64 protein-coding genes and 1 pseudogene (1 of these 65 cut by a window edge) are annotated in these 53,476 nt (G+C 72.0%); 19 read left to right on the forward strand and 46 right to left on the reverse strand.

The genetic code is table 11. The features are described from left to right. From ACZ6X9_RS33315 to ACZ6X9_RS33335, 5 genes are all read right to left on the reverse strand, one after another. On the reverse strand, positions 1-650 hold a 650-nt coding region (locus tag ACZ6X9_RS33315; protein ID WP_469781787.1), incomplete at its 3' end, for a nucleoside 2-deoxyribosyltransferase domain-containing protein. Continuing rightward, positions 647-1,027 (reverse strand): HIT family protein, encoded by a 381-nt coding sequence (locus tag ACZ6X9_RS33320; protein ID WP_469781788.1) that lies wholly within the window; start codon positions 1,025-1,027, stop codon positions 647-649. The genes ACZ6X9_RS33320 and ACZ6X9_RS33315, both read right to left, overlap by 4 nt. A gap of 178 nt (positions 1,028-1,205) precedes the next feature. After that, on the reverse strand, positions 1,206-2,468 hold the full coding sequence (locus ACZ6X9_RS33325; protein WP_469781789.1) for a tyrosine-type recombinase/integrase: 1,263 nt from the start codon (positions 2,466-2,468) through the stop codon (positions 1,206-1,208). 149 nt (positions 2,469-2,617) lie between these two features. Further along, positions 2,618-2,944, reverse strand: coding sequence for a hypothetical protein (locus tag ACZ6X9_RS33330; protein ID WP_469781790.1), 327 nt, complete (start codon positions 2,942-2,944; stop codon positions 2,618-2,620). Then, complete coding sequence (locus ACZ6X9_RS33335) at positions 2,941-3,870, reverse strand: ParA family protein (RefSeq protein ID WP_469781791.1); 930 nt, start codon at positions 3,868-3,870, stop codon at positions 2,941-2,943. The genes ACZ6X9_RS33330 and ACZ6X9_RS33335 overlap by 4 nt, the downstream gene beginning before the upstream one ends. A 301-nt stretch (positions 3,871-4,171) precedes the next feature. On the opposite strand from ACZ6X9_RS33335, the gene ACZ6X9_RS33340 reads away from it, so the two are divergent. The 4 genes from ACZ6X9_RS33340 (at position 4,172) to ACZ6X9_RS33355 (ending at position 7,580) form a co-directional block, all read left to right on the forward strand. Beyond that, the gene (locus tag ACZ6X9_RS33340; protein ID WP_469781792.1) at positions 4,172-4,804 is read left to right on the forward strand and encodes a hypothetical protein; all 633 of its coding nucleotides are present in this window, start codon (positions 4,172-4,174) and stop codon (positions 4,802-4,804) included. 578 nt (positions 4,805-5,382) lie between these two features. Further along, positions 5,383-6,438 carry a hypothetical protein gene (locus tag ACZ6X9_RS33345; RefSeq protein ID WP_469781793.1) on the forward strand — a complete coding sequence of 352 codons (1,056 nt, stop codon included), beginning with the start codon at positions 5,383-5,385 and terminating at the stop codon, positions 6,436-6,438. After that, positions 6,438-6,647, forward strand: a complete 210-nt coding sequence (locus tag ACZ6X9_RS33350) for a hypothetical protein (protein ID WP_469781794.1) — start codon at positions 6,438-6,440, stop codon at positions 6,645-6,647. The genes ACZ6X9_RS33345 and ACZ6X9_RS33350 overlap by 1 nt, the downstream gene beginning before the upstream one ends. Before the next feature lie 237 nt (positions 6,648-6,884). Next, complete coding sequence (locus ACZ6X9_RS33355; RefSeq protein ID WP_469781795.1) at positions 6,885-7,580, forward strand: zinc finger domain-containing protein; 696 nt, start codon at positions 6,885-6,887, stop codon at positions 7,578-7,580. A 113-nt stretch (positions 7,581-7,693) separates the two neighbouring features. On the opposite strand, the gene ACZ6X9_RS33360 is transcribed toward ACZ6X9_RS33355, so the two are convergent. After that, positions 7,694-8,047, reverse strand: coding sequence for a hypothetical protein (locus ACZ6X9_RS33360; protein ID WP_469781796.1), 354 nt, complete (start codon positions 8,045-8,047; stop codon positions 7,694-7,696). A gap of 132 nt (positions 8,048-8,179) precedes the next feature. Here ACZ6X9_RS33360 and ACZ6X9_RS33365 point away from each other — a divergent pair, with 132 nt between their 5' ends. Both ACZ6X9_RS33365 and ACZ6X9_RS33370 read left to right on the forward strand, forming a co-directional pair. Next, positions 8,180-9,211, forward strand: coding sequence for a replication-relaxation family protein (locus tag ACZ6X9_RS33365; protein WP_469781797.1), 1,032 nt, complete (start codon positions 8,180-8,182; stop codon positions 9,209-9,211). 91 nt (positions 9,212-9,302) lie between these two features. Next, on the forward strand, positions 9,303-9,533 hold the full coding sequence (locus ACZ6X9_RS33370) for a hypothetical protein (RefSeq protein WP_469781798.1): 231 nt from the start codon (positions 9,303-9,305) through the stop codon (positions 9,531-9,533). 55 nt (positions 9,534-9,588) lie between these two features. On the opposite strand, the gene ACZ6X9_RS33375 is transcribed toward ACZ6X9_RS33370, so the two are convergent. Both ACZ6X9_RS33375 and ACZ6X9_RS33380 read right to left on the reverse strand, forming a co-directional pair. Beyond that, entirely contained in the window at positions 9,589-9,837 is a 249-nt protein-coding gene (locus ACZ6X9_RS33375) for a hypothetical protein (protein WP_469781799.1), read from the reverse strand. Positions 9,838-9,892: 55 nt separating this feature from the next. Then, positions 9,893-10,828 carry a recombinase family protein gene (locus tag ACZ6X9_RS33380; RefSeq protein WP_469781800.1) on the reverse strand — a complete coding sequence of 312 codons (936 nt, stop codon included), beginning with the start codon at positions 10,826-10,828 and terminating at the stop codon, positions 9,893-9,895. Positions 10,829-11,264: 436 nt separating this feature from the next. Between ACZ6X9_RS33380 and ACZ6X9_RS33385 the strand changes: the two genes are divergently transcribed. Next, entirely contained in the window at positions 11,265-11,867 is a 603-nt protein-coding gene (locus tag ACZ6X9_RS33385; RefSeq protein ID WP_469781801.1) for a hypothetical protein, read from the forward strand. A gap of 56 nt (positions 11,868-11,923) precedes the next feature. Here the strand turns inward: ACZ6X9_RS33385 and ACZ6X9_RS33390 are convergent, their stop codons facing one another. Next, positions 11,924-12,823 carry a hypothetical protein gene (locus ACZ6X9_RS33390; RefSeq protein ID WP_469781802.1) on the reverse strand — a complete coding sequence of 300 codons (900 nt, stop codon included), beginning with the start codon at positions 12,821-12,823 and terminating at the stop codon, positions 11,924-11,926. Positions 12,824-13,259: 436 nt separating this feature from the next. Between ACZ6X9_RS33390 and ACZ6X9_RS33395 the strand changes: the two genes are divergently transcribed. Then, positions 13,260-13,472, forward strand: a complete 213-nt coding sequence (locus ACZ6X9_RS33395; protein WP_469781803.1) for a hypothetical protein — start codon at positions 13,260-13,262, stop codon at positions 13,470-13,472. Positions 13,473-13,489: 17 nt separating this feature from the next. Here the strand turns inward: ACZ6X9_RS33395 and ACZ6X9_RS33400 are convergent, their stop codons facing one another. After that, on the reverse strand, positions 13,490-13,981 hold the full coding sequence (locus tag ACZ6X9_RS33400; protein WP_469781804.1) for a hypothetical protein: 492 nt from the start codon (positions 13,979-13,981) through the stop codon (positions 13,490-13,492). 330 nt (positions 13,982-14,311) lie between these two features. Further along, positions 14,312-15,334: a hypothetical protein gene (locus ACZ6X9_RS33405; protein WP_469781805.1), complete on the reverse strand. Its 1,023-nt coding sequence runs from the start codon at positions 15,332-15,334 to the stop codon at positions 14,312-14,314. A gap of 322 nt (positions 15,335-15,656) precedes the next feature. On the opposite strand from ACZ6X9_RS33405, the gene ACZ6X9_RS33410 reads away from it, so the two are divergent. Further along, complete coding sequence (locus ACZ6X9_RS33410) at positions 15,657-16,691, forward strand: fatty acid desaturase (protein WP_469781806.1); 1,035 nt, start codon at positions 15,657-15,659, stop codon at positions 16,689-16,691. An 80-nt stretch (positions 16,692-16,771) separates the two neighbouring features. Here ACZ6X9_RS33410 and ACZ6X9_RS33415 read toward each other — a convergent pair whose 3' ends face one another. From ACZ6X9_RS33415 to ACZ6X9_RS33425, 3 genes are read right to left on the reverse strand one after another with little or no spacing between them, the layout of a single operon-like run. After that, positions 16,772-17,416, reverse strand: a complete 645-nt coding sequence (locus tag ACZ6X9_RS33415) for a hypothetical protein (RefSeq protein WP_469781807.1) — start codon at positions 17,414-17,416, stop codon at positions 16,772-16,774. Beyond that, positions 17,413-18,303, reverse strand: a complete 891-nt coding sequence (gene dapF / locus ACZ6X9_RS33420) for a diaminopimelate epimerase (protein ID WP_469781808.1) — start codon at positions 18,301-18,303, stop codon at positions 17,413-17,415. Before dapF ends, ACZ6X9_RS33415 begins: the two co-directional genes overlap by 4 nt. Then, positions 18,300-18,521, reverse strand: a complete 222-nt coding sequence (locus ACZ6X9_RS33425; RefSeq protein WP_469781809.1) for a hypothetical protein — start codon at positions 18,519-18,521, stop codon at positions 18,300-18,302. The genes dapF and ACZ6X9_RS33425 overlap by 4 nt, the downstream gene beginning before the upstream one ends. 150 nt (positions 18,522-18,671) lie before the next feature. Between ACZ6X9_RS33425 and ACZ6X9_RS33430 the strand changes: the two genes are divergently transcribed. After that, entirely contained in the window at positions 18,672-19,430 is a 759-nt protein-coding gene (locus ACZ6X9_RS33430) for a GntR family transcriptional regulator (RefSeq protein WP_469781810.1), read from the forward strand. A gap of 44 nt (positions 19,431-19,474) precedes the next feature. After that, positions 19,475-20,386: a hypothetical protein gene (locus ACZ6X9_RS33435; protein WP_469781811.1), complete on the forward strand. Its 912-nt coding sequence runs from the start codon at positions 19,475-19,477 to the stop codon at positions 20,384-20,386. A 121-nt stretch (positions 20,387-20,507) separates the two neighbouring features. On the opposite strand, the gene ACZ6X9_RS33440 is transcribed toward ACZ6X9_RS33435, so the two are convergent. Genes ACZ6X9_RS33440 through ACZ6X9_RS33465 form a run of 6 tightly spaced genes read right to left on the reverse strand, consistent with a single transcriptional unit; the run spans position 20,508 to position 25,731 of the window. Further along, the gene (locus tag ACZ6X9_RS33440; RefSeq protein ID WP_469781812.1) at positions 20,508-20,834 is read right to left on the reverse strand and encodes a hypothetical protein; all 327 of its coding nucleotides are present in this window, start codon (positions 20,832-20,834) and stop codon (positions 20,508-20,510) included. Next, positions 20,831-21,733 (reverse strand): P-loop nucleotide/nucleoside kinase family protein, encoded by a 903-nt coding sequence (locus ACZ6X9_RS33445; RefSeq protein ID WP_469781813.1) that lies wholly within the window; start codon positions 21,731-21,733, stop codon positions 20,831-20,833. Before ACZ6X9_RS33445 ends, ACZ6X9_RS33440 begins: the two co-directional genes overlap by 4 nt. A 53-nt stretch (positions 21,734-21,786) precedes the next feature. Then, positions 21,787-22,653 carry a glycosyltransferase family 2 protein gene (locus tag ACZ6X9_RS33450; RefSeq protein ID WP_469781814.1) on the reverse strand — a complete coding sequence of 289 codons (867 nt, stop codon included), beginning with the start codon at positions 22,651-22,653 and terminating at the stop codon, positions 21,787-21,789. Beyond that, the gene (locus ACZ6X9_RS33455; RefSeq protein ID WP_469781815.1) at positions 22,650-23,876 is read right to left on the reverse strand and encodes a glycosyltransferase family protein; all 1,227 of its coding nucleotides are present in this window, start codon (positions 23,874-23,876) and stop codon (positions 22,650-22,652) included. Before ACZ6X9_RS33455 ends, ACZ6X9_RS33450 begins: the two co-directional genes overlap by 4 nt. Continuing rightward, entirely contained in the window at positions 23,873-24,580 is a 708-nt protein-coding gene (locus ACZ6X9_RS33460) for a hypothetical protein (protein WP_469781816.1), read from the reverse strand. Before ACZ6X9_RS33460 ends, ACZ6X9_RS33455 begins: the two co-directional genes overlap by 4 nt. Further along, complete coding sequence (locus ACZ6X9_RS33465; RefSeq protein WP_469781817.1) at positions 24,577-25,731, reverse strand: glycosyltransferase; 1,155 nt, start codon at positions 25,729-25,731, stop codon at positions 24,577-24,579. Before ACZ6X9_RS33465 ends, ACZ6X9_RS33460 begins: the two co-directional genes overlap by 4 nt. A 148-nt stretch (positions 25,732-25,879) precedes the next feature. On the opposite strand from ACZ6X9_RS33465, the gene ACZ6X9_RS33470 reads away from it, so the two are divergent. Next, a complete protein-coding gene (locus ACZ6X9_RS33470) occupies positions 25,880-26,860 on the forward strand; it encodes a helix-turn-helix domain-containing protein (protein WP_469781818.1) in 981 nt (326 codons plus the stop codon). After that, positions 26,857-27,426 carry a peptide deformylase gene (locus tag ACZ6X9_RS33475; protein ID WP_469781819.1) on the forward strand — a complete coding sequence of 190 codons (570 nt, stop codon included), beginning with the start codon at positions 26,857-26,859 and terminating at the stop codon, positions 27,424-27,426. Before ACZ6X9_RS33470 ends, ACZ6X9_RS33475 begins: the two co-directional genes overlap by 4 nt. A 171-nt stretch (positions 27,427-27,597) precedes the next feature. Here the strand turns inward: ACZ6X9_RS33475 and mobF are convergent, their stop codons facing one another. The 26 genes from mobF to ACZ6X9_RS33605 all read right to left on the reverse strand — a co-directional run bounded on the left by mobF (position 27,598) and on the right by ACZ6X9_RS33605 (position 47,289). Beyond that, positions 27,598-31,833 (reverse strand): MobF family relaxase, encoded by a 4,236-nt coding sequence (gene mobF, locus ACZ6X9_RS33480; RefSeq protein ID WP_469781820.1) that lies wholly within the window; start codon positions 31,831-31,833, stop codon positions 27,598-27,600. Between the two features lie 974 nt (positions 31,834-32,807). Continuing rightward, positions 32,808-33,044: a pRL2-19 gene (locus ACZ6X9_RS33485; RefSeq protein WP_469781821.1), complete on the reverse strand. Its 237-nt coding sequence runs from the start codon at positions 33,042-33,044 to the stop codon at positions 32,808-32,810. Beyond that, entirely contained in the window at positions 33,041-33,658 is a 618-nt protein-coding gene (locus ACZ6X9_RS33490; protein WP_469781822.1) for a hypothetical protein, read from the reverse strand. Before ACZ6X9_RS33490 ends, ACZ6X9_RS33485 begins: the two co-directional genes overlap by 4 nt. A 63-nt stretch (positions 33,659-33,721) precedes the next feature. Next, on the reverse strand, positions 33,722-33,886 hold the full coding sequence (locus tag ACZ6X9_RS33495; protein WP_469781823.1) for a hypothetical protein: 165 nt from the start codon (positions 33,884-33,886) through the stop codon (positions 33,722-33,724). Between the two features lie 73 nt (positions 33,887-33,959). Beyond that, positions 33,960-34,532 carry a hypothetical protein gene (locus tag ACZ6X9_RS33500; RefSeq protein ID WP_469781824.1) on the reverse strand — a complete coding sequence of 191 codons (573 nt, stop codon included), beginning with the start codon at positions 34,530-34,532 and terminating at the stop codon, positions 33,960-33,962. A 114-nt stretch (positions 34,533-34,646) separates the two neighbouring features. Further along, positions 34,647-34,958: a hypothetical protein gene (locus ACZ6X9_RS33505; protein WP_469781825.1), complete on the reverse strand. Its 312-nt coding sequence runs from the start codon at positions 34,956-34,958 to the stop codon at positions 34,647-34,649. Beyond that, positions 34,955-35,458: a hypothetical protein gene (locus ACZ6X9_RS33510; RefSeq protein ID WP_469781826.1), complete on the reverse strand. Its 504-nt coding sequence runs from the start codon at positions 35,456-35,458 to the stop codon at positions 34,955-34,957. The genes ACZ6X9_RS33505 and ACZ6X9_RS33510 overlap by 4 nt, the downstream gene beginning before the upstream one ends. A 94-nt stretch (positions 35,459-35,552) precedes the next feature. After that, a complete protein-coding gene (locus tag ACZ6X9_RS33515) occupies positions 35,553-35,783 on the reverse strand; it encodes a hypothetical protein (protein ID WP_469781827.1) in 231 nt (76 codons plus the stop codon). 124 nt (positions 35,784-35,907) lie between these two features. Then, positions 35,908-36,096 (reverse strand): hypothetical protein, encoded by a 189-nt coding sequence (locus ACZ6X9_RS33520; RefSeq protein ID WP_469781828.1) that lies wholly within the window; start codon positions 36,094-36,096, stop codon positions 35,908-35,910. Positions 36,097-36,139: 43 nt separating this feature from the next. Beyond that, positions 36,140-36,652 (reverse strand): Pycsar system effector family protein, encoded by a 513-nt coding sequence (locus ACZ6X9_RS33525; RefSeq protein ID WP_469781829.1) that lies wholly within the window; start codon positions 36,650-36,652, stop codon positions 36,140-36,142. A 210-nt stretch (positions 36,653-36,862) separates the two neighbouring features. Next, complete coding sequence (locus ACZ6X9_RS33530; RefSeq protein ID WP_469781830.1) at positions 36,863-37,081, reverse strand: hypothetical protein; 219 nt, start codon at positions 37,079-37,081, stop codon at positions 36,863-36,865. After that, positions 37,078-37,272 carry a hypothetical protein gene (locus tag ACZ6X9_RS33535; RefSeq protein ID WP_469781831.1) on the reverse strand — a complete coding sequence of 65 codons (195 nt, stop codon included), beginning with the start codon at positions 37,270-37,272 and terminating at the stop codon, positions 37,078-37,080. The genes ACZ6X9_RS33530 and ACZ6X9_RS33535 overlap by 4 nt, the downstream gene beginning before the upstream one ends. A gap of 134 nt (positions 37,273-37,406) precedes the next feature. Then, positions 37,407-37,598, reverse strand: coding sequence for a hypothetical protein (locus ACZ6X9_RS33540; protein ID WP_469781832.1), 192 nt, complete (start codon positions 37,596-37,598; stop codon positions 37,407-37,409). A gap of 236 nt (positions 37,599-37,834) precedes the next feature. Continuing rightward, a complete protein-coding gene (locus tag ACZ6X9_RS33545) occupies positions 37,835-38,746 on the reverse strand; it encodes a DUF4097 family beta strand repeat-containing protein (protein ID WP_469781833.1) in 912 nt (303 codons plus the stop codon). A 189-nt stretch (positions 38,747-38,935) separates the two neighbouring features. Continuing rightward, positions 38,936-39,595 (reverse strand): hypothetical protein, encoded by a 660-nt coding sequence (locus tag ACZ6X9_RS33550; protein ID WP_469781834.1) that lies wholly within the window; start codon positions 39,593-39,595, stop codon positions 38,936-38,938. Beyond that, the gene (locus ACZ6X9_RS33555; RefSeq protein ID WP_469781835.1) at positions 39,595-40,155 is read right to left on the reverse strand and encodes a hypothetical protein; all 561 of its coding nucleotides are present in this window, start codon (positions 40,153-40,155) and stop codon (positions 39,595-39,597) included. The genes ACZ6X9_RS33550 and ACZ6X9_RS33555 overlap by 1 nt, the downstream gene beginning before the upstream one ends. A gap of 272 nt (positions 40,156-40,427) precedes the next feature. Continuing rightward, positions 40,428-42,860: a hypothetical protein gene (locus tag ACZ6X9_RS33560; RefSeq protein ID WP_469781836.1), complete on the reverse strand. Its 2,433-nt coding sequence runs from the start codon at positions 42,858-42,860 to the stop codon at positions 40,428-40,430. A gap of 89 nt (positions 42,861-42,949) precedes the next feature. After that, on the reverse strand, positions 42,950-43,240 hold the full coding sequence (locus ACZ6X9_RS33565; RefSeq protein WP_469781837.1) for a hypothetical protein: 291 nt from the start codon (positions 43,238-43,240) through the stop codon (positions 42,950-42,952). Next, complete coding sequence (locus tag ACZ6X9_RS33570) at positions 43,237-43,584, reverse strand: hypothetical protein (protein ID WP_469781838.1); 348 nt, start codon at positions 43,582-43,584, stop codon at positions 43,237-43,239. Before ACZ6X9_RS33570 ends, ACZ6X9_RS33565 begins: the two co-directional genes overlap by 4 nt. Before the next feature lie 33 nt (positions 43,585-43,617). Then, complete coding sequence (locus ACZ6X9_RS33575; RefSeq protein ID WP_469781839.1) at positions 43,618-44,031, reverse strand: hypothetical protein; 414 nt, start codon at positions 44,029-44,031, stop codon at positions 43,618-43,620. Next, the gene (locus ACZ6X9_RS33580; RefSeq protein ID WP_469781840.1) at positions 44,028-45,476 is read right to left on the reverse strand and encodes a hypothetical protein; all 1,449 of its coding nucleotides are present in this window, start codon (positions 45,474-45,476) and stop codon (positions 44,028-44,030) included. Before ACZ6X9_RS33580 ends, ACZ6X9_RS33575 begins: the two co-directional genes overlap by 4 nt. Further along, on the reverse strand, positions 45,473-45,700 hold the full coding sequence (locus tag ACZ6X9_RS33585) for a hypothetical protein (RefSeq protein WP_469781841.1): 228 nt from the start codon (positions 45,698-45,700) through the stop codon (positions 45,473-45,475). The genes ACZ6X9_RS33580 and ACZ6X9_RS33585 overlap by 4 nt, the downstream gene beginning before the upstream one ends. Then, a complete protein-coding gene (locus tag ACZ6X9_RS33590) occupies positions 45,697-46,518 on the reverse strand; it encodes a hypothetical protein (RefSeq protein ID WP_469781842.1) in 822 nt (273 codons plus the stop codon). The genes ACZ6X9_RS33585 and ACZ6X9_RS33590 overlap by 4 nt, the downstream gene beginning before the upstream one ends. Then, entirely contained in the window at positions 46,515-46,826 is a 312-nt protein-coding gene (locus tag ACZ6X9_RS33595) for a hypothetical protein (RefSeq protein ID WP_469781843.1), read from the reverse strand. Before ACZ6X9_RS33595 ends, ACZ6X9_RS33590 begins: the two co-directional genes overlap by 4 nt. After that, positions 46,823-46,990, reverse strand: a complete 168-nt coding sequence (locus ACZ6X9_RS33600; protein ID WP_469781844.1) for a hypothetical protein — start codon at positions 46,988-46,990, stop codon at positions 46,823-46,825. Before ACZ6X9_RS33600 ends, ACZ6X9_RS33595 begins: the two co-directional genes overlap by 4 nt. Continuing rightward, complete coding sequence (locus ACZ6X9_RS33605; protein WP_469781845.1) at positions 46,990-47,289, reverse strand: hypothetical protein; 300 nt, start codon at positions 47,287-47,289, stop codon at positions 46,990-46,992. Before ACZ6X9_RS33605 ends, ACZ6X9_RS33600 begins: the two co-directional genes overlap by 1 nt. A 559-nt stretch (positions 47,290-47,848) precedes the next feature. Here ACZ6X9_RS33605 and ACZ6X9_RS33610 point away from each other — a divergent pair. The 6 genes and pseudogenes from ACZ6X9_RS33610 to ACZ6X9_RS33635 form a co-directional block, all read left to right on the forward strand. Continuing rightward, complete coding sequence (locus ACZ6X9_RS33610) at positions 47,849-48,643, forward strand: GntR family transcriptional regulator (protein ID WP_469781846.1); 795 nt, start codon at positions 47,849-47,851, stop codon at positions 48,641-48,643. A 61-nt stretch (positions 48,644-48,704) separates the two neighbouring features. Beyond that, positions 48,705-49,265 (forward strand): UTRA domain-containing protein, encoded by a 561-nt coding sequence (locus tag ACZ6X9_RS33615; protein WP_469781847.1) that lies wholly within the window; start codon positions 48,705-48,707, stop codon positions 49,263-49,265. A gap of 65 nt (positions 49,266-49,330) precedes the next feature. Continuing rightward, entirely contained in the window at positions 49,331-49,675 is a 345-nt protein-coding gene (locus tag ACZ6X9_RS33620) for a hypothetical protein (RefSeq protein WP_469781848.1), read from the forward strand. Between the two features lie 881 nt (positions 49,676-50,556). Beyond that, on the forward strand, positions 50,557-51,693 hold the full coding sequence (locus tag ACZ6X9_RS33625) for a hypothetical protein (protein WP_469781849.1): 1,137 nt from the start codon (positions 50,557-50,559) through the stop codon (positions 51,691-51,693). A 152-nt stretch (positions 51,694-51,845) separates the two neighbouring features. Then, positions 51,846-53,183 (forward strand): annotated as a pseudogene (dnaB, locus tag ACZ6X9_RS33630) (replicative DNA helicase); the annotation flags it as partial. A gap of 75 nt (positions 53,184-53,258) precedes the next feature. After that, a protein-coding gene (locus ACZ6X9_RS33635) for a hypothetical protein (RefSeq protein WP_469781850.1) crosses the window boundary here: on the forward strand, positions 53,259-53,476 show its 5' portion. It continues 103 nt past the right edge of the window; only the first 218 of its 321 coding nucleotides appear in the window; it begins with the start codon at positions 53,259-53,261; its stop codon lies beyond the right edge, outside the window.

A 53,476-nucleotide genomic window follows, 5' to 3' on the forward strand; every position in this document is an offset into this window, starting at 1 on the left:
GCCCAGCGCAGACCGGCGGCGGCCTCGGCGTACTCGTCCTCGGTGAGCACGCGGCGCGGGGCGGTGGTGTCGTCCATCGGGGTCTCCCGGAAGGTGGTCCCGCCGGCGGCGGGGTGGGGGTGCGGCGGGCGGCCGGGCGGCCGCCGGTCCGGCAGTACGGGGGCGGTGGCGCGGCGGACGAGGGCGAGCGCGGCGGCTGCCGTGGCGGTCAGCGTGGTGCACACCGGAACGCCGTGACGGCGGGCCACATAGATCAGGTACCGGTTTCTCTCCGGGTTGGGGCAGTCGGGCGGGCAGCCGAGCACCGCCCTGCCCGTGCCGACATCCAAGCCGAACTCCACGTTGGTGGTCATCGCGGGCATGGTCTTCAGGTCGCGGGGGATCCAGAAAAGGATCGCCGCGGCGTGCGCACGGGCCTCGGTCTCCCAGTCGACCTGGTGCTCGTAGCGCGCGGCCCGGACGCCGTCACGGGACTCGGGGGACAGCACCGTCAGGGGCTGGTCGCCGGTCCACTGAGCGGCCAGGGCCTCGACGGCGGCGGGCCGCCAGGACGGGACCGGAGTGGCCTTGTCCGGGGTGGGGCCGGCCAGGAACACGGACGGGCCGGCGGGCAGGGGCTCACGGGCCATGACCAGGTTGACGGCGCTCATGCCGTGACACCTGTGCGCGCGGTGCGGGCCTCGTGCTGCGGGGTCCAAGGCAGGGGCAGGTTGTCGCCGTCCCGCCGGGGGACGATGTGGACGTGCAGGTGGAAGACGCTCTGCGTCGCCTCGGCGCCCTTGCTCGTGATGAGGTTCGCGGCGGGCAGCTCGGCCATCAGCTCGGCCGCCCGGCGCATCACCGCGACGGTCACCTCGATGTCGGTGCCGGCGTCCTCGACGTGGACCCGCGGCAGAACGAAGACGTGGCCATCGGTGCAGCCGCCGCTGCGGGGGCGGATCGCCACGGCGTCGTCCCACTCCCTCACGATCTCGGCGGGTGCCTCGCCAGCAGCGATGGCGCAGAAGACGCAGTTCTTGATCTTCACCACGGAACTCCCTGAGTGTCTCTGTGGCGCGGACCCGGTTGGCCCGACCCCCCAAGAATGCCAACTCCAAGTTGGCCACGTCAACGTAAAGTTGGCCAACTTCGAGTTGGCTGAAAAGCCCGGAGGCAAGAACACTCCCGACCTGCGACAGCGGTCGGGGGCGTTGGGTCTAACAGGTCTAAAGCGGCGTGAAGTGCGCGGCCCGGTCCAGGGCCCGCAGCAGCTCCGCCTCCCACCCGGTGCGCGGGATGTCGAGCGCGGACAGTCCGGAGGCCCCGAGGACGGCGAGCTGCACGCGGTGCTCGATCCCCTCCCGCCACGCCTCGCGCAGGGCGTAGCGGGCCAGTCGGCGGGCCTCCCGGCCCGCGGTCGCCACGGCCTCGCCGTCGGGGAGCGCGGCCAGCTTCCGCCCGGCGTCCTCCAGGTCGGACAGGAAGCGGGCGGCGCGTTCGGCGTCGGGGCTCGGGGGCACCAGGTGGATCTCCGGGGCGGCGACGCCGCGGCGCAGTTGCTCCATCCGCACCGGCAGCGGCTCCCAGTCCTCGGTGCCCGCCAGGTCGAGGTTCACCTTCGTCACGGTGCTGGTGTAGCTGCGGGCCACGCCGCGCGGCTGCAGGGCGGTGCCGGCGGGCCGGTACTCCGGCTCGGCGTCCTCGGCGACGACGCCGCCGTGGTTACCGCGCACCGACACCCACAGCCAGTCGGCGCCGCCGGTCACCTCGGTCATCAGCAGACGGCGGACCTGGAGCCAGCGCTGCAGGGCCGCCTGCGTCGCGCGGCGCAGCGCGTAGACCTCGACGGACAGAGTGTTGGGGCGGGCGTTCTGCGGGCGCCGGGTGACGCGGACTTCCTCCATCGAGGGGGACAGGTCTTCCAGCCGCAGCGCGCACAGCTCACCGACGCGGCATCCGGTGTCCAGGACGACCGAGGCCATGGCGAGCATCCGGACCCACAGCGGGTAACCGTGGGTGAGCAGGCCGCCCTCGACGGTCCAGCGGGTGCGCCGGCCGATGACGTCAGAGAGGGTTTGCAGGCTGGCCCGCAGCCGCTCGCGCCGAACGACGTCAATGGGCTCTTTGCCGGGGAGCTGTTCCAGTTGGCGCAGGTGGTAGACCTCCAGGCCCAGCTCGCGCTGCAGGAGCGCCATCACCCCGGAGCGCACCATCGCCGTCGCCTCGCTGGTGGGGCGCTTGGCTCCCCGGTCACGCAGCTCGCCGATCAGGGCCAGGCGCTCGTACTGCTTCAGCGAATCACGGGCGAAGACGTCTGCCAGGTCGTCGCCGACGCCCAGCGGATGGTCGCGGTGCTTCAGGGCGCGGACCAGCTCACGGGCATGGGCACGTATCTGCCGCCGGCGGGCCTCGGAGGGCGCCTGCTCACACACGGCGTCCACGGCCTCCTGGAGCTCGGGCAGCTCCTCCAGGATGTCGGGTCGGTTCATCACCCTGGGCACGGTAGCCCCGTCCGGACAGCCGCACGGACCGAATCCCGGATCAGACCCATTGGGACCAACAGGCCCAACCGCCGCTGACGTGCGGACGCACGACGGGCCCCGCCGGAGGTCGCGGGGCCCGTCGTCGCGGCCGGGGGCTACTTCGTGACCGGCGGGCCGGTCTTGAGGTTCTTCTGGCGGCGCTGCGGGAACGGGTTGCCGCCGTTGTACTCGCGCTCGTCGCGGCGGATCTGCGCGAGGATGGCGGACTCCACGTACGCGGACAGCGAGATGGGCTCGTCGACGTCTTCGTCGTCCAGGGAAAGCCGCTGCAGCGCGACCACCGTGTTGCGCAATCTATTCATCGTGTCCGGGGTCACGTACGCCGGCACCTTCTCCTTGGTGCCCGGCGCCGTCTGCGGTGCCTTGTCGCCCAGCTCCTTGCCGAGGATGCTGCCCTTGCCGAACGGCAGACCGTTGCTCATGCTGCTGCTTCCTCTCGCGGCGCCACCAGTATCCGACCGACCTGGTCGAAGTCGCGCGTGGTAGTCGAGCGCCTGCTGAACTCGCGGATGGCCTTGTTCTCGCCCGGCGCCGACTTTGCGTCCACCGTCTTGCGTACCGGGCACACCAGCGCGTCCGGGTAATGCTCGGCCATCTCGTTTCCGACGTCCTTGGCGATGTTCGTGACGTCCCAGGCGGTGAGGACCGCGGCAACGACCTCGACGTCGTACTCGTCCCGCGCGTCGGTGATCGTCTTCCGCAGGGACGTGTTGGACTTGGCGTCCAGCGCGCTGACCTGGCTCGGCACGATCACCTTGCCGCCAATGGCGAGGGTGAAGGTGCTGAGTTTCCCGATCTTGGGCGGACAGTCGACGATGGTGATGTCGACCGGCGCCTCGGACCGCTTGATCGCACGGCGCAGGGTGCGCTCCCCGGAGACGGCCGGGTCGTACTCGGCGACCGCGCAGTCCTCGTAGCTGGGGACGATGTAGATGTTCTTGTACCGCGTGTAGTAGGTCGCCTCGTCCAGGCCGACCTTCTCGTACAGCACGTCCTTGAGTGTCCTGCGGTTCTCGACGGTCAGGCCCTCGGGGAAGACCGGCTCCAGCCAGCCGGACAGTCCCGCGTCCTGCGGGTCCGCGTCGATCACACGCACGGTGTAGCCCATCGCCGCCCAGGCGCAGGCCAGCTCCAGCGTGGTGGTCGTCTTGCCCGCCCCGCCCTTGCGGTTGAAGACCATGAACACCCGGTGCTCGCCGGGCAGGATCGGGGCCGGGCCCGTGAAGGCGGCGGGGAGCAGGATCCGCGGCTTGAGCCGGTTGGCCGGCTCCGTCCACGCCCGCTCGAAGACCGCAGGCATCTGCAGCCGCTCCGGGATCTTCAGCGGTCCCAGCGTTACCTGGACCATGTCTCTCTCCTCATCCGGGCCTCTCCCCGTGCTGTCGTCACCGTCAGACCGTACCGCCTCCGCACGGCCCGTATGTGCACCGCGCCCCGGTCCGCCTGATCGGGGAAATCCGCAGGCCAGACCCATACCCCTAACAGGGTTGACCCCGTTAGGTCCAACAGGTCTGACCGGCTGCTGCGTTGACTCGCAGGAACTGGACCGCGTCCCCTGTGGGACCTCGCGCACGCGCCCGCGTGGGTCTGTCGCGCAACGCTCGATAAGCCCGCGACGGTAGCCAGTGACATCCGTACGGTCCGCCGTCATGAGATCCAGCAACCGACGCCCCGGCCGCCCCTGCCTGCTGACCCAGGAGCGTGTCGACGCCATCGTCAGGGCCTCCGCCGTCGGGGCCAACACGGTCCTGGCCGCCGAGGCTGCCGGGATTTCCCGGGCCACGCTCGCCCGGTGGATCGCCCGCGGCCGCGCCGCCGCCGAGGCCCGCGAGGACGGGCACCCCGCCGACCCGTGCGAGGACGCGTTCGTGGACCTGTACCGGCGGGTGGAACTCGCCCGGGCGCAGATGGCCACCCGAGCCCTCACTCGCGTACTGCAGGCCGGCGCCGGGAGCCTGGTCCTGGAGGAACGCGTGCGCACCTACACCGACCCCGTCACCGGCCTGGACGTCGAGGAACGGCAGGTGCGCTACCTGCGCCCGGACTGGCGAGCGGCCGCCTGGTGGCTCGCCCGGGTCTTCCCCGAGCACTACGGGCCGAACGCCCTGAGCTGGGAGCAGGTCCTCGACGAGTTCGACGCCCAGGAACTCCACGCAGACCGTGACCGCGAGCGCTCCGCCGAACTCGCCGGCCTCGCCGAACGCCTCCAGCGCGCCCTCCAGCACACCCCCGACACCTCACCCGCCGACCGTCCCGCCCCTCACCCGACCTTTTCCACCTGATACTCCCGACTCCCCGTCACTCCGATCCCGTCCGCCCCGAATTTGTTCTCTTTCGCCATCCTGCGTATCTCCATGCTGTCCCCCACACCCACTCCGACCTCCTGACCGCCTGACATAGACCACCCACTCTCCGAGGGACGAGGGGAGTGGGTGGTCTATGTCGGGCGAGGCAGGACGCGCAGGTCGGAGCGGGTGTGGGGGACAGCGTCTGTCACACCTCGGTTTATAGGTGCGTTTACGCCCCGGGCACGCGCCGGGAGTTGTCCGCCGGCCAACTCCGGAGTTTCCCGGCGGCCTCTTTCGGGCGGATCTTGCGCGTTCGGCGGCCCGCTGTCGGCGGCAGGCGGTACCGTGTTGTGCACGGCCCCTCGCACGGGCCCAAGCTAAGCCTCAGCCCATGACTGGGAGCTATCTGAGGCGAAGGTGCCAGGACCGGACGGTCCCAGCGCATCAGTGCGGAGAGCAACGCCGAGTTTCATCGTCACCAGCTCGCTTCCGTATGCCCGCGGAGCCATCACCGTTCTCGCGCGTGCATCGGGTCATGGGTAACCGCTGCACGCCCCTATAGGGAGAACGCTGTGGTCAAAAAGCATGGGAAGAAGCAGCGCGCGAAGAACCGTTCGGGCCGTACCGGAGCCGCCTACGCATCGGCGGCCGCGAACGCCGTCCACCGGCACGAGCCACTGCCCGACATGGCGATCCTGGAGAAACTCCCGCACCGCGCCGGCCGGGAACTCGACACCGAACTCGCCGCTCGGCTCGTCGCCGCCTGCCGGGGACGCTGTAAGCCCTGCCAGCGCACGCTGGCCCGGAAACTCCGCACCGAACAGCGCCCGACCCTCGTGGCACTCGCCGCGGCGGTCTACGCGACGCTGCCCTCCCCGGGGTTCATCGCCTCGCCCACCACCAGGTCGTGGGCGCCGCTCGCCCGGGCCGGGAAGACGGACCCGGCCGCGGCCACCGAGGCCCTGGCCGCTGTGGAGGCGATGGATGACGCGTCCGCCTCCGAGCTCCTGGAGGACACGCTCGACCACTGGGCCGTGGGCGGGGCCGACCCCGACGAGATCGCCAGCATGATCAAGGTCGTCCGCGGCGCGCCGCCGCGCCAGCGGCCGGCCGACCCCATGGACGCCTTCCGCAGGGCCGGGATCAAGGTGTTCACGCTCGACGACCTCGACCTGAGCGAGGACATCGATCCCTACTACCTGGCACCGAACTACGGCGTGACGCTGATGAAGACGGACACGCCCGAGGGCCGGCCGATGCCGATGCTCGTGCTGTACCCGGAGACCGAGGGCGCCGGGATCGAGGACCTGGAGGCCCGCACCGACTGGGAGCACTGGGGCCTGCACGGCATGCCGGACATGGACCCCGACTGGCGGGTCCGCGCCCGGATCGCCGACCACTCCCTGCAGGGCCTGGTCCACATCGGCCCGGGCGGCGAGGACGACATCGAGCTGTGGCGGGCCGCCGAGACCGTCAGCCTGCCGGCGCACTGGTGGGACCTCCTCGACCGCGTCCAGCACGTCCTGGTCGCCGGGCCCGTGAAAGAGCCCGAGGCCCCCGACGCGCTGCGGACCGCGGGCGACGCGGGCGAGTTGCTGGCCGTCGTCGCCCGCGTGGCGTTCGTCTGATGGCCGCCCGCACCCGCCGCGAACGGACCGAACGCACCTACCTGCCCGGGATCGCGGACGTACGGATCTGCGGCACCGAGGAGACCATCAAGGCCGTCCTCGACGTCCTGGAGCGCGAGTTCCGCACCACCAGCGCCCGGGAGTACGACGACGGCCAGCGCGCCTACCTGCAGCTCGACACCGGCCGCACCATGCCCGGCACGGACTGAACCAGCCTCAGCTCAGGTCCGAACTCTGCAACTCGCCCAGGCCAGGGCAACAAGCCCCGGTGCCGACCGGCGCGCACGCACCCGCACCACGGGAGCGCTGACCGCGCCGGGCGGTACCGGGGGCAGCGGGGGCCTGGGGGCCGGCGGAGGCCTCCAGCGGCCACCGGCCCCAGCCCCTGGGCCTCACTGAAGGAGACCAGCACATGGTGTTCCACCCCAACCACGAAAGGAACTGACGTGACCACCACGCACGAGACCGCCGCCGAGACCGACACCACCGACCTGATGGCGGGCCAGCAGATCACCCTCGACGAGCTCGGCGCCGAGCTGTCCGCGATCGAGCTGCGGCTGCGCCAGCTTGCCAGGGCCGCCGAGACGCCGGCGACGCCGGTGGAGCTGGAGCCGACCATCGACGCCCTGCGCTCCGACGCCACCCGCATCCGGGAGACCGCCGAGCGGATGCGGTTCCTCGCCCGCATCGTCGACGGCGACGTCCCACTGGCCAAGACCTTCGGCCGTACCAACGACCCGTGGGGCGTGGCCGCCCGCGACAACGACCGCTCCAACTTCGGCGGCCCGGCGATCGTGCCGACGCAGTGGCAACTGATCCGGCTCGCCCAAGACGCCGAGGGAGCCGAGGCCCGCAAGGCGGAGACCACCACCTACCCGGAGGCCATGAACGGCATCGGGATCGGCTGGGAGTCCAAGGCGGCCGCCGTCCGTCGCCGCCGGGAGCGGGATGCCGCCGTCGCCCAGGAAGTCCTGCTGACAGCGTGCACCACGTGCCACGCCGTCAGCGGCGAGCAGTGCCGCACCAAGAAGGGGTGGGTCGCCGAGCAGCCGCACGTCGGCCGCCAGCGCGAAGCCGAGGTGACGGTGGACGCGCGACTGGGATTCCTGGACGCCAACCCGGTCCACGTGCCCGACGCCTGATAGACCCGCCCACAGGCCCGCTGACAGACCCGTTTACGAAATCGCAGACGGACCAGCGTCAGACCTATTAGCCCCAACAGGCCTAATCTGGCCCGCCTCGGTGCGCGGGGCGGTCAGCGGCCCGCGCGGATGCCCTGGAAGCCCGGCCCCAGCCCGCGCCGCTTCTTCGCCGTCCTGCGCGGTGAGGGCGTCGCCGCAGCGCCCGCTGGCGCCCGCTCCTCCACGGCGGGGCCCAGGTGTCGGCGGGCGTCGTCGGTCGCGGCCGTCACTGCGGCGAGGGCCTGCGCGAGCTCCGCCCCGGCGCCGCCCAGGGCCTCGGCAAGGGTGTCAATGGCGTCGAGGGCGTCCTCGGCGGCCGCCGCGCTCCAGCCGCCCACACCTGCGGCGTCGGCCAGGTGACAGGCACTCTCGACGGTCCGCTCGGCACACCGCTCGACTCCCGGCCCTGCCCGTCCCGCCAGTTCCATTGCCCGCCCCGGTGATGCATCCGACGAAAACCCGGTCTCATCAGTTGTCACACGCTCAAGATCATCGACACCTCTAAGGAGTAGAGGCACCTTTTTCAACGAGCGGCGCCCGACCCGATGAGGAGTATCACCGTGCACGACAACGACCACGAGGACGACCGCCAGAGCCCGGACAGCGAGCAGGTCTACCAGCAGTTCCTCACCGGTGACGCATCCGGTACCGGCGCCGGTGCTCCCGCCCCGGCGGCCGACGACGGCGAATCCGCAGGTTACCCGGCTTGCAAGGGGGGCGCGAAGGAGCAGGACACCTCTATTCCTGCCCTTATCTCTTCAGCTTCGTCCCCTCAGAGGAAGCTCTCTTCCACCGCCCAGACCCGGGGCCACCTGATGCTGACGCTCTCCCGCGTCCGGATCGCCACCGCCGCGCAGTTGGCCCTCGTCGTAACCCGCAACGGCCTCGGCATCGGCTACGTGTTGCGCGCCCTGCGCGACCTCCAGGCGCTCGGCCTCGTCGGACACGGCCGGCACGGCCGGGAGAAGGTGTGGCACCTGACCGCCTCCGGACAGCGGGCCCTGCAGGAAGGCGGCGACATCCCGATCCGCCCGCATGCCGCGACCGGCGAGCGGGCGATAGCCGCCGGCCTGGCCGCACACGGCTTGGCTGTCACCGACGTCATCACCCGGTGGGGCGGCCCCGTCCTGGACTGGGAGGTGGAAGTCGACCACACCATCGACAAGGCCCGCCGCGTGGTGTCCGACGCCGTGCTCTACCGGCCTTCGCGCGGCGCCGACGTGGAGTTCCTTGAGGTTGACCGGTTCACCATGAGCCCCTCGCGACTGGCGGCGAAGCTGTACGCCTACGAGGCGTACTCGAAGGCCACCTACTGGGAGGGCGAGCGCGGAACGATCGGCGTGACGAAGTCGCTGTGGCGCCAGCGGTACCCGCACAGCCGACTCTTCCCGGTCGTCCGACTCGTCCTGGCCGGCGCTGCCCCGGAGCTCCTGGAGAAGCGGATCACCGCTCTGGAGAAGCGGGTCCACGGTATCCGGCTGCGGGTTGACGTCGCCGTGCTGCCTGAGTTGCTCAAGCACGGCCCGGCCGAGTGGAAGTGGCGGGGGATCGGCCAGAGCGACGAACAGGCGGCCGCCCGACAGGCAGCCTGACCGGGCCCCGGCCCCGGGGCCTTACGCCCCGGGGCGCTGCCAGAGCCCGCCCGGCTCCGGCGGTACCGCGCGCCGGTGGGAAACTCCTGCGGTGACCACCCCCGACAGCACCTCGCAGACGGTCCGGCGCGGCCTGGCCCACTTCTACGACGGCGGTGACCCGATCGCCTCCGAACTCACCGACTACCAGACCGTCCCCGTACCGCGAGGGCTTCTCCGGCTCGTCGCCCGCGCCCTCACCGAGGAAGACGTCCCCCGGAGCACGGCAGAGCGAGCCGCCCAGATGATCGAGGACATCGCAGGCCGTCCGCCGTCCGCCTGACCGGGGTTGGGCCTGTTGGTTCTAACAGCCCTAACGCTGTTGAACTGGGGATCCTTCAGAGTGCTTCAGCAGACGCCACATGGTCAGAAGAAGCCGCAGCGAGGCCGCTCGCCGTCTTCCCCAGAACCTCGCGGACCCGGCGGACGTCGGTGGCGGCTCCCTCCAAGGGGGCGGCCAGGTTCCGCCTGTTCTCGTCCGTCCACGACCACAGCCGGGTGTAGGCGTCCTGGATGCGGTGGTGCAGGTCATCGGCGGCGGCCATCAGGGTCCGGAGGTCGGCGGGGGTGAGCTCGTCGGATGCCATGGGGGGAATCCTCTCGTGTACGGAAACGGGATCGGATCGGTGTAGCGGACGCCGGTCAGGAGCCGTTGGTGACGATGTCGTGCACGGCGTCGGAACCCTCGGCGGGCCCCGGCAGCGAGGCCGCGGCCACCTGCTCGTCGTGCTCGCGCAGCATCCGCATCACGGTCGCGGGGGAGGGGTGCCGGCCCTTCTTCGCGCCTTTGGTGATGACGAGCCGGGCCGCCATCTCGCGCAGGCTCAGGCCCTGCTCGCGCAGGTGCAGGGCCATCGCCAGCATGTCGACGTCGGTCACCTTCACGCCGCCGATGGCCTTGCCCTTGGTGCGGGCGGTCTCGTGCCCCTCCAGCGTCTTGTCCCGGATGTAGTCGCGCTCCGCCTCCGCCATCGCGGCGAAGAACGCGAACAGGGCCGCCCCGTACCCGGCGGGGTCATGCCGGCCCTGGAGCGGGCCGGTCAGGAACTCCAACTCGATGTCGGAGCCCCGCAGCTCCTCGGCGACCTTCAGCAGCTCCAGGGCGCCGCGGCCGAGGCGCTTCATCTCGTGCACGACCAGGGTCACCCGCGCGCCGAGGGCCCGGTACTCCCGGGCGGCGTCCAGCGCGGCCTTCATCTCGGGGCGTTCGCGGACCCGGGTGCTGATGCGCTCCTGGAACAACCGGTGGACGGACGCCGCGGTGAGCGCGTCGAGCTGGGACTGGATCTCCTGCTGCTTCGTGGAGACGCGGGCGTAGCCGATGCGGATCTCGGCATCGAGCACGGGACCGGTCGGCACCGGGGCCGGCAGCTCCCGCCAGGTGGCCCCGGGGCGGCGAACGGCCGGGGTGGCGACGCGCAGCTCGGAGCGGAGCGAGGGCACGGACTGGAAGCGGGCGGTGTGGTAGTTGACCGCCACCTTCCCGGCCGCCGTACGGCACGGCGAGCCCGCCGGCGCCAGGCAGGTCGACATCGGACAGGGGTGGGCCTCGACGAGGAGGTACGAAGCGGTGTCCATGCCCCGACTGTTTCACGAATGCGTTTCACGAATCAAGAGCTTGGAAACAGCCAATGAAACACTTCCGGCCGTGAAACCGGCGTCCGCGCACGGTGTTGAAACAGGGACCACCTATGAAACAGGTGGACGCCCCGGTCGCGACGCACCGGCCGCCTGGGGCGCGACGTTCAGGGTCCGCGATTCGCGGTGCTCGACGTCGAGACGGCTGCCGGACAGCCGTCCCCCGGGGAGAGCCGCACCGCCCATCGCCTTCTCCCCCGCACTCCCTCTACCTCACCCCCGAGCAGCCAGGCCCGGGGCCCGCCGTTCCCTGCCAAGACGCCTCATCCAGCCGATTCGCCTCCCTCTCCTGTCCTGCACCGCCCCTCTCCACAGAGAGGGGGAAGGGCAGCGCGCCCTTCAGGGTGTGCTGCCCGACGGTCGACGGGAGACGGCGATGGAGTGGAGGGACACCGTGCGCGAGCTGGCGGAGGACCCGCTGGTGCGCACGGCGGTGGGGGAGGGCGTCTGGGCGATCGTCCGGCGTGTTCGGCGCGGGCGCGGGTCGGCGGCCGCGCACAGTGAGGCAGGGCCGGCCGCCACGGCCTCGGTCACCGAGGGAACGGAGATAGCGATGACGACGGTCGCGGACGACAGGACGGGTGAGCAGCTCGCCGAGAGCCTGCTGCAGGGCGTGGGCAACGAGTGGATGCGCGCGGCCACCCGGTTGCTGGGCAAGCACCGTGACGGCTACTGGCTGCGGCGGTTCCTGACCGAGCAGGACCCCCAGCCGGAGCACCTGCAGTACGTCGACCGCAACGGCACGCATCCCAGCGTGAACTGGATCGGTCTAGCCCACCGCCTGATGAACGAGTCCTCCCTCACCGACGCCCCGCCGATCCAGGGTTCGCGCAGCGAGCTGGCCGTCCTGCGCATCGCGACCTCGCTGACCGGGGCCGCACCGCTCAACCTCAAGGCGGCGCTGGACGCGCTGGACGGGACGGAACTCCGCCTCGTCCAGCGGGCGATCACGGAGGGGGCCACCGGCGAGGAGGACTGACGCTCCATACGGCAATGGCGCTGGATACCAGGGTGGCAACGGGTCTGAGCTCAGCTTTATCCACGCCGCGGCCGGGCGGCCTGCTGGGTTGCCCGGCGGGCCACGGCCGGGTCGACGGCGGTGAACGGCCGGACACTGAAGTACCCGGCAGTTCCCGGGTGCGGTTCGCCCGGCGGGCGCAGGCCCGCGTCCTGGACGGCGCCATCGCGCCACGTTCCATCCGGGCCGGGGCCGCCCTGGAGCTGACGGGCGACCGGCTCCGTGGCCAGGTACAGGACGCGGCGCTGCGCCTGCCGGTAGGCCCGCAGGATCGTCCGGAGCGCGGCCGGCGCCTTCGGGGTGAGCTCGACCTCAATGGCGATCGGAAATCTCGGGGTGGGCTCGACGACGACCAGGTCGGGCCAGTGCACGGCTCGGGCACCGACGGGCACGGCCAGGGTCTCGCCACGCCGGGCACCGGTGGGTACCCCGGGTACCCGCAGGGCCTCCAGAAGCTGCGCCGGGCGGCCGGGCACGGCTTCGGCGGCGTGGATCTCCCGCTCGGAGAGCACGGCGTACCCGTGTGCCTCCAGGGCGATCCCGGCGTCCGCGACGGCCAGGCGGTGCAACAGCCGCTCGCCCGGCGGCCGCGGGGCGCTCAGCCCGGTGCCGGCGATCCGCGCGCCGCGCTCGGTGGGCCAGAGGACCGTCCGGGCCCACCGCACGTCCGCGCTACGCAGCAGCAGACCGGCCTCGGCCATCAGCCGGACCCGCCGCCGGGCGGCCTCGATCCGTCCGCCCCAACACGCGTATGCGGCCTGGTGGAGCGTCAGCGTGCTGTACCGGGTGACTAGCCGGAGCAGGTGCTCGTCCTCCTCGGTGCGCTGCCATCCGTCCCCCCGGGTCTCGCCCGCGCCGCGCGTGTGCCGTCGGCGTTCCGCCCGCTTTCGGTAGACACCCGTCGTCCCTGCCTCCACTGCCTTGCCCTCTCCCTGTAGTTGGCGCGCGGCCGCCGCGTCTCGGCGGTGCGGGAGGGAGCGTGACCTGCGAAGCGGACACGGCCGTGCTGGAGGCCGTCCGCCGCCTGGCGGAGGACCTGGTGGAGGACCGAGCGGTGCACCGGGCGGGCGGGGCCAGGACCGGTCGCGGTGCTGGACCCCATCGCCGGGCGCAGCTCCTTCATACGCGTCACGCCGACTTCGAGTGTTGCTGCCCCTGTTAGTCCCGGTGGGCCTGGACGGGAGTGACGCGCGGCGGTGCGGCACGTTTTGTGGGGCGGCGAGTCTGGGGTTGGGCCCGTTGGGTCTAACGGGCCCAACCTGGGCTGATTAGTCTTCGGTATAGAGGGCGTAGGGGGCGCTAGCAGCACATCGTCCGGATGCGGGCGCCGGGCGGTCCGCGCACCCTGGAGCCGTGACCGCCCCGATCGTCGTGCACCCGCCGTCCCCCTCAGGCGGCCGGCGGGTGACGGTGCGCGGCGAGATCCTCGGCCTGGCCCGACGCGAGGCTGACCTCTTGGAGTTCCTCCGTCGCGTCGGCCTGCCGGACGCCGCGGACCTGCTCGACGACCCGCGCTGGGTCGAGTGGCGCGGGGGACCGCCGCACCAATACGGCGGCGACGAGTAGCCGGCCGGGCGCCCGGGCTACCGGTCGTGCCGCCGGTGCGCGCGCTGGTCGGGCAGGCTCAGGGCGTAGATGGCCCAGCCGGTGCCCCAGCCCAGAGCCGTGCCGCCCTGCCGCGAAGCCTCCATCGAGAGCTCCTCCACCGGGGGCCACTCGACGGGCTGCGGGGCCGTCAGCGACCGGTAGAGCGTGGCGACCTGGTCGTCGTCGGCGTCGAGCTGATGCTCGCGCTGACGGAGGTACCCGGCGAGGACCTCGGGCAGCTCCTCGGCAGCCTGGAGCCGGTCGAGCACCGCCTGGGTCGGGACCAGCTCGGCAAAACCGTGCTCGATGCCGAGCCCGTAGAGGGCAAGCGTGACCGTCTCCAGGGCGAAGACCGACTCCGTGGCCGGGCCGTCCGAGGGCCAGGCCGGCGCCAGCAGCTCGGCGGCGCGTCGGGCCGAGCCCTGCCAGTCGGCCGTCGTCGAGTATGTCGAGAGGCGGCCCGCGTGCCACCAGGTCTGTGTATTCATCCGGTCACCGTAGGCCCGAAACGGCAACCACGCGGCCCCGCCTGAATAACGAGGCCACAGGCCGGCGCCTGCCGCCCCGTCATCGAGCGCCGTGTGTGATTGAGCATCGGCAGCGGCCAGAGGGGCTCACGTGGGCGCACAGCGGTTTCCGCAGGTAGACGGCCTGCATGCCAGTAACGCGTGGGCCAGGTGCCCGTTCTGCCCGACTCCGCGCGGAGGGGACAGCGGTCTCCCACGGGAGAGCGCTGATCCCGCCGGGTACCCGCCCGCCGATCGCTAGCCCGACCCGCTGCATGCCCGGCCGTGGTCCTGCCGGGTCTTCCTCGGGGGTCAGTGGGGCTCGTAGGGGACGCGGATGTAGTGGGTGAGCGCTGCGAGGGCCCCGACCAGATCCTCCAGGGCGCACACATGCTCACGGAGGGCCATCGGCACGTGGAGCCGCTCCCAGGCGGCCACACCTTCGGCGCGACGGCTCCAGAGGACTTCTAGGTCGGCAGCGGCGTGGCCGAGCTCGTCGAGCGCCAGCCCGGTCGCCGCCAGGGCCCACCCGAGAGGGTTCTCCGGCCGGTTGTCGACGTCGGCGTCCCCGCGGTCACGGTGATGGGCGGCGACGGCATCGATCGTGGTGCGGATGTGGGTCAGCCGGACGATGCGCTGGAGCCACGTCCACCCGGTCACCTCCGGGGGCGCCGGCGGCTCGGCCGGGGCCGCCGCGAGGGTCGGATACAGCGCGTCGGCGGCGGCCCGGACGGCCGGACCGGGGTGCCAGAGGCCGGTGCTGCGCCCGCTCGACGCCGCGCCGACCGCCTCCTGGGCGAACGCGACGGTCTCCGCCCAACGCGGCGCAGCCCCATCGCGGAAAGGCCCGCTGGCAATGGCCCGAAGGCGGTCGCCGATCAGCACGACCGTGCCGTCGTCGGTGTCGCCGAGGCCATCCTCGCGCTCCCTCTCGTGCGCGATCGCCTGCTGGGTGACGATCCACCGGGCGGTCTCCAGCAGGCCGGGTGCCCGGCGCTCCAGCCGCTCCCAGGAACCCGGGAGGGTCGTCCAGGGCGGCAGCGGCTCGGCGAACAAGGCCTTGAGGTCCGGGCTGCTGGCACCACCCAGCCAGCCCAGCGGTTCCAGCAGCGGCAAATGGTCCACGCGGCACTGGGCGGCCTGCGCCGCCCGCCACACGGCGAGTGCCACCAGGCGGGCGGGCGGCCGCCACTCGGTCAGCCGCTTCCGATGCGCCTCGGGGGTGTCGATGACGCCGCCCTGCTCCTCGATGAGATCCGGGTCCAGCGGGTGGTAGTTGAAGTGCCGCTGCGTCAGCATCCACGCCACCACATCGGCGCGCGCCCACTCGTTCATGTCCCTCCCTCTGGCCCCGCCTGGGGCCCGGGCTGGACGCTACCCCGCCGGCCCCGGCCGGCGCAGTCGCCGCCGACCACGCCCGTCCCACGCGCCGGCTTTTTCTCCCCTCTGACCCAACGAAGCAGCTCCCGGCAAGTTGGGGCCGTTAGGGGCAACAGGTCTAACCGCCCCCAGGGCTGTCAGGTAGCGGCACCCGACAAAGAGCGGCGGGGGGCGGCCGCATCACACCGACCGAAACCCAGACCAGTTTCTAGTGACTAGTTGTACGGTGCGTGTTGATCGGCGGGATCCGCCCGCTCTCGTCACTTTCGGGGCTGTCATGCTGACCTGCTTAATCGTCATCACCTTGGGCATCGCGCTGCGCCAGATAGACCGGCTCTGGTTCGTCCGTGGCCGTCCGCGTGCCGCCAGCGCGCGCGAGTTGCTCATCCTCCAGCGCGCTCGCGCCAACAACGGGACGCCCGCCCTCCTGCTGGCCGGGCAGTGGGTGCAGATCGCCGGCTGGTGGCTTTTGGCCGCCCACGGGCTGCCGGCGGCCGCGGTGGCGGCCGCCGGTGTGGCCACGCAGTTCCGGCACCTTCAGGAGATCAGCCACTTCGCCATCCACGGCGTCCTCGCCCGTACCGCCCGCGCCAACAGCGCGCTCGCCGAGGCCGTCCATCTCCCGCTCGGACTGGTTCCCGTGGAGGTCCGGCGCCGGCGCCACGTACGCGACCATCACCCCAACGCCACCTTGGCCACCGACCCCAACCTCAGCGAACTCCACGAAGCCGGGTTCCGCCCCGGAGCCGGCCGTGCACAGATCGCCGTCGCACTGCTGTACCCGCTGACCCCGCGCGGCATCTGGGCCACCGTCACGGGCATCGCCGCGAACCTGCGCTGCTGGCGCCGCGCTGCCGCTTTCGCCGGCGCCCTCGCCGTCGCCTTCTTCCTCGGCGGCCCGGCCGCCCTCGTGTACGGCCTTCTCATCCCGCGTCTACTGCTCTACCCCCTGCTCGCCTGGGGCAGCCTGATCGTTGAGCACCGGTGGTTCGACCCTGAGCCGCGCACCGGTTCGCCGGCGTGGGTGGAGGCCGGGCGCTGTCTGCGGCTGTATCCGCGCCAGCGGCTGCTGGCCGCGCTCGCCCGAGGGGTGTGGCTGCCGTACGGCGATCTGTACCACTTCGCGCATTCCGCCCATCCGTCAGTGCGCTGGAACTATGTGGCCGCTCTGGAGCGGCATCTCGGTGCCCCGAGCTTCGCTCCCCGGGCTTTGGTGTGGGGCCCGGACTCCGTCGTACGCCGGCACCGCGAAGCCCTCGTGGAGCCCGGCACGTGCGCGTCGCCGAGACGACGGCCGGCCCGCGCCACGTAGTCGAAAACGGCCATGTCGAAGGCCCGGACCCCGGAGCGACTTCCGGGGTTCGGGCCTTCGACATGGCAGGGGCGACCGGGTTACGTCTCGTTGAGGGCCGCGCGTTCCTCGGCGGTCAGGGGCGTGACGCCGGTGAGGCGGATCGCGAGTTGCCCGGCACGTGTCCAGGCGATCCGGTCGTCCGTGAAGGCCACGAAGTCCTGCTCTACCACGGTGGGCAGGGACCAGCCGGGATGGTGCTGGTAGACCCGGCCGTGGACGCCCAGGAGGCGCGGCCGCTTCACCCAGACCAGGGTGTGCCGACGGCGGAGTGCGGGACACTGCCTGGCCGCGGCGACGGCGCAGGTCCTGCACACCGGCGGGTGGGCGGTGACCTCCCCTTCCCGGAGGGCGTCGATGCCTTGCATGTCCAGGAGCCACAGGAGGCCACGGTCGGTCTTGGTGGCGGGTTTGGCGCAGACCTGGCAGAGCAGGCCGGCCATCGCGCGACGCTGGCGCTGGGGGTGAATCCGTCCGAAGTCCGGGCGGCCTCGCCCCCAGGCCAGGGTGTAGGTGTTCCACAGCACCCCGTGGAGGTTGTCCCGGTCGTATGGCTGCTCGTCGAGGTAGGCGATGCCTCCTTGCGGGCGCGGGATGACCACGGTGATCCGGGGCCGTTCGTGCTCCCAGGCGGTGATGTACGGCGCGCGGGCCGTCGGCCTCGGAACGGTGCCGCTCGCGGTCACGGCGTCTCCTTCCGCGGCGCCGGCAGGGACGGACCAGCGCCTTGAGCGACGATCGCGGCCGGCCCGGTGAGTTCGAGGGCGCCGTCGGCGGTGACTGTGACGTGGAGGCGGCCGCCGGGGAGGTCCACCGTGTAAAGGCCCATCGCGGACTGCTGGTCGGCGTGGAGGACGGCGGTGACGGCGGCGCAGGCGCCGGTGCCGCAGGCGCGGGTCTCGCCGACGCCCCGCTCGTAGACGCGCAGTCGGAGGTGCCGGTCGCTGAGGCGGACGGCGAAGTCGACGGTGACGCCGTGGGGGTAGGCGTCGGCGGGGGTGACGGTGGGTGGGGTGCGGAGGTCTCCGGTGTGGTCGAGGTCCTCCAGGAGGACGACGGCGTGGGGGTTGCCGACATCGACGTGGAGAGCGGGCCAGCGGCGCTCGCCCACGGTGACGTAGAGGTGGTCGGGGCCGGGCAGGCGCGGGCGTCCCATCAGGACGGTGACCGGGCCCTGGAAGTGGCGGCTGCGGGCCGGGACTCGGACGTGGCGGATGCCGGCGCGGGTGGCGATGGGGAGGGTGCCGGGCGGGACGAGGCCGCTGTCGACGAGGTAGCGGGCGAAGACGCGGATGCCGTTGCCGCACATGGCCGCGGTGGTGCCGTCGGGGTTGCGGTAGTCCATGAACCACTCGGCCTGGGCGGTCATCGTGGCGGCCTCGGGGGCCGCGGTGGTTCGGACCGCGCGCAGGAGGCCGTCGGCGCCGATGCCGGCGCGGCGGTCGCACAGGCGCCGGACCTGGTCGGCGGACAGGTCCAGGCTGCCGCCTGGGTCGGGCAGGAGTATGAAGTCGTTCTCGGCGCCGTGGCCTTTGAGGAAGGCCTGGGCGGCGGGGAGGAGAAGCGGGGTCACGGGTGGTCGCCCTTTCCTAGCGCGAAACGAATCCACACTGTGTGACCGGTTTCTTCGTGGTCTGCCGTGCCGAACTCGGTGCCCAGGAAGAGCACGGGGAGTGCGCGCGCCCAGTGACGGACGAGGGCCTCGGTGATGGGTGCTTCGACGCGGACGGAGCCGCCCTCGTCGATGATGCGGGCGGTGGCGCCGGATAACGCTGTGAGCTGCGCGCTCACCGAGTGGATGGCGGCGGTCCGCGGGTCGTAGGCCACTGCGCCCCGTTCAGCCCAGGAAACATTCACACAGGGTGTTATTAGTCACTAGTTTCTGAGCTAGTGACTAGATTGTCAATCGTTGGAGATCGACATCCCAGGGACAGGAGAGGTATGGCTGACGGCACGTCACGCGCCCTCCACCCCTACGAGAGGGTTGCTGCGATCTTCCGCGAGCGCATCGCCGACGGCACCTGGCCCGCCGGCTACCGGCTGGCCTCGCGAAACGAGCTGGGCGCCGAGCTCGGCGCCGGCGAGAACGTGATCCGCCGTGCCCAGGAACTCCTGATCACCGAAGGCCTGCTGGAGGGCCGCCCCGGCGCGGGCACCTTCGTACGGCCCCGCCACACACGCCGCGCCATGCCACGCACCCAGCCCCCCGCCACCGGTCCGGCACCGGCCGGCTTCACCGGGACCTGGGAGTCCGACAGCACCGCCAAGGTCCCCGCCCCCGCAGCCATCGCCGACCGTCTGCAGATCGCCCCCGGCGCACCGTGTGTCCGCACCGCCTACGAGTTCCTCGCCGACCGGCAACCCGTGATGCTGAGCGCGAGTTGGGAGCCCATGGAGGTCACCGGCCGCACCATCGTCGTCCTGCCCGAGGGTGGCCCCCTGGCCGGTCGGGGCGTCATCGAGCGCATGGCCCACATCGGCATCGCCATCGCCCGCATCGCCGAGGTGCCCCGCCCGGTCCACCTCACCGAGGACCAGGCGCAGTTGCTCGGGATGCCCACCGGCGCACCAGCGTTGTTGATCGAGCGCACCCACTACGACACCGGCGGCCGACCGGTCGAGACCGCGGACATCGTCGTGCCGGACGACCGGTGGGCGGTCACCTACGACATCCAGCCGCCCGCACCGGCCAGCATCTGACGGCGGGCACATGGCCCACTCGGGCCGAGGAGGGGGAACGACTCGTGTCTGCACCACCGCGCCGCAGCCCGACAGCCCGGGCCTTCGACACCCTGGCCTCGCCGGCGCTGACCAACGGGCTCGCGATCACCGGCGTCATCACACCGGTCGCCGCCTGGGCTACCTCCCAGCCCGCCACGAAGAACCTGTTGATCATCGCCGAGACGGTGATCGTGATCGCGCTCCTCGCCAGCCATTTATGGCTGCGCAGCCGCTACATCACGCTGCGGCGGGCCAATAACCTCAGAGCCATGGATGATCCGCGCTATTACGAACTCGTCCGCGCGCACGTCGAATCCGAACTGATCTCGGAGTACTCCGAGATCGCCGACGGGCACATGCGGGTGTACGCCAGCGACGTGCCCCGCCTGTCCGTGACCCTGGTACGGACACTCGTCGAGTCCCAGTCCGAACCCCAGCGGATTCTGGCTGCCGACCTGACCACCGACCCCACGCTGCTCACCCGCCGCCGGGAGTACCTGGCCGCGAACCGGCAGATGATCGAAGCCGGCGGCGAGATCCGCCGCATGTTCATCGCCCACCGCGACGACCTGGCCCGCGAGACCTACGCGCGCGACCTGCTCGCGCTCGTCGACGCCCACCGGCAGATCGGCGTCACCTGCGGCCTCGCCGTCCGCGAGCACCTGCGCCCGGAGCAAGCCGTAGATTTCATCGTCCTGGCGGCCGCGGCCGTCCTCGTCGAGGAAGAGCAGGGCGACGCCGATTACAGCCGCGGCCGTTCCACCGTGCACTTCAAGGGCATCAGCCGCTGGCGCGAGCGCTTCGAGTCCGCCTGGGGGCAGGGCGCCGGCACCGCCCCGATCCGCCTCCAGACCTACGAGGTGCTCACCCGGCCGATGCTGGAGGCCAGCGCCTGGGACAGCGCCCGCGTCCAGCAGGCCGTCAACGGCTTGTAGAACCCGTCGCCTGTACGAAAAAAGGGGCCCGGCCGGAGCATCATCGCTCCGGCCGGGCCCCTTGTGCTGTTCTTCACCGTGGCGGATCTGGGAAGGACGGGCGACCAGCGTCACGTCCCCGTCAGAAGTCGGGCCAGTCGTCCGAGATCACGATCCGCGCGACGTAGATCCGCGGACCGTCGTCGCCCGGCTGGCCCTCCCGCACGTGGTACTCGGCCATACCGAGGTCCCGTGTGAGCGGCATGGAAAACCACCCGGGTTGCCCCAGTACCGGCCGCGCGAGCGGGGGGACAGCGTCGTCGCGCAGCTCGACGAGCAGGTTCACCACGGCGGAGAAAACCGAGGCCGAGGCCTCGGGGGAGAGCAGCGGGGAGATCGCCGGCGAGAGCTCGATTCGGTCGTCCTCGCCCTCGCCGTCGTCTTCCTGCTGGTAGTGCTCATCACTCACCGGTTGGCCGCCTCGCGTGCCGCCAGGGCGTCACGGACGGCCCGTGCCGCCGGGCGCCCCGGGGCAGTGCCGCTCTCGACAGCGGCACGGGCCGCCTTCGGCAGCGGGGTGGCATACAACGTGGCCCGCATCCACCAGCGGCGAAGCACGCCGAGCAGCTCGTGCTCGTCCGCTTCCCCCATCTCCCGGTAGAACTCCATCCGGTCCGCCGGAGGGAGCGCCTCCGCCACCCCGTTCTGGGTGCGGGGGATCGCCGGCGCCCCGCTGTCGCCGTAGTGCACCGGTTGTGCGCTCATCGGTTCCCCTTCCGTCTGCCTCGATTCTGCCCTCTCCAGAATGCTGCGATCGACCGGCTCGGCACGGCGCTCGGCGTCCAGGACGGCAGCGCAGGTCTCGGCCGGGTCGCCGGTGTGGATGATCGCCTGCTCGTGGGGGGCCGGGGGCTCGAAGCGGGCGAAGAAGTCGTCCAGCGCGGCGGGGCTGACCGTGAGCGCGTTGGCATCCTCGCGCCGGTTGCGGTCGGCCAGGCGCCGCAGCAGCTCGTCCCGGTCGACCGGGAGGTAGACCAGCCGCCACCGGCCGCCGGCGGCCTCGACGAGCTTCTTCCAGGCGTCGCGGTCCGCCTGGAGCCACAGGCCGTGGTCCAGGACGACGTCGTCCCCGGCGGCCAGGTGCTCGGCGAGCCGGCGGCGGATCGCCTCGACGACGGGGCGTTCGCGCTGGAAGTAGGTGTCCTCGGGGTAGTCGATGCCGTAGCGGCCGTGGAGGCTGTGGACCTCCTCGTCCACGGACAGCCGGATCATCCCCCGGTCGGCGAGGGCTTGGGCGAGGGTGGTCTTGCCGGAGCCGGTGATGCCCACCAGCAACACCGCCATCGGCTCGCGCGCGATCACGTCCACCTCTCGCCCTCTCGGCCGGGTCTCCGGCCTCCATTCTCGCCGACCGGGGCCGCCTACCGGCGGGTGTTCGCGGCAGGTGGGCGCCAGCGGGTGACGATGGTGCGGGCCTCGTCCGCCCACCCGGCCGGCAGGCCGTCGAGGGTGACGCGGCGGAAGCCGAGGCGGGTGTCGGCGACGTCGATCCGCCCGTGGTGCCGGTCGATGTGTTCCAGCAGGCGCCCGGCCTCGTCCCGTACGGCCGGGGTGTGCTCGGCCCAGGTGCCGGAGGCGAAGTTCTCCACGCGGCGCCGCAGGTCGTCCAGGACGCCCGCGCGCCACTTGTAGTGGTGCACGCAGGCGAGGGCGTCCGGGTCGGGCTTGTGGCCGGGAGCCCGGTGGTTGCCGGAGGCCACGGCAATGCCGGGCCGTACGAGGACGATCTTGCGGGGGTCGCCGTGCAGGAGCCGGTGGGTGAGGTGTCCGCCGAGCGGGAAAGCGCGGTCCAGCCCGGTCTCCGCCCGCCAGTGGGCGAGGCGCCCGTCGGGGGCGACGCGGTCGAGCATCAGCCCGCCCACCACCGGCCGCCCCGCTGTCTCCGCCTCGGCGATCACCTCCGTGATCGGGGCGGGGTAGGTGTGGAGCTCGTCGGAGTCGGCGAGGAGGTGCCAGCCGGGCCCGGCCTGCTCGCGCAGGGTGTCGCGGAGACCTGTGTTGGTGTGCTCGTGCCACGGCCCGGTGCTGACCGTCGCCGGGGCGACGCCGAGCTCTGCGGCGGTGGCCAGCATCTGGTCCCGCCAGGGGGTGGGGGTGTGGTCGGGGAAGTGGAAGGCGAGGCGGAAGTCGGTGATGCCGAGCGCGCGGTAGTGGGCGGTCCAGGCGGTCAGCAGGGCCGGTTCCACGGGGCCGATCACCGCGACCATCACGGGCGGGGCGGGCGTCATCGCAGCTCCTTGGTCAGGCGGGTGTAGGTGGTGGTGAGGAAGGCGGCCTGCTCGGCCGCCGTGGCCATACCCACCGCTGCTGGCGCCCGGAGGCCGGGCCGCGGCGGCCCGGCGGCGAGGTGGTCGAGGACCGTGGCGAGGGCGCCAGGGTCGCCGGCCGGGAACAGTCGGACCCACGGCTGCCCCGCGAGACGAGCGGTGAGGGCCGGGTCGTGGTCGGAGACGATCAGGGGAACGCCGAGGCGGGCGGCGTCCATGACCAGCCCGGACTCCTTGCCCACCCCGGGCCGGCGGGTGACCAGGGCCGCGTCGGCGGCGGCGTAGACGAGGCGGAGGACCTGCTCGCCGACCGGGCCGGGCACGGTGTGGAGGTGGACCTGCGGGAGCTGGTGCCAGCGGGCCAGTACCTCCTCGTCGAGCGGGGTTCCGGTGACCACCAGATGCAGCGGGGCGGTGAGGCGGGCGAGGGCGGCGTCGATGGTGGCGATGTCCTTGTAGGGCCACCAGCCGCCGACCAGGCACACCGCCGTGGCATCGGCGGGGATGCCGAAGGCGGTGCGGGCGCCGTCCCGTTCGGCCCCGGTGAGCCGGTTCCCATCGTCGACCGCGAAGGCCCGTGCCTCCCCGGTCAGGCCGGGGAAGGCGCCGGTGCACTGGTCCCGGACGGCCGCCGTCGGGTACAGCGCGATCACCCGCCGCTCGCCGCGGCGGGCGAGTCGACCGAGCAGCCGTACCGGCGCGTCCTCGGCGGTGACGGCTTCGTGGACGAACCGCAGGTGGGGCTGTCCACCGAGGAGGGCGGCGGCGCCGTGCAGGGCCTCGCTCGCGCTGAGCACCACCACCGCCGACGGCTCCTGGACGATCCGTCGGGCTGTCCGCAGGCAGGCGGCCTCGGTCAGGCATCGGGCGATCAGCGTGACTTGGTGCGGGGCCCGCCGAAGCGCGAGCGGCCACTGCCGGGAGGCGAACGCTTTCTGCCCGGCCGCGGAGACAGCGGTTGCCCACTGGGCGGCGGCAAGCAGCACCGCTGCGGCCGGGCCCCGGGCGCCGGTGATGAGCCGGGCGCCGGCCTGGTGGAGCGGGCCGGGGTCGGCGGCGCCGTACGGGGCGATGACCACGCTGCCACCCCGCGCGGCGGCGAGCGCCGCCAGGGTGCGCGGGTGGTGCCCACCGAGCTGGTGGGCACCCGGCTCGATGAGCACCAGCGGCTGCTGGCCGGTCATCCGGCGACCGCCTGCTCGCCGTGCGCGGCCGTGAACCGGTCCTTCAACCACGCGGGATCGTTAAGCGCGTCGAACCGGGCCGTGTCCCGTGCGGCCTGGCGAGCGAAGGCGATGCCGTCGCGGGCGCCGGCCGCGGCGTAGGTGGCGAAGTCGCCCTCACGGCTGGCCGTCCAGGCGTCGAGCCGGGCCTGGGCGTCGGTGTCGGCCATGCCGTACTCGCTGCCGCGCGCGAGCATCGCGCACTCCCGAAACCCCGCCTTCCACGCGTGGTACGGGCTCTGGTTGAACCGGGTGGTCCCCGCGGTGTCCTGGCAGAACTCGACCTTGCCGGGGAGCGCTGCGAGGACATCGACGGCCTCGCCCATCTCCCGCAGCGCCTCCCGCCGGATGAGCTTGAGCCCGCCGTAGCCGTAGGTCAGCCCGTTGACCGGGTTGACCGCACGCCACACCCGCATCGACATCCCGTCGGCCAGCGGTTCGACGTCGGCGGCGGGGAAGCGGGTGTCGATGGAGAAATCGCCGTCGGCGAGGAAGAACTGCTCGGTGTCGGCCAGCTCTGCCGTCAGCCGGTAGGCCCGGCGCATGCCCCGCACCCCATGCAGGCGCTTGACCGTGCCGCCCAGCACCCGGCCCAGACGGCGGTGCAGCGCGTTCGCCATCGGCTCGTCGTACGACAGCAGGACCGCGTCGAAGCCGCTGGTCATGCGATCGCCTCCAGATAGCGGGCGGCGACGGCGGCCGGGGCGAAGTCGGCGGTGGAGGCGTGGGCGCGCTTGGCGTGCACGCGGTAGAACTCGCTGTCGGTGGCCAGCCGGCGGGCGATCTGGACGGCTTCGTCGCCGGTGTCGAAGAGGAGCTCGTCGTCGATGTGCTCGGCCAGCCACCCGGTGCGCGGGGCGATGACCGGCAGGCCCATCCCCTGGCAGTCCACCACGCTCATGGACCAGGGACACCCGGGGCGGAACGGGGCGATGCCGAAGTGGGCGCCGGCCAGCATGTCGCGGTAGCGCACGCGGTCGCCGCGGTCGGAGGCGATGGTGACGCCGTCGAGGGCGGCGAGTTCGGAGCGGTGGCGTTCGGGGCTGGGGTCGAGGCGGACGCGCTCGGGGCTGCGGGTGCCGAACAAGTCCATCACCATCAGCTCCACCGGCGCCCCGGCCGCCAGACGGCGGGCGAGGGCGGTGAAGCGGGCGGTGCCGTAGTGCGCGTACAGGCGGTGGTTGTAGACCGCGGTCGCGCGGCCGACCGGCGGCAGGGCGTCGGCGGGGTCGCGGACCAGGCGCTCGTCGCGCGGGGCGGGCACGACGTGCAGCTTCTCGGTGACCTCGACGCCCGTACGGTCGGCGGCCGCCGTGGTCCAGGACGCGGCCGTGGCGGAGTGGACCAGGACCCGGTCGCAGGCGGCGAGGCCGGCGGCGAAGGCCAGCAGCACCGGCCGCCCGAGGCCGCCGTCGTTGAGGGAGGGATCAAGCTTGAGGTCGCCGTCGTCGGTGAACGAGAACGGCAGGTAGTGGCAGTACCCGGCGATCCGCGCGTCCGTCCCGGCTTCGAGGAGAGCGGCGCGGATCGCGGGGGCGGCCTCGACCTGGTTGGCCACCACCACCTCGGGCCGGACCCGGCGGACGAGGGCGACGAGTTCGTCGAGGCCGGGGTCGAGGCGGGCCCGGTACTTCGTGGACGGCGAGATGGTGGGCGCGAAGCCCACCCGGGCATCCCCAGCGGGGGCCGGAGCAGCCACCGTCACGTCCACGCCCGCGTCAGCCAAGGCCGGGGTGAGGAGGTCGGCGAAGGTGAAGCCGGAGTCGGCCGAGAGCCGTCCGGGGTTGGAGATGTTCAGCAGGTACAGCAGCCGCATGATGCTTTTCCCTCCCGTCGGCCCGGGTCCATCCGGGCCGGTCATGGGAAGGAAACCGGGGTCAATAGCGGTGATGGGATGGTGAACCGGTCTCACTCACGGTTCACTCACCCTCGTCATCAACCAGCCGGCCGGGGCGGGGGCTTCGATGGGAGAACAGCACGATGCGGTGAGCGCGGAGCAGGCAGCGGAGGCGTTCGCCGCTGAGACCGCCTACTGGCGCGAGGTGCGGGGCCTGTCCAAGCGGGCCCTGGCCGCGGCCATGGGCTTCGACCCCTCGTACGTGAGTCACGTGGAGTCCGGGCGGCACCGGCCCACCGAGGACTTCGCCCGCCGGGCGGACGAGGCCCTGGGCGCCGGCAAGGCCATCTGGAAACGGTGGTGCGACTACGAGGCGGCCAAGGCCCGCAACGGGCGGACGGCGGCGGCTCCGCCGGCCCCGCGGACGGCGGCCGAGCAGCCGTACGCGACCGGCTCGGCACTCATGGTCGAGCACGACGCGGCCCGGCTGGACTACGACGGGCGTCTGTACCGGCTGACGATGCGCCGGCGCTTGCGGAACACCGGCGCCGAGCCGGTCACCCGCTACCTGATTCGCATCAGCGTCGACCGCTACCCGGGCGAGCCGGAGCGGTCCAACGCCCATTACCGCACCTACCCGCTGACCTGGGACGAGCTGGCGCTGGGCGCGACGTGCCGCGGGGAGTCGATGCGGTGGGAGGCCAAGCATGACCGCGATGCCTTCAAGGAGGTCTGGCTGCTGTTCGAGAACGACCAGGGCCGCTTCCCGCTCTACCCCGGCGAGTCGGTGTGGATCGAGTACGCCTACAGCGTGGGGGATGAGAAGTGGGGCCGGTGGTTCCAGCGGGCGGTGCGGCTGCCCACCGAGCACCTGGAGGTCCAGCTCGCCTTCCCTGCTGCCCTCGACCCGGTCGTCTGGGGCACCGAGACGTCCATGACCGCCGAGGCGTCCCCGCTGCGGACCGCCCCCGTCCGCCGGGACGAGAACGGGACGCGGTTGTTCTCCTGGACGACCTCCCAACCGGCCCTGCACGCCCGGTACCGTCTCGAATGGCGCTTCCGAGCGGCCCGGCCTGAACCCAAGACGAGCGACGGGGAGCTGACGTGACGACGGTGCGGCCCAGCGAGCAGATGCGAGACCTCGGCGTCGTGCAGTACGGCGCCCCCGTCCTCGCCGAGGCCGCCCGGCCCTTCGCTCTGCCCGCCGAGAAGGACACCGCCGAGCAGACCGTCGAGACGCTGTTCGCGGCGATGGAGCGGATCGCGCGCGTGCACCCCTTCGCCAAGGGCATGGGCATCGCGGCGCCGCAGGTCGGCATCGGCCGGGCGGCGGCCGTCGTCCAGCCGGCCGACCCCGCCGCCGCCGCGATCGTCCTGCTCAACCCCCGCATCAAAGTCAGCTCGCAGGAGATGGACGAGCAGTACGAGGGCTGCCTCAGCTTCTTCGACGTCCGCGGCATGGTCCCCCGCCCCCTGTCGATCACGGTGGTGACCACCGAGCTCGACGGCACCGAGGTGATCACGGCGTACGAGCGCGGACTCGCCCGGCTCATTGCCCACGAAATCGACCACCTCGACGGGCTGACCTACCTGACCCGGATGCGGCCTGGCGTCGAGCCGATCCCGGTGGAGGAGTACCGGCAGACCGGCCGGACGTGGGCGTACGACCAATAGCACCGTCGCCCGTGCCCTGGGCCGGCCGGGCCCGCTGCACCTTCCAGCGGACCGCCGCCTGACCGCGAACCTGCAGACGTGAAGCCCCCGGCGGCTGCTCCGGCACCGAGCGCCGCCGAAGCTTCTGCATTCCTTCTCATCCCTCATTGGACCTGTTGGACCCAACAGGTTTTACCGACCCATCGACGGCCCTCCACGGCCCTGGGAGGGCGGCTGGCGGTGGTAGCCGGCCGACTCCTGCGCCCGGGCCCGGGACTGCTCGGCGGCCGCGCGCTTCTGCTCCACGATGTGCGAGCGGCGGGCCTTGGTCTCGATGTCGTGCAGTTCGGGGTACCTCGTGGCAATGGTCTTGCGCAGGGCCCGCTCGGCCTGCCCAGCCGCCACGGCCGTCCGGCTCTTGGCGGCCGCGTCGGTGTACTGGGTCACCTCGCCCTTCAGGCGGGCCAGCTTCTGGGCGTCGCGGCGGTCCAGGCGCATCTCGACGTCAGGCAGCCGCTCGCGCATCGCGGCCAGCCGCGCGGTGACGAGGTCGATGTCCCTCGGCGCAGGCTTGTCGGCATCGAGGTCGCGGAACTGCCCGGCGAAGGGGCTCTCCCGGACCAGCTTCCACGCCTCATCGCGGGCCGTGTCTGCCGCGTTCGCAGCCCGGCTCGCCTCCGCCCGCAGTGCTGCGCACTCGGCGGACACGTCGCTGATGTCGGCCTCCAACTGCTTCAGGGTGATCTTGGCGCGACGCCGCTCGAAGAAGCCCAGGTCTCGCTTGGGCTCCAGGTACTCGCGCAGATAGGTGTCCCTCTGCTCCGCTTCCTTCCGTGCGTTGAGGGCGCGGCCGGCCTCTTCGGCCGCCTCCTTCGCCTTGGCCTCCGCCTGGTCCAGCACGGTGGCGGCCGCGGCGACGAACGCCTGCCCACGGGTCTGCCCCGACGCCTTCTCCTCGGCGAGGCGCTCCTCAAAGGCGCGGGCCTCCTCCGCCGTCTGCGCCGCGGCGCGCTCGGCGATCCCGGCCCGCTCGTAGGCCAGCCCGATCGCCCGGGCCAAATCGGCGTCCGACCGCCTGCCGTACGGCCGAGTCCTCCAGGACTGCACGGACGCCATCTCCCGCCGGCGCTGGGCCTCTGCCAGCCGCTTCTCGCTGGCGGTCCGCTCCCGCGCGTCGTCCTCGGTGGCGGGCTGCACCTGCACGGCGACGTCGTCGGCGGCCGCGGTGTCCCCCTGGGCCTCGGCGGCGGCTCGCAGCGCCTCCTCCTGCGCCTGGCGCGCGAGGCCGGGGGAGACGGCGGTCGCCGCCCGGGCCCGCCGCAGCGCGGCCTCGGACTCCTCGCGAGCCTGGGCGACGGCCCCCTCGCGGGCACGGGCGGCGGCCTCGTCATCGCGTACGGCCTGGACGGGCACGCGGGCGGGGGCCGGTGGTTCGCGCAGCAGGTCGGAGATCATCGAATCGCCCCGGTCCTGCCCGAGGAACTTGGCGAAGGCGGTGACCGCTCGGTGCAGCCGTTCGGCCTCGGTGCGGGCTTCGCCGAGGCGGGCCTGCGTGTCGTCGTCCTCGATGGCGGCCAGGGGAAGCCACAGGTGGTTCTCGGCGCGGCCGCGGGTGATGCCCGGGTAGACGGCAAAGGCGTTCGCGCCGTGCCCGTAGAGCAGGCTCACCTCGCTGGTGAGGCCCTGGCTCGCGGCGACCGTCATGGCGTAGCCGAGGGAGAGGGCGCCGGAGCTGAGGGCCTTCGGCTCGTACCAGGCGGACACGGTCTCGCTGGTCTTCTTGTCGCGCCAGGTGATCTCGACGCGGTGGTCCTCGTCGATCGCGGTGACCACGGCCCGGTAGCCGTTGAGGACGTCGGGGCCCTCGCCGCGGCGGCTGCGGTAGTCGTTCTGGCGCACGCGGACCAGGTCGCCCACGGCGAGGGTCAGCTCCGCGCCGCCGGACAGGGCGTAGCGGTGCTCCGCGCCGAGCTCGCCGCGCTGCCGGCGGATCTGCTGGGCCCCCGCGTTCAGCACGTCCACATCGTTGTTCTTGGCGGCCAGCACGGTCACCGAGTCGATCAGGTCGTGCGGGTCACTCCAGCGGCCGCGCACCTCGTCCCAGGTGGTCAGAATCTGCCCGTGTGCCTCGATGGCGCTCTCGGTGGCGTGCACCCGGCCGGTGTCGGCCAGGATGCGCAGGGCCTGCTCGTGGTCGCCGGTTCGCCACACCTCCAGGGCGGCGCGCTCGGCGTCGTTGCGCTGACGCCGGTTCTCGGTGAGGACCAAGCCGCCGACGAGCCGGTGGACCTCCTTGAACCATCCGCCCGGGCCGATCGCCTGCATCTGCTGTGGGTCGCCGATCGCCACCAGCTTCGTGCCGGTGCGCTGCGCCTCCGTCATGAGGACGGCGGCCTGCCGGTCGTTGGACATGGTGGCCTCGTCGACGACCAGGACGTCGATGCCGGTGAGCCCTTGGCCGTCGCGGATTTGCTGGAGCCAGGAGGCGATCGAGCGGGCCGGGATGCCCGACGCATCGTCCAGACTCTTGGCCGCGACGGCGGACACGGTGGCGCCGGCGTAGGTGTGGCCGGTGGCGTCCCACGCGATCCTGCACGCCTCCATGAGCGTGGACTTGCCGGTGCCGGCGGCGCCGATGTGCGCGTCGATGCCGTGCCCGGCGGTTAGCGTCCGTGTGATGGCGGCGCGCTGTTCGTCGGACAGGGCGAAGCCGTTGGCGACCTCGAAGACGGACATGGCGGCCGCGGCCTGCTCGGCGGTCAGGTTCACCGCGCCCTCGTCGAACCGTGCCAGGGCCTGGCCGGTGACGAGCTCCTCGGCGTCGAGGATGTCGCGGGTGGTGTAGCGGTCCATCGACGACATGACGGTGGAGCCGACGTTCGGCAGGCGCACTGCGTACCCCTCGACGGCGAGGACCTGGTCCGCGAGTTCGTCCAGGAGGCCCGGCTCGGCGCCGATGCCGAACTCCATCGCCGTCGCCACGGCGGCGAGCAACTGCGCGCGGGAGAACGACTTCTCCGACGCCGTCAGCCCGGTCTCGGGGTCGAACACGATCCGCGCGAGGTCGTCCGGACCGGGCCGCTGCGGGCCGCCGCCGGGACCGTCGATGCCCGCACCGCCGTCGCCGTCGGGCGGCCCGGGCGCGGCGGCCGCCACCATCGCGTCGACGTCGCCGACGACCGCCTCGGCGCGGGTGCGCCAGCTCGCCCTCATCCCGGACGCGTCGGCGTCGACCTTCGCGCGACGGGTCTCGTCGGCGAGGCGCTGCCGGTCCTCCCGTGAGGCGTCCGTGCCCACCCGCTCGTCGAGTGCGATGTGCCGGCGGGAGAACGCGTCGCGCAGCTCCTCGGGGACGTGCCGGATCTCCCACGCGCGGGTCTCCGGGTTGTACTCGCGGCGCACGCCGAACGTCTCGTACGTCAGATCCCGCACCCGCGCCTTGAAGTACGCGTCGAGGGCCTTCGCGTGCCGGTGGAAGTCTTTCCCGCTGTTGGCGACGGCCCGCCACTCGCCGTCCTCACACAGGGCCATGTTGGCGATCGTGACGTGGACGTGTAGGTGCGGGTCTCCCGGTTCGCCCGGCGTCACCGGACGTGCGGCGAGGTGTTCCACCGACCAGCCGAGCAGACCGCCGGTCGCGATGCGCACCTTCTCCCCGTCCTCGCCGGTGACGGAGTAGCCGATCCACTCCTCGGCCTGGCGGACCGTGTCGTCCTTCGCCCGCTGCACCAGCTCCCGGAACGTGCGCTCGTCGAGGTCGCGCATGAGCGCGGACACCGTGCTGTCGGACTTCGGCAGATCGAGCACGAGGTCCCATCCGCGCACGCGGGTGTCGATCCGCTTGCCCATGCTCGCCCACGCCCGTTCGACCGTCTCGGTGCCGTAGACGTCGGCGAGGTCGAGGCCAGCCGCGCGGGCGAGCTTGTGCAGCGTGCCGACCTGGAGCCGCTGCCCCTCACCGAACCGGTGCACCATCCGCTGCTGGGTGGCGAGCTCGCGCTGCTGCTTCGGCTTGCCCTCCAACAAGTCGGTCGGCTCGATACCCTTCTCGGCGGCCAGCGCCTCGATCGCCTCGGTCAGCCGCACCACCGTCAGGTGCGCGTCGGGATGGACGCGCACGGAGGCGGTGGAGGCGAGCAGCCGGGCGCCGGTGGCGGGGTGGCAGCCGTTCATGATCCGGCGTGCGGCGTCCTTCGCCTCGTCGTCCAGGTGCTCGCCCGCCGCGTACCCGAAGGCGCTCATTCCGCTGCCGACCCACACCAGGTGGCCGTCGCCCTCCGGTCTCAGCCGGTAGTCGACGGCGGCGTCAACCGAGTCGTCCAAGACGAGGGTCTCCGCGGCGTCGGCCTCGACGACACCGCATCCGGCCTGCTCGCGCAGCCGGTACTCGACCTGCGCGTCCGCCTTGATCTTCGTCAGCCAGGCCATCCGGCCGCCCTCCCCGCTTGTGCGCTTGTGCGCTGTTCGGCCCGGCCGCGCCGGACCTCCCCCACCGGGGGAGGTCCCTTTGTGCCTAGGACTTGTTTGATCTTGAACCCGTTGGACAGGTGATCGAGTCAGCCACAGGGTTCATTGACAGTAGCTCGTGATCGGAGGTTGCCGAAAAGGCGTCTGGCCTGGTGGGGCGGCTGGCTCGGTACAGGTCTGCCAGGAGGTCTGTCGGCAGGCCTGCGGATGGGTCTGTCGGGCGGGGAATCCGGCCCGGGGGTCGTCCGCGATTCGCGGACGTTTTCCCCTGAAGGCGACTACGGACGGTGGTCGGCGGTCGTCGCCGCGGCGAGTCCGGCGGGGGACGGGCGCGCCGCCGGGCGAACGTCGCTGCCGTCGGCTACGGTCCCCTTCCCGGTCTCCGGCGACGGTCCCGGCGCCCCCGACGACGGTCCCCGCCTCGGCCCCCGGGCGACCGCCCCGGCGGCCCCAGGACGGTCCCCGTCTCCGTCCCATGACGGTCCTGGCGCACCTGCGGCGCACACGCGCTTTGCCTGCGCTTGGCGTTCTTCCGGGACCGTGTTCCGCGCGCACTTTGCCCCTGCTTTACCCGCTGGTCGGCGCGGTTTCGTGACCGCTCGGTCCCCGATGTCGTCCGTCCGGTGCACGGGGACCGGGCCCCGATGACGTGCTACACGGTCCCCGCGCACGGTCCCCGAAGGGTCGTCAGGGGGGACGGTCCCCGTGTCGGATCGTCAGCCGCACCGTCCCGTTCTGCTCGGTCCCCAACGCGTCCGGGGACCGGTCCCCGGATATGCCGAAGCCCCCGGCCGCAGGGTTCGCGGCCGGGGGCTTCAGGGTGTCATTCGAGGCGGAGCATGACGACCTCGTGCGGTTCAGCCAGGCGGGCAGTGCGCCGGGGGCGGGGTGGCACACCTGCAGCGCGGCGTACAGGACGCCGGGCAGGTGGATGCTCACGCGTCGCGGACCTCGATGCCGGCCCCGTCGACGGGCGGGCGGACGACGACGGACAGCCGCACCGTGCTGTCGTCGAGCGTGGCGAGCTGCACGGCGTGGTGGGTGCCGTCGGCGGTGCCCGTCGCCTCCGGGTCGAGCGCGGCCGCGGGCAGGTCCATGCTCCCGCCGTGGTGCATCAGGACGGCGATCAGCATCCGGTGCGACATCTGCGCCGGGTCGGGCAGGCCGGTCACCAGTGGCCGCCCTCGGCGCCGATGAGCTTGGCAACGCGGGGCCCGGCGATGTCGTTGATGCCCGCGACCGCGACGGCGACGGCCTGCTTGGCGTCGTCGATCAGCAGTTCCTCGACGGGCCACTTCCCGGCGGGCTGGTGGAGCTCCCAGCCGTCCGCCGGCAGGCGCAGGGTGGCGGACAGCAGCAGGGCGGGCTTCGACTCGTCCTCGGGGTCCTGCAAGCGGCTGGGGCCGTCGGAGGAGGAGTACCGGTCGGGCTCCCAGTCGCGCATGGCGGAGTACGGCGGGCGCACGTTCTGCGCGAGCTGACCGTGCTGGACGGGGGTCTCGATCACGACCAGGAGGCCACCGTCCTCCTGCGACTGGGTGAGCCGTACGGAGCCGAGGTCGGGTCGGATGCGGACGTAGCCGGGGGACATGATCGGCCCGGTGCCGACGTTCCAGGCCCACACGAGGAACGCCTTGGGGTCGGCGCGGTCCTCGTCCCACAGGTCGTTCATGTGCTGGGTGAGGTAGCGGCCGAAGCGGGAGTCGAGCGGGGCGCCGGAATCGCCCATCTCACGGTCGTAGTCGTCCGCGACGCGGACCAGGGTGGTACTGGACCAGGTGGTCACTGGGTGCTCCTCAAGAGGGAGCGGGGCCGGTTTCGGCGGCCCTGCCGGGGTCGGGTCGGTGGGTCAGCCGCCGTACGGCTGGTGCTGCAGGCTGCGGGGCGCGACGGCGCGGACGAGGTCGGTCAGGGCGCGGGCGGTCGGGTCCTGGGCGGCGGCCGCGAAGACGGCCGGGGCCTCGTCGACGACGAGCACGACCGGGGGCCCGGGCGTCTGCCCGAGGGTGGCCACCCGCGCGGGTGGCCTCGCTCAGCAGCTCCAGCACGGCGTGGAGGTTGGTGGTGTCGGTCATCGCGGGGGCCTCTCAGCGGCGGAAGACGTTGCCGAGCTCGCCGCGGACGAACGCGCGGACGACTTCGGCGACCTGGGAGGCGCCGGCCTGGGAGGCCGGGGCGACGATCGACATGACGGACGCGCCGTCGGCGGCGAACGAGAACGCCCAGCCGCCGTCGCTGTAGATGCGCACGTCGATGTCGGCGTCACCGTGGAAGCCGCCGCGCGGGGTGTCGGGGCCGCGGTCGACGATGACGCCCGGGCTGCCGGGCCGGGTGGTGAGACCGAGCTCGTTCAGGGCGCTGGTGAGGTGGCCCTGGAGAGCCATGACCTGCTCGTGGGTGCGCTCCGGCTTGGGGGCGCTCTCGTACTGGCGGGAGACGACGTCGATCGTTCCGCCCGCGAGGTCGCTCACCCATCCCCACTCCGCGGGGGCGACGCCGTGCTTCTCGCCGGCGGCCCACAGGGCGGTGAGGAGTTCGGCGGCGTGCTCCATGACGCTGGTCACGTACAGGGCGCGGCGGCCCTTGGCGGCCTTCTCGACGGCGGCGTACGCCTTGGTGGAGAAGGCCGGGCCGGCGGCGGGGCTGTCGGTGGTGGACATGGTTTCCTCTCCTGGGGCCCGGGGCCGGTTTCGGCGGCCCCGGGCTCATGCTGTCGTGCCGGGGTGACAGTGCGGGCGGGTTCGCCCGAACGCTCACTGTTGGGAGTGTTGGGTCTAACAGGTCTGACGGAGGTTGACCAGGGAGGTGCGGGCCCGGGCCAGGCGCTGCCCGGCGTAGTCCTCGACGTACGCGGCGGCCTCGTCGATGTCCTCGGCGGCGGCACTCTCGGGCAGGTCCTCGCCGGTGGCGGCGATCAGCCCGCCGAGCACGACCAGGAGGCCATCGGTGCGCCCGTCGTGCAAGACCTCCAGGAGTACGGTGCGCCCCTCGGGGGTGAGGCCGGCGGTCGCGGCGGTGAGCCGCTGCAGGGCGGTGTGGGCGTCGGCGGCCGCGCGGCGGATCCGCTCGGCCTGTTCGGCGCTCACTGGGCGCGGGCCTTGGTGCTGGCGACGGCGGCGGCGAGCGTCTCCCAGGAGTGGTGCCAGCTCTGATCGAGGCAGTACGCGCCGTTCATCCCGAAATCTGCCAGCTTGTAGAAGCGCTCCTTGCCGGTCGTCTTGGCGAGGCGCTGCAGGAGGCCCTGGGGCACGCGGCGGTCCGCGGCGTAGTGGGTCAGCCCGCTGACGGCGAGCGCGGCGGCGACGGCGGCCGGGTGCAGGCGGATGCCGAGCAGGCGGGTGCCGGCCACCAGGACCAGGCCCTGGGTGGCGCTGTACTGGAGGACGTGATGGAGGCAGGCGCGGCGGCCGCCGGCCGTGCCGACGGTGACGGTCGTGCCGTCCTCGTGCTTGTAGGTGACGGGCGCCTCGTCGGTGGCGCCCTTGCACTGGGCATCGAAATCCGACTGGCCCCAGTGGTCCGCGTGGTCGGCCGCGGCACGCATCAGGGCATACGCGGCGGCGAAGGCGACGGAGCGGTGGTTCATTCTGGTGTCTCTCCTCGGTTCTGCTCTGGACGGGGAGCCGGGGGCGGCCGGTCGCTTGGCCGTGACGGTCGCCCCCGGATCACGGGCTTTCGATTCAGTCGGTTTCGACGTAGCGCTTGATCTGCTTGCGGATGTGCTCGCGGGAGAAGTCCAGGTGCGCGGCGGTGGCAGCCTGGGTGAGGTTCTTCGCCTTGATCTCGGCGGCGACCGCGCTCCAGTAGGCGCGGTGCGCGGCCTCGATGGCCTCGTCCCGGGCGGTGGCGGCGGCGTCGAGACGCGTCTTCGCGGCGGTGGCCTCGGGGGTGTCGGGTCGGGTGGGGGACATGGTGATCGGCTCCGTCTCGGTGTGAGGGACGATGGGGCTGCCCCCTGCTCCGACCTGGAGCGGGTCGGGCGGATCCGGGGCGGGCGGCGCGTGGTGGGTAGCCGGTGGCCGCCCGCCCCGGGGGTCAGAGGGTCTTGGGCTGGGGCTTGCAGTTGTGGCCGAGGGCCAGGTCGAGGACGCGGCCGACGCGGTCGGGGTAGTCGGTGACCTGCACCTTGAGACCGCACTTGCCGCACGAGTACGTGGCGGTCTTCATCGGGGTGGTCAGGCGGGCGAGGATGCGGCGGATCAGGTCGATGAGCTCGGTGAGCATCGTTGCGGGTCTCCTCGGGTACGTCGGGACGGCTCGGGCGTGGTCAGTTCAGGGCGAGGGCGGCGGCCAGCGCGAGGACCAGGAGGACCAGGGCGCCGGCGGTGATGTCGATGGCGGCCTTGAGCGCGCGGTATTTCGCGGCGGCGATCTGGGAGAGCTTGACGACGCGCTCGGCGCTGCGGTCGACGGCGAGGTCGGCGCGGACCTCCTCCGGCGTGCAGGTGGCCCAGTGCAGGTACGAGCCGCGCACGTTGCCGTCAAGGCGGGGGCGAATGACCAGGACGACGACGAGCATCGCGGCTACCAGGCCGACCGCGCCGAGGCCGACGAGGATCGCGGCCGGGACGGGCAGGTCGTGGCCGGGAACGGCGGCGACCAGCACGGCCAACGGGATACCGAAGGCGGCGAGCAGGGCGGACGCCTTGCTGTCGGTCCGGGCGATCTCGCCGACCACGTCGGTGCGGGCCTGCAGGAGCCTGGCGTCGGCGGCGGCCCGGCGGCTGATCAGCTCGTCGAGGCCCGAGGCCTGCGGCGCGGTCTGCGGCTGCTGCTCCATCAGGGCGGCTCCTTCGTCTCGGTCGGTGCGGGCCCGCTGCCCACACCCACAGAATGCCAACTCAGAGTTGGCCGCGTCAATACAAAGTTGGCCAACTTATAGTTGCCTAATTGGCCAGGGCGGACCTGTTAGACCTAACAGGGTCAACTGCCCCTGAAGTGCGAAAGACCGCCTCCGAGGCGGGGGGGGGCGGCCCGGAGGGAGCTGCGGTCACGCGTAGGGGTCGGCGTCGGCGCGGACGGCGGGTCGGACGACGGGCCGGCGGGTGAGCGGGCGGGCCGCCGGGTGGCCCCACTCGTGGCCGCAGTCGGCGCACCACCACACCCGCCCGCCGTCGTCCTGCTCCTGCCACAGCACGTCATCCCCGTCGCACTGGGGGCACCAGTGGCCAGGCGGCTTCCGTCGGCGTATCCGGTCCATCAGCGTCACGGGTTGATCTTCGACACGGTGGAGGTGACGCCGTTGATCCCGTCGTGGATCTGCGGGGCCACGGTGGTGCCCGCGAGGAAGAAGCCGAACAGGACGGCGACCAGGGCGGCGGGCCACTTGAGGTGACCGCCCCGCATGAGGACGGCGAGCACGATCGCCAGGAGCAGGACGAGCGAGAGCGAGAGCTGCACGGCAGCCTCCTTCGGTTCGGCGAGCGGGGCCGCGCCCGCGCCGGACAGGCCGGGGCGGGCGCGACGAGTGGGTTGGACCTGTTGGGGCTAAAGGACCTGCAGGGTCGCGGTGAGGGGCGCGAGCAGTCGCACGGTCAGCCCACCTTCCGGATCTCGTCGCTGCGGACCAGGACGGGGGCGATCCAGATGCTGATCCGGTCGACGGTCCAGCGGTAGCCGGTCAGCGGGCCCGGGGGGACCTCGTCGAGGATCCGGCCCGTCTTTCCGATGGCCCTCGGGTTGTCGTCGCACGAGATGAACTCCACGATGTCTCCGGCGTCGAACACTTTTCCTCCTGATCAGGGGCGGTTGACCCCGTTGGTTCTAATGGGTCTGACCTTTTCGGGGTGGGCGCTGGCCCCGGGCCCCGGTGGGAGCGGCCCGGGGCCGTGCATGGCCGGCATGGGGTGCTCCAGGTGGATCGGGGAGGATGGATGTCCCCCCCTGCTCCGCCTGGAGCGGGTTCGGAGGCCCGGGGCGGCCGGAGTTCCTTGGCCGGGATGGCGGCCGCCCCGGGGCGAAGTCAGCGGCGGCGGCGCGGCTGGGAGCCGCCCATACGGCGCTGGGGGGCGCGGACGCTGCCGGAGACTGTGCTGGTGATCACGTCGAGGTCGTCGGTGAGGGCGGCCTCGGTGGCGGTGATGTCGATGTCGCCGGACATCGTGCTGGCGCTGAGGTCGCCGCCGGTGGTGGCGTGGGCGCGGATGTCGCCGCTCATGGTCTTGAGCCGGGCGGAGCCGCCGAAGTCGGCGATCGTGATGTTGCCGCTCATGGTGTTGCCCTCGACAACGTCGGTGCGGCCCAGGCGGATGTCGCCGCTCATGGTCTTGGCGTCGATGAACGCGGCCTTCTCGACCCGGACGTCGCCGGACTGGGTGTGGGCGGCGACCTTGCTGACGTGTCCGGCGCGGACGTCGCCGGACTGGGTGTCGCCGCTGACGTTGAGCACCGCGCCCTCCGTGACGATGTCGGCGGAGTGCGTGCGGCCGACGACCGAGCTGCCCTCGGGCACGACGGCGGTGATCCCGATGGGCGAGCTGCCGTTGATGACCGTGGCGCCGCCGGAGCCGCTGACGCGGACGCCGTTGACGACGACGTCGCCGCCGACGATGGTCATGCCGGTCACCGAGCCGGTGATGGTGCCGAAGGACTGGACGACGGACGTTCCGCGGCCGCCACCGGTGATGATCGTGGTGCCGCCGCCGGTACCGCCCTTGCCCTGGACGCTGGCGTGCAGGGTGGTGCCGGATTGGCGGAGCGTCGCCGCGCGGACGGCGTCGGCGGCGTCGCCCTCCTCGTCGGCCGTGCTGATGGTCAGGGTGGCGTGCTCGCAGTTCGCCTCGGCTCGGACGGTGACGAGGCCGCCGTGGCCCAGCAGGGTGGCGTCGATGGTGACGGGGCCGGCGGTCTCGGCGGTGAGCTTTCGCGTGGTCACAAGGACTCCTTGGTGTCCGTTTCGCGGCTCCTGGTTGGGGCCGCACCTCCAGAATGCCAACTTTTTGTTGGCATGTGAACAGTTCGCCAACTTTTAGTTGGCCTTTTTCTATTAACGCAGGTCAGAGCAGGTCAGTCCTGTTGGCCCTAACAGGACTGACCCGGGCTGGGGCTGGGCTCTCCGGCGCTGTCAGTCGTCGTCGGAGCCGGTGTCGCGCATCTTGCGTTCATGCCTGCGCTCGCCGGACTTGCCGGCCTCCTTGACCCCGTCGCGGGCCAGGCCGATGCCTTCCTTGCCGAGGTCGGCGGCGGAGCCGACGATGCTGGCGGCGGACCCGGCGATCTGTCCGGCGGCTCCGGCGGTCGCGGCGATGGCGCCGAAGAAGGCGGTCATCGCGCCGCCCCCGCCGCGCGGCACTCGGGCAGGGGCCGCGGGCGCGGCGCTCTTGCCGTTCTGGGCGGCGGCGAACGCCTGGGCGGCCTTACCGCCGCCGGCCTGGGCTCCTCCGGCCGCCGGGGCGCCGAAGGAGATGATCTGCGCGTCGACGGCCTTGCCGGTGGGCAGCTTGCCGCGCACCCGGCCGGTCTTGCCTGGGGCGGCGAGCGCCTGGAGCTCCTCGCGGGTCACCTGGGCGACCGGGAAGACGCATTCGGCGGGCTTGGCCTTGCGGCCGTCGTCGCCGCGCGGGCGGTGGGTCTGCCCGCAGGTGCCGACGACCCCTGCCGGGGTGACGTAGAGCTTGATGACCTTCGAGGGCCATCCGGGCTGCGCCTCGGGGCAGTCGACCCGGTGGCCGCCGAAAGACGGGCGGCCCTTGAAGATGATCTGCAGCGGTCCGGCGGCGGCCATCAGTTCTCCTTCCAGGTGCCGGTGCCGGAGAACTCGAACGTGCCCGACTTCTTGCGGCGGCCGCCGAGCAGCACGCGCAGGACGACCAGGCCGATGACGCCGACGCCGATGACCTTCAGCGCGGTCAGGGTGGCGGCCCACACGCCCGCGGCTGCCGCGCTGATGCCCGCGCCGATGGCCGGGCCGTAGATCGCGGCCCCGGCGGCGATGGCTCCGCCCGCGGAGAGGTAGAAGACGGCCTTGACCTTGCGCTGGTTGGCGGTGAGCCACTCCGGCAGGCTGCGCCGCTCGGTGGCTCCCTTCTCCGCCCGGGCCGGGGTGCCGGCGGGGGTGAGCGGGGCGAGGGGGACGACCTCGTACTCGACGCGGCTGCCGCCGTCCGGGGTGGTGTGGTGAACGGTCTTGAGGGTGTAGCCGGGCGGCGGGACCGGCACCGTGGGGGCGGCCGGGGCGGCGGCCGGGCTCGGGGTGGTCTCGAAGGCCGACTCCAGGAGCTTGGCCTCCGCCAGGAGCTGGTGGACGTGGTCGGCGGTGGTCGGGTCGACGGTGGACTCGTTCACGGCAGTCTCTCCTTCGGTCCGGGCAGCGGTGGGGGTGGAACGGTCGGCGGTAGGCATGATCGGCGGGTCTCCCTCGCGTGATCGGTATGCGGTGGTTTGTGGATGCGTCGGGGATTGCGACGCGATACGTCGTCGCAGGTCAGGGGGTGCGACGGGGGTGTGATGAGGGGGTGGTCGGATGCGATGCCGTCGCATGATCGGCGGCGTCGTCGCATCGGCGTCGTATGCGCTGACCAGGCACGACGCATCGCGTCGTATGCCCGTCGCATGGGTCATTCCGGGGCAATCCCGGCGGCGGCGCGGACGTCGGCGAGGAGGTATCCACGGCCCCTGGGGGCGACTGTCCACTCCCGGGTGACGAGCTCGCGGTCGGTCCCGTCGAGGGCCTTGGCGATCTCCTCGGCGATCTTCTTGCCGCCTTGGCGGTTGTAGGCGGAGGTGGCCGACTTGAAGTCCTCGTGGTCCTCGGCTACCTCGTCGACGCCCAGGGCCTCCCAGCTCCAGGTGTCGGGGTCAAGCACCGCTAGGTGCTGCAGGAGATCGGCCGTGCGCAGCCGGTCGACGTCCCCGGCCTCGGCGAAAGCGTGGAGCATGAGCGTGAGGATCGTGGCCTCTTCCGCCACCGTGGGCTCGGGCCGGCCCGGGCGCCCGGATCCGTTCGGACCGCCGCCGCTCGACGACAGACCGGTGACGGCCAGCAGGTACTCCTCGATCGGGTCCGTGAACTGGCCCGGGGCCCGCCCGACTTCCTCACGCAGGAGGCGCCCGGCGGCGATGATGTCGGCCGCGCCGTCGTACTCCTCGTCTTCGATGAAGAAACTGCGGATCAACTCGCCCGGGGCTCCATCGATATCGACGATCGCGCCACCCGGAATCGACTCGGGAATTTCATGCGCCCGCAGACCCGCGCCGGTGGCGCCGTCCTTGAGAATCGCATTCGTCTGAACCGGCCCGCCGGTGCGCGTGGCCACCCGCGCGCCCGAGTTGGACTTAAAACCGCGCGGAATGGTGTTCGCGTCCGGGTCCTGGGTGACCACCGCAACCGTAATGTTCAGGGCGGCGGCGAACGCGGCCAGCTCCTCCAGCAGCTCGGCGATCCGGTCGGCCGCCTTGATGGTGCGCCGCGGCCCCTCTTCCCGGTCGTCGGTCGGATCCGGAATCCGCACCGACGAATTCATGTACTGCTTGAATTCATCGATGACGAGAATTTCCAGCGGGAACTGGTCCAGGTCCCGCTCACCGAATTTGGCCCGGGCCTGGTCCTCCAGGATCTCCTCACGCCGGTACGCCTCGGCCAGCAGCGCCTCCAGCAAAACAATCAGACGCTCGGGGCGGCGGCCGAAGAACGTCGCGCACACCGGGGCGTAGCCGCGGTGCTCACCGGGCTTGGCCCCGGCGACCAGCCGCAGGTTCACGCGCGGATCCAGGCCCAGCCCGCACAGCAAGTTGCGCAGCAGCATGCCCTTGCCGGTGCGGCTCATCCCGCCCAGCAGCGCCATGACGTGCCGGAGCTTGAGGTAGATCGGCAGGCCGCGCCGGTTGAAGCCGATCAGGATGCCGCGCTTCCACACGTCGGTGCGCTCGGGGTTCTCCACCAGCGGGGAGGTGCGCGGCGTGGCGAAGGGGTCGGCGGTGCAGTACCAGAAGGAGACGCGGTTGGCGGAGCCGTCCTTGCGGATGTCGAGCCAGCGCTCCTCGATGTCGAGCGCGCCCGCGATGGCCTCCTTCTTGGCGATGAGCTGGGAGAACGTGACCTCCTTGGGGAGCCTGAACCGTGCTTCGACGCCGTTGATCTCGGCAGCGCGGATCGGTTCGAGAAGGCGGATCTCCTGGTCCTCCTTCAGGACCTTCGCCGTACGTAGGACGTCGTTCAGCATGGCGTCGGTGAGCGGGGGGTGCTCGCCGCCGGCGCCCTCGGGCAGCGCGAAGGCCGCGGTCAGGGGCTGGTCGGGGTTGCGGCGCTTGTGCTCGCGCAGGCCCAGGGCGGCGAGGATGCCCACCAGGAGCAGGGCGGCCGGGGAGGCGGCGAGCAGGCCGTAGACGTCGGCGACGGCGATGGCGGCCGCGATGACGGTGAGCACCGCGGTGCTCGCGCCGACGAGCATCGGTTCGCGGCGGCGGGCGCGGGCGGTTTCGTTCCGCTCCTCGCGCAGCGCGGCGATGATGTCGGGGTTGAGGTGTTTGCGGCGGGCCGTGTCGACCATGTCCGCGTATTCCTGGGCGGTGTAGTAGTGCCAGGAGTCGCGGGCGCCGGCCATCACGCCGAGGCCGGACAGCTTGGACAGCCGCCAGGCGTAGACGTGGGTGTGTCCGGCGTGCCGGGCGAGGCCGTGCAGGAAGACGCGCTTGCGGTGTGCCCACACGGCGGAGTCGAAAGTGCCGGCGGGGAAGGCGTCCTGCCACTTCCAGCCGTCTGAGGATGTCCGGGGGGCCGGGGCGGGGGCGCCGCCCTCGTGCTCCTGGTCCTCGTCGTCGGTGAAGACGAGGCCGCCGGCCACGCTCTCGACGGGCGGCACCGGGACGGGGATCTCGTGCTCGCTGCCGGTGGTGGCGTCGGCCATTCCGGCCCGGGTCTCCCGTACGGCGTCGCGGGCCGACTTCTCCAGCCGGGCGCGGCGCGCGGGGTCGTCGGCGAACAGGCTGGAGAGGTCGTCCGGGACGTCGCCGGGGCCGCCGGGTGCGGACTCGGGGGAGATTTCGGTCATGCTGGGCTTCCTCGCTCTCTGGTTCAGGGGGTGGAGGAGGCGCGGGGCCCGGGTGCCGGCCAAAGCTGCCGGGCCCCGCTTCGGGGGCGCTACTTCTGGGCGGCCTTGGCCTTGGCCTTCGCCGCGGCCTTCTCGGCCTTGATCCGGCGGCGGGCGGCGCTTTCCTTCTGCGCCTGGGCCATCGCGGCCAGGGCCTGCGGGCCGTAGAGCCCGGCGGCGACCAGGCCGCCACCAACGAGCAGGGCCGTGAGCCAGGTGAAGGCGAGCATCGGCGTGATGCCCGGGATGCCGCGCCAGACGGCGATGTAGGCGGCAGCCGGGACGAGCACCGCGAGACGCCAGGGCATCCGGCGGGAGGTCTTGGCGGCGGAAGCGCTCACTGGGCGATCTCCTTCGGGGTCGTGTTCGCGTCGTTGTCGGCGGCGGGCGGCTCGGCCAGCACGCCGCAGGTCGGGCAGGGGACCAGCGGGCGGCCCCGGACCAGCGAGCGGACCTGGGCCATCCAGGGCTCGGGGAGGGTGAGGACCGCTCCGGCGGCCGCCAGGCCGAAGACGATCGCGGCGGACATCACCGCCGAGGAACTGGTGTCGTACGGGAGGGTGTAGCCGTGGCGCCAGGCCCAGCCGCCGGCGGCCGATCCGGCCCACAAGGCGAGCAGCATGTGGGCCATGCCGACGGCGAGGGAGGCGACGTAGCGGGCGCCTCCGGTGATGCGCTGCTTCATGTGCGGTCCCTTCCGGGATTCGGCGCGTACGGCTCAGGTCGCGTCGCGCTGCTGCTCAGGTGGGGTTAGACCTGTTGGGTTTAACAGGTCCGACGGGAAGAGGGCGTTCTCGTCGGCGAGGAGCGCGGCCTGGTTGCGGGCGGCCCGCTCCTTGTCGGTCTTGTTGCGGCGGCGGACGAAGCAGCCGCGGCACAGGACCATGACCTCCTCGACGGGCAGCGTGATCGCGTCCCGGTCGGAGACCTCCGGGTCGATCGGGGCCACCAGGAGCGGGGCGCGGTGCCAGCCCCGCTCGTGGCAGCGCTTCCCGGTCGTGTGCCAGCGGGGCTTGTCCCCATCGGCCAGGCCGCAGTTCCCGGGCTCATCCAGGTGGCACTCGCAGTGCCCGTCACTGCGTCCCACCGCCGCCTCGTAGACGGTTCCGGCTAACGCGTCCGGAACGTTCACCGGCTGATTCCCCTCTCCGCCAGGACCTGGCTCAGGTACTCCTTGGCGGTTCCGGGGCGGCATCCGAGGTGCCGGGCCATCTGCCGGTTGGAGGGGTGGCGCTTGAGGTTCTTGCCCTCCTCGGCGGCCGCGTCGACGAGCGCCCGGGCTTTGGCGAGCCGGTCGTCTGCGACCTTTTCCCGGACTTCCTCCTGGGCCCCGTCCGCCTGCTTCCCGTCCTCGCCCTGGGGTGCGTCCGGGGAGGGGGCCGGAAGTGGCTCCTGCCCTTGCGGGAAGCGGGTTGTGGCCGTTTCGCTTCCCGACGGCGAGAGGGACGTCCAGGCGCCCAGCGGGTGCACCGGGACGCGGTGGGCGACCCACTGTCCGTCGGGTCCGGGAACCGCGAGCACGACCGGGAGGTACGAAGCCGGGATCACCTCCGGCGTCTCCGCGGACGCGGTTTCGGGAACCGGTTCCGGCTCCGGGGTGACGGCGGCGGGAACCACCGGCGCCGGGGCGGGCGCGGTGCGCGAGAACCGGGTGCGTCCGTCCCACGCTTCGGCCTGGGCCCGGCGGAAGGTCGCCCGGCGGGAGGCGCGGATCTCGCGGATGGACGGTTCCCCGACGGCCGCGCCGTTCGCCCGCTCCCACGCCTTTGCGTACGCGGCCTCCAGGGTGATCCCGGTGTTGTCGGCGATCCGGCGGGCGCGACGTACGAGGATCGGATGCCGGCGGCGGAGCCGCTTCCACCGGGCGATCTCGTCGGCGGTGCGGCCGGAGACGGCGGCGCGCCTGGAGCGCATCACCACCCACCACAGGATCAGCGCGGCGAGCGAGGCCCCGGCGTACGCGCACGCCCGGTAGATCCCGGCCGCCGAGTCGTCCTCGATCAGGTGGCCCAGGCCGTTGATCGCGGCGGCGATCACGGCCGTGATCCAGGTCGCCCGCATCAGCCACCGGTACTCGCGGCGCTGCTCGATCGCCTGACCGGTGAGCCCGGCAAAGGTGAGTGTCATGCCCTCGGTGAGGACGGGGACGCCGGCGGCGGCCCATCCCATCCCGAGGTGCGCGGCCGCCCCGGCCTGGCCGGTCCAGCCGACCACCAGGGAGACCACCACGACGGGCAGACCCCACAGCGGCATGTGGTGGGAGAGCCGGACGACCGCCGAGTCCCAGGTGGTCTTGCGCTCCTTGCGCTTCTTCGCGCGCAGCTTCTGCCGCTCGGTCTTCTTCTGCAGCGCGAGGTTGACCTTCGCGTTCCTGGCCTCGATCTTCAGCCGCCGCTTGTGCTCGCGGTCGCGGCGCCGCTCCTCGGCGGCCGCGCGCCGGTCGGCGCGGTCCTCGGTACGGCGGGCCGCGAGGTTGGCCCGCTTCTCCTCGCCCCGACTGGACGGGAGCGGGGTCGTGAACGGCGGCTCGTTCGGGTCGTGGCCGTTGACGGGGGTTTCGGTGCTGTAGGTCGTCACCGGCCTACGGCCTCCTTCCGGATCGGGGTGCGGGTGAGGTGGATGAGGGCGGTGGTCCGCAGCGCGGCGCGGAACGCGCGGCGCAGCGGCCGGCCCCGGCGGGCCCGGCTGACCAGGTCGGCCGGGCGGGGGGTGCCGAGCTCGGCGAGCACGGTGTAGGAGTCGAAGTCGGCGGCGGTCCAGTCGCGGCCGACGCCCCGGCGGATCCTCAGCGCGGCGCTCATACGACCGCCCCCTTCGTGTCGGTGTCGGCGCCGGTCTTCGGGCCGTGGAGGTCGATGCCGAACAGCTCGGCGTGGCGCAGCAGCAGGCCGGAGACCTCGCGCATGGCGGCGCGGGGGTTCCTGGCGGACAGCGCCATGGCGATCTCGGTGACGGCCTCGGTCACCGCCGCGCGGTGGAAGGCGAAGGCCAGGGACTCGGCGGTCAGCGCGGCCGCGGCGGTCTCGGTGTCGTCGATGGCCGTGTCGCGCTGGGACCGGACGGTCTCCAACTGGCGGGTCAGCTCCTGGATGCTGTCGGCCTTGGCGAGCTGCTCCAGCGCCGGGCGCTCGGTCCGCTCCAGCAGGGCCTCGATCTCGTCCGCGCTGGCCGGGGCGGGCAGCGGCGGCAGCGGGGCCGTCTGGATCCTCCAGCCGAGCGGGTCGGGGTCCGGGGCCGGCGTTGGCCCCCAGTAGCCGCCCCGGTAGGGGGTGACGGTCTGGGCGGACTCCCGGTCGCGGTGGGCGCTGTGCACCCGGCCCTTGTGCAGGACCACTTCGGTCGGGGCCTCGGCGGCGTCGACCGCGTACTTCACCGCGCCGAGCAGCAGCTCGACCAGGCGGACGAGGTCGGTGTTGCGCGCCTCGGCGGCCACCAGCTCGGTGCGGACCTCGCCAAGGTCGGTCATCAGGTGCTGGCGCAGGCGCACGTCGGTGGCGGCGTCCGTCTTGAACGCCTCGACCGCGCGCTCGGCGAGTTCGAGGTCGGCCTCCAGCGCGGAGGCGAGTCCCGCGCCCTCTTGCAGAGCGCGGAGCGTCTTGGTGCGGATCATCCGGATCATGCGACGGGCTCCCGGGTCTCGGAGGGGGCGGCGGGCGGGGCGTTGCGGAGGCGCTGGTCGACCAGGCGGTGCAGCAGGCGGGCGGTCACGGCGAGCGCGCCGAGCCAGAACAGGGCCTTGGTGATGGTGGCGACGGCGGTGACCAGCGCGGTCAGCGCGTCGAGGAGGACCGTTCCGGAGCCGTAGGCCAGCACCGCGAGCAGCGGCACCAGGAGCAGGAGCATCTGGGACGGCATTCGGCCCGTGACGTCGAGGCCGGCGCGGAACAGGTCGCGTAAGGCGGAGGCGAGGCGCGTCATCGCGGTCACTCGCCGATCCGGGCGGCGGCGACGACCTTCTCGGCCGCCTCTTCCCACTCGGCGGCCGCGCGGAGGCGGGTGATCGTCTCCGTGTCGCGGGCCGTCCACTCGGCGGGGTTGGAGCTGACGCGCTCCAGGACGTCGGCCAGGAGCTGGCGGGTGGTGTCGGTCATCAGGCCACCGCCCCGAGCTCGAAGTCGACGAGGCCGGCGGCGCACTCCAGCTCGTCGAGCTCCTCCAGGAGGACGACGGCGAGCTCGGCGCGGCGGCTGGCCTGCCTGGGCTGGAAGAAACCCGTCGCGGCCATGTCGGCGAGGGCGTCCTCGCGGGCCTGCCGGGCGGCGCGGCCCTCGATCCCGACGGGCGGCCCGAGGACCAGGTCGACGTCGATGCCGAGGATCTGCGAGGCGTCGTCGCGGAGTTGGAGGGCGGCGGCGAGGGTGCCGGCGACCGGGTTGGGGATACTGGTCATCGCGGTTCCACTCCCTGGTGTGGTGGATTCCGAAGTGGCCCCGGGGGTGTGCGACCACCTGATCCGGGGCCGCGCCCATTCGGGCGGGGTTGTCGTGCGCGGCCAGACGGCCACGGCCACGGCACATCCGTACGGGCATGCGCCGGGCCGAATCTGTCTGGACGAAACCTCTCGCTGACGGCCCACATGGCCTTCTGACCAGCGAAAAGGGTTGCTCTGTTCCTCGTAGCACTCTGTTGAGTTCTTCTCGGTCCACCGGGCTCGGTACAGCTCCGAGGCGGTCCAGTGACGCCGTATTTCGGCATGGCTGTGCCCTGCCACCCAATCCCCTGAGTTAACTAGTCAGGTGATCGAGCGCTTCGATTAACCCACCGCACTCAACCGCTGTCAACATGTCTAGTTAGGAGTCACCGCTTCATCAGCCTGACCTGCTGGTTTACCTCCGAGCGTTAGGCGCAACGGGTTCCGACTTTCGCGAAACAACTAGACATGTCATGCTGGGCGCCATCGACGGAAGGGAGAGATCCCATACGGAGATCGTTAGATCGGAGAAACGGCCATGGCCAAGAAGGAGCCCGGGAAGGTCCCGCGCATCGCGGCGAGCATCGCGGCGAAGATCGAGCGGGGCGTGTACGCACCTGGCTCCGCCTTGCCGAGCGTCCCGGAACTGCAGGCGGCGGAGGGCATCGCGTACCAGACGGCGCGCGAGGTTTACGGGCTGCTTGAGGACCAGGGCCTCGTCTTCAGCCGCCGCGGCAAGGGCACCTACGTCAGCCTCGTGCTAGGCAAGATGCTGCGCGACGGCACCAGCCGATACCTGCCGAGCGCCAGGTCCGAAGGCGGAGCAGTCGGCGCGTTCGACGCCGAGATCCGCCGTCTGGGGCTGGTCTACAAGCCCCTCCCGACGGTGATCGACCGCCAGCGGCCCCCGAAACGGGTCGCTGACCTGCTCGGTCTGCATCACGCGACCAAGGCGCTCATGCGCGAGCGCGTCATGCCCGTCGCGCTTCCCGACAACGACGACATCAGCGAGGTGGTGCAGCTCGCCACCTCCTGGTTCCCGCCCGACATCGCGGACCAGTGCCCGCAACTGGAACAGCAGAACACCGGCCCGGGCGGGAGTAAGAGCAGGCTGGCCGAGGCCGGCCACTCCCAAGTCCGCCTCCGTGAGGAGATCGAGGTCCGCCCGCCCTCTGAGGAGGAAGCGGCAGCGCTCGGGATCCCGGCGGGGCAGGCGGTCCTAGAGATCACCCATCAGGGCCTCACGGCAGAGGACCGGATCGTCGAAATCTGCCTGCACGTCATGCCGCGCACCAAGTGGCGACTCGCCTACGAGTGGTCCATCGGCTCGTAGGCCCTCGCCCCAGCCGGGGCACCCGCGACTTAGTACCCGAAACCCAAGGAGCACAGTTCTCATGGCAAGCAACACGATAGGCACCGACGGCGTCGTTCTCCGGGACGCGCGCAGCCGGTACCGCACCGCCCAGCGCGAGGAGAACGGCGCGCACGGCGCGTACGACGCCGAGATCCGCCGTGGCGGTGGAACGCCCCGGACGGAGGTGAACGTCCGACGTGAGACAGCCCCTGCTGACGTCGCCGAGCTCCTGGGCAGCGACGGGGAGGTCGTCGTCCGGGCCCGCCGAATGTATGACGGTGACCGCCTGATCCAGTTGGCGACGACCTACATCCCGGTGGACGTGGCTCAGGCCGCCGGCATCGAGCAAGTCGACACGGGCGTCGGCGGCATCATCAGCCGGATGCGTGAGGCCGGTTTCGATCAGGGGACCGAGGCCACCGAAGACGTCGCCCTGCGCACGGCCACGGCAGACGAGGCGAACGCACTCGGGCTGGCGGAGGGCACGTCAGTCCTGACCATCAACCACATCGGCCGGACTGGGGACGGCCGCGTCGTCGAGGTCACCCAGCACGTCTTGGCCGACGGCTGGAAGCTCCGATACTCCGTACCTCTGGCCTGACCGGCCAGCCCGGCCCCGGCTCCGTGCTGGGGCCCCGCGTCCCTCTCGAAAGGACCGCCTCCGAAATGAGCACCGCGCGCCTCTCCGCTGCCGAGATCGTCAGCGAGCTGCTGTCGGCAGTCGCCGACGACGGTTGGCTCACGTGCTTGACGGCCCCTGCCGGCCCCGGCCCGATCGCACCCGGCGCTGGGCTTGCAGACATCGCCAACGCGTTCCGCGCGCACAGCCGCTGCGGGGCCCTCCCGCCGGTCGTCGTCCGTGAACTCAAGCGAGCCGCCGACGCAGCCGACCGGGCGCAGGCCCTAGACGCCGAATCGGTGGCTCGCTACGGCGAGCTGGGCACGGCCTTTGCTCACTTGGTGCAGGCCCGCGGCGCGTCCACTCCCGACTCGCCGGAACTCGCGGGCTGACCCCGCATAACCGCCGGAGAGAGGAAGATTGCCCGCGAAACGCGGACAGGCCCCAGCGGGGGCCTGTCGGTCGCGCTCGCCGGTTGTGGTGGTCGGCGCCGCGATCAAGCACCTGAATGGGAGGTGCCTGCGATGGTCAGCAGGCTACGCGTACCCACTGATAGTGGGCCAGCGGGACACGGCGACACGCCGTTGGCGGCCCACGCTTCCCGTGTGGCGGGACGGCTTCGCAAGTTCTCTCCCGGAGAACGGGATCTTGGAGTATCCGCGTCGGCTACCCGGTACTACACGACGACGTCTTCCGGCACGATCCCCGGATGGGATCAAGCTGCATACCAGGCCAGTGCCGGTTTCGGAAACCTCGGGGAGGGCTCCAAGATGGTCGTCATGCACGCACGCGCCCCGTAATGCCGAGGGCCGCCCCTGCGCCAACAGGAGCGGCCCTCAACTCAACAACTTGACTCAGTCCCCAGCCTCGCAAGCTACAGATCCTGAGTCGTACGTCGGCGGTAACGCCGGGCTCCCGACCCCACGGGGCCCGGTCACCACCAGCCAGGGTAACCGGCCCGACAGCCTTTGCGCAGCACCGCTCGTAGGCCCGTCCGGTTACCTGGTGATGATCACCGACGTGTGACTCTCTACCCCGATTGGGAGAGATCGCACCCCATGCACCACCGGCAGCACCGCCCCCTCCGGCTCGCCTCCTCGGAGCCCGCGACGGTAACCGTCGCGACCGCGTACGAAGGCGCCGTGTTGATTACGTCTTGCTCTCATAACCCGATGACCTGCCCCGATAGGGGTGTCCGCTTCGGTGCATACAACGGTCGCGTGACGACTACGAACGACGCCGTGTCCGCCCCGGCCGCTGGGGCGGTGGCCCGATGACGAACTCTCCCGGCCTGATGGATGACGGCGGTGACGAGGAGTTCGAGCTCATCGGCACCCTCAACGACTACTGGACGCACACCCAGGTGCGCGACTGGGTGCTGCTGCTGCCGGACATGACCCGGACCGCGCTGCACCTGTATATGGTCTTGCGCTCGATGATCCGTGAGAACGTCCGGCGCAAGGGCGGCGGTCTGCGCCGGATGTCGGTGGACCAGCTCTGCTTCCTCCTGCCGGGCGTCAACAAGAAGCCGTGCAGCCCGACCATGGTCAAGGACGCGTTGAAGCTGCTGGCCGAACTCAACCTGGTCGTGAACCCTGAGGACGGGCACCTGGTGAAGTCGACGGGGAAGGGCGGGATCCAGAACTCCTTCCGCACGTACCAGGTCAACGAGCTGCCGCCGGACGCGTACGTGGGCTGGCGCAACGTCTGGGACAAGCTCGACGCGTACACGCCGGACTGGCGGGAGAACCCGCCGCAGCCTCCGCTGCACACCCGTCGCGGCGACCAGGTCGTGCAGACGCCCGTCGGCAGTCCGGCTTCTCCGGCCGCGGCCCTGCAGCCGGAGAAGCCGAAGGACGGCGCCCCGGCGAAGCAGGCCCCGATGGGCAAGAAGGCCCCGGCGAAGAAGACCGCCCCGAAGAAGACGGCGTCCAGGAAGGCCGCGCCGCCGAAGAAGGACCAGGAGGACGGCGCCGTCGACGTGCCCGTTGACACCTCGGCGGCGAAGCCGGTGGTGGATGCCTGGGCCGAGGGCATGAAGGCCGGCGGGCGTCCGTTCCTGCCCAAGCGCGCCGCGCTCATCGCCACCGAGGCCGCTGAGCTCCTGGCGGCCGGTGCCGACGTCGACCACCTGTGCCGGGTGGCTGAGTGGATGGGTCGGATGAAGCCGACCTGGAAGGTGCTGGAAGACGCGATGACCTGGCCGGAAGCGCCGCAGCCGTCGGTGCCCGGGCAGCGGTCCGGCCGTCCGGCCGCTGAAATGTGCGAGCACCATCCGACCTTCGAGGCCGAGGACTGCCTGCGCTGCGCGGCCGACGAGCGTGACCGCCGTCAGCGCGCTGCCTCCGAACCGGCACCGGTCGACGGCGCCGGGCTGCTGGCCCGGCTGCGCGCCGGTCAGCCCGCGTGACCCCCACATTGCCCCGTTCCGAACACGCCTGTGGCGGCCGCTCCCGTCAAGAACCGGCCGCCACAGAAGACCTCACCGAGGAGATCCGCATGTCCATCGTCGCACCCCACGCCGCCCCTGACGACGAGTACGAGCGCCCCGGCCGGGGCGCCTTCGACCGCACCCCGCCGCACGATGTCGACGCCGAGCAGTCAGCGCTCGGCGGGCAGCTACTCAGCAAGGACGCCATCGCCGACGTCCTTGACGGCCCGATGCAGCAGCGGGACTACTACCGGCCGGCTCACGAGACGATCCAGGCCGCGATCCTGTACCTGTACGGCAAGGGCGAGCCGGTCGACCCGATCACCATCGCTGCCGAGCTGACCAAGCGCGGTGACATCACCAAGGTCGGCGGGGCCTCCTACCTGCACACCCTGGTGCAGTCCGTACCGACAGCGGCGAACGCGGCGTACTACGCCGAGATCGTCCACACGCTCGCCGTCCGCCGCCGCCTGATCGAGGCCAGCACGCGGATCGCCCAGGTCGCCTACTCCGGCGAGGGCGAGATCGACGACGTCCGCAGCGCGGTGGAGGCCGAGGTCCTCGACGCCCTGGCGACCCGCGAGCAGTCCGCCGGCTACGCGTACGTCCGCGAGGACGTCCCCGACTTCTGGGACCAACTCGACGCCCGGATCAAGGGCACCGGCAAGATGACCGGCGTCCCCACCGGCTTCATCGACCTGGACGCGATGACCAACGGCCTGCAGTCCGGCCAGCTCATCGTCATCGGCGCCCGCCCGGCCATGGGCAAGTCGACGCTCGCCCTGGACATCGCCCGGTCCGCCTCCATCAAGCACGGCCTGACCTCGGCGTTCTTCTCCCTGGAGATGGGCCGCTCCGAGATCACCCAGCGGCTCTACAGCGCCGAGGCCCGCGTCGCCCTGCACCACATCCGCGCCGGAACGGTCACCGACGACGACCTCAACCGCATGGCCAAGCGCACGCCCGACATCGAGGGCGCACCGCTGATCGTGGACGACTCCCCGAACCTCTCGCTCACCGAGATCCGCTCCCGGGCCCGGCGCATCAAGCAGTCCAAGGGCGGCCTGGACCTGCTGATCGTGGACTACCTCCAGCTCATGCAGTCCGGCACGGGCCGCCGCGCGGAGAACCGCCAGCAGGAAGTCTCCGACATCTCCCGCAACCTCAAGCTCCTGGCCAAAGAGCTGGAAATCCCGATCATCGCCCTGTCCCAGCTCAACCGCGGCCCCGAGCAGCGCACCGACAAGCGCCCGCAAATCAGCGAGCTGCGCGAGTCCGGCTCGATCGAGCAGGACGCCGACATGGTGATCCTGCTGCACCGCGAGGACGCGTACGAGAAGGACTCGCCCCGCTCCGGCGAGGCCGACCTGATCGTGGCCAAGCACCGCAACGGACCGACGGCGACGGTCACGGTCGCTTTCCAGGGCCACTACAGCAGGTTCGTCGACATGGCCTCGGAAGTCGTCTGAGCTGCGGTTTTCTCGACCCAACCCCGACGTTCTCAGATGAGGGTCGTCGGGTCAATCGCCATCCGGAGGGGTTCCATGCGGTTCGTCCAACGACCCGGTCCTGTCGTCGTCCCAGCGAGCCTGGTTCGCAACGCCAAGCTGTCCAACGACGACCTCGGGCTGTACGTGCGCGTGGCGCACATCATCGACTGGAGTGAGAAGGCGCCAGACGTGGACCAGGTCGTGCATCTGCTCCTCGCCGGGCAGGTCGGGCCCCCGCCGAACACCACGGCCGACGAGCTGGCCCGGAGCAT

The sequence above is a fragment of the Streptomyces sp. NPDC052910 genome (genome assembly GCF_055585605.1).

What these genes read in the sequence shown, in the direction of transcription:
- mobF (WP_469781820.1), bottom strand. Translation starts at nt 31,833, where the DNA reads ATGGCCTGGCTGACGAAGATCAAGGCGGACGCGCAGGTCGAGTACCGG.
- ACZ6X9_RS33410 (WP_469781806.1), top strand. Translation starts at nt 15,657, where the DNA reads ATGCTGACCTGCTTAATCGTCATCACCTTGGGCATCGCGCTGCGCCAG.
- ACZ6X9_RS33570 (WP_469781838.1), bottom strand. Translation starts at nt 43,584, where the DNA reads ATGAAGCAGCGCATCACCGGAGGCGCCCGCTACGTCGCCTCCCTCGCC.
- ACZ6X9_RS33620 (WP_469781848.1), top strand. Translation starts at nt 49,331, where the DNA reads ATGAGCACCGCGCGCCTCTCCGCTGCCGAGATCGTCAGCGAGCTGCTG.
- ACZ6X9_RS33330 (WP_469781790.1), bottom strand. Translation starts at nt 2,944, where the DNA reads ATGAGCAACGGTCTGCCGTTCGGCAAGGGCAGCATCCTCGGCAAGGAG.
- ACZ6X9_RS33340 (WP_469781792.1), top strand. Translation starts at nt 4,172, where the DNA reads ATGAGATCCAGCAACCGACGCCCCGGCCGCCCCTGCCTGCTGACCCAG.
- ACZ6X9_RS33460 (WP_469781816.1), bottom strand. Translation starts at nt 24,580, where the DNA reads ATGACCAGCGGCTTCGACGCGGTCCTGCTGTCGTACGACGAGCCGATG.
- ACZ6X9_RS33465 (WP_469781817.1), bottom strand. Translation starts at nt 25,731, where the DNA reads ATGCGGCTGCTGTACCTGCTGAACATCTCCAACCCCGGACGGCTCTCG.
- ACZ6X9_RS33515 (WP_469781827.1), bottom strand. Translation starts at nt 35,783, where the DNA reads ATGTCCCCCACCCGACCCGACACCCCCGAGGCCACCGCCGCGAAGACG.
- ACZ6X9_RS33625 (WP_469781849.1), top strand. Translation starts at nt 50,557, where the DNA reads ATGACGAACTCTCCCGGCCTGATGGATGACGGCGGTGACGAGGAGTTC.
- ACZ6X9_RS33525 (WP_469781829.1), bottom strand. Translation starts at nt 36,652, where the DNA reads ATGGAGCAGCAGCCGCAGACCGCGCCGCAGGCCTCGGGCCTCGACGAG.
- ACZ6X9_RS33470 (WP_469781818.1), top strand. Translation starts at nt 25,880, where the DNA reads ATGGGAGAACAGCACGATGCGGTGAGCGCGGAGCAGGCAGCGGAGGCG.
- ACZ6X9_RS33450 (WP_469781814.1), bottom strand. Translation starts at nt 22,653, where the DNA reads ATGACGCCCGCCCCGCCCGTGATGGTCGCGGTGATCGGCCCCGTGGAA.
- ACZ6X9_RS33335 (WP_469781791.1), bottom strand. Translation starts at nt 3,870, where the DNA reads ATGGTCCAGGTAACGCTGGGACCGCTGAAGATCCCGGAGCGGCTGCAG.
- ACZ6X9_RS33590 (WP_469781842.1), bottom strand. Translation starts at nt 46,518, where the DNA reads ATGATCCGGATGATCCGCACCAAGACGCTCCGCGCTCTGCAAGAGGGC.
- ACZ6X9_RS33385 (WP_469781801.1), top strand. Translation starts at nt 11,265, where the DNA reads ATGGAGTGGAGGGACACCGTGCGCGAGCTGGCGGAGGACCCGCTGGTG.
- ACZ6X9_RS33380 (WP_469781800.1), bottom strand. Translation starts at nt 10,828, where the DNA reads ATGGACACCGCTTCGTACCTCCTCGTCGAGGCCCACCCCTGTCCGATG.
- ACZ6X9_RS33500 (WP_469781824.1), bottom strand. Translation starts at nt 34,532, where the DNA reads ATGTCCACCACCGACAGCCCCGCCGCCGGCCCGGCCTTCTCCACCAAG.
- ACZ6X9_RS33615 (WP_469781847.1), top strand. Translation starts at nt 48,705, where the DNA reads ATGGCAAGCAACACGATAGGCACCGACGGCGTCGTTCTCCGGGACGCG.
- ACZ6X9_RS33350 (WP_469781794.1), top strand. Translation starts at nt 6,438, where the DNA reads ATGGCCGCCCGCACCCGCCGCGAACGGACCGAACGCACCTACCTGCCC.
- ACZ6X9_RS33510 (WP_469781826.1), bottom strand. Translation starts at nt 35,458, where the DNA reads ATGAACCACCGCTCCGTCGCCTTCGCCGCCGCGTATGCCCTGATGCGT.
- ACZ6X9_RS33325 (WP_469781789.1), bottom strand. Translation starts at nt 2,468, where the DNA reads ATGAACCGACCCGACATCCTGGAGGAGCTGCCCGAGCTCCAGGAGGCC.
- ACZ6X9_RS33360 (WP_469781796.1), bottom strand. Translation starts at nt 8,047, where the DNA reads ATGGAACTGGCGGGACGGGCAGGGCCGGGAGTCGAGCGGTGTGCCGAG.
- ACZ6X9_RS33605 (WP_469781845.1), bottom strand. Translation starts at nt 47,289, where the DNA reads ATGACCAGTATCCCCAACCCGGTCGCCGGCACCCTCGCCGCCGCCCTC.
- ACZ6X9_RS33375 (WP_469781799.1), bottom strand. Translation starts at nt 9,837, where the DNA reads ATGGCATCCGACGAGCTCACCCCCGCCGACCTCCGGACCCTGATGGCC.
- ACZ6X9_RS33400 (WP_469781804.1), bottom strand. Translation starts at nt 13,981, where the DNA reads ATGAATACACAGACCTGGTGGCACGCGGGCCGCCTCTCGACATACTCG.
- ACZ6X9_RS33430 (WP_469781810.1), top strand. Translation starts at nt 18,672, where the DNA reads ATGGCTGACGGCACGTCACGCGCCCTCCACCCCTACGAGAGGGTTGCT.
- ACZ6X9_RS33560 (WP_469781836.1), bottom strand. Translation starts at nt 42,860, where the DNA reads ATGACCGAAATCTCCCCCGAGTCCGCACCCGGCGGCCCCGGCGACGTC.
- ACZ6X9_RS33520 (WP_469781828.1), bottom strand. Translation starts at nt 36,096, where the DNA reads ATGCTCACCGAGCTCATCGACCTGATCCGCCGCATCCTCGCCCGCCTG.
- ACZ6X9_RS33610 (WP_469781846.1), top strand. Translation starts at nt 47,849, where the DNA reads ATGGCCAAGAAGGAGCCCGGGAAGGTCCCGCGCATCGCGGCGAGCATC.
- ACZ6X9_RS33600 (WP_469781844.1), bottom strand. Translation starts at nt 46,990, where the DNA reads ATGACCGACACCACCCGCCAGCTCCTGGCCGACGTCCTGGAGCGCGTC.
- ACZ6X9_RS33455 (WP_469781815.1), bottom strand. Translation starts at nt 23,876, where the DNA reads ATGACCGGCCAGCAGCCGCTGGTGCTCATCGAGCCGGGTGCCCACCAG.
- ACZ6X9_RS33550 (WP_469781834.1), bottom strand. Translation starts at nt 39,595, where the DNA reads ATGGCCGCCGCCGGACCGCTGCAGATCATCTTCAAGGGCCGCCCGTCT.
- ACZ6X9_RS33405 (WP_469781805.1), bottom strand. Translation starts at nt 15,334, where the DNA reads ATGAACGAGTGGGCGCGCGCCGATGTGGTGGCGTGGATGCTGACGCAG.
- ACZ6X9_RS33585 (WP_469781841.1), bottom strand. Translation starts at nt 45,700, where the DNA reads ATGAGCGCCGCGCTGAGGATCCGCCGGGGCGTCGGCCGCGACTGGACC.